This window comes from Micromonospora sp. NPDC000442 (assembly GCF_042898635.1).
Taxonomy (GTDB): domain Bacteria; phylum Actinomycetota; class Actinomycetes; order Mycobacteriales; family Micromonosporaceae; genus Micromonospora.
Genome location: NZ_JBIAYZ010000008.1, coordinates 169,513 through 226,897, shown reverse-complemented (window position 1 = coordinate 226,897; position 57,385 = coordinate 169,513). Strand labels below are relative to the sequence as shown.

Annotated in this window: 48 protein-coding genes and 1 pseudogene (2 of these 49 running past the window's edge); 27 read left to right on the top strand and 22 right to left on the bottom strand. The window is 71.8% G+C overall.

Annotated features, from left to right (window positions below):
- Positions 1-582 carry the 3' portion of an SAM-dependent methyltransferase gene (locus ACFY2A_RS15685; RefSeq protein WP_387172147.1) on the top strand. The gene continues 258 nt to the left of window position 1, outside the view, so the window shows 582 of its 840 coding nt (coding positions 259-840); its start codon lies beyond the left edge, outside the window; its stop codon occupies positions 580-582.
- Between the two features lie 130 nt (positions 583-712).
- A complete protein-coding gene (locus ACFY2A_RS15680; RefSeq protein ID WP_387172145.1) occupies positions 713-1,108 on the top strand; it encodes a hypothetical protein in 396 nt (131 codons plus the stop codon).
- A 154-nt stretch (positions 1,109-1,262) separates the two neighbouring features.
- On the opposite strand, the gene ACFY2A_RS15675 is transcribed toward ACFY2A_RS15680, so the two are convergent.
- Positions 1,263-2,201 (bottom strand): alpha/beta fold hydrolase, encoded by a 939-nt coding sequence (locus ACFY2A_RS15675; RefSeq protein ID WP_387172295.1) that lies wholly within the window; start codon positions 2,199-2,201, stop codon positions 1,263-1,265.
- Positions 2,202-2,282: 81 nt separating this feature from the next.
- Between ACFY2A_RS15675 and ACFY2A_RS15670 the strand changes: the two are divergent.
- The 4 genes and pseudogenes from ACFY2A_RS15670 to ACFY2A_RS15655 form a co-directional block, all read left to right on the top strand.
- A pseudogene (locus tag ACFY2A_RS15670) lies at positions 2,283-2,378 on the top strand (HTH domain-containing protein); the annotation flags it as partial.
- Positions 2,379-2,543: 165 nt separating this feature from the next.
- A complete protein-coding gene (locus tag ACFY2A_RS15665; protein WP_387172293.1) occupies positions 2,544-3,269 on the top strand; it encodes a helix-turn-helix transcriptional regulator in 726 nt (241 codons plus the stop codon).
- A 35-nt stretch (positions 3,270-3,304) separates the two neighbouring features.
- A complete protein-coding gene (locus ACFY2A_RS15660; protein WP_387172143.1) occupies positions 3,305-3,715 on the top strand; it encodes a 4a-hydroxytetrahydrobiopterin dehydratase in 411 nt (136 codons plus the stop codon).
- On the top strand, positions 3,697-4,011 hold the full coding sequence (locus ACFY2A_RS15655; protein ID WP_387172141.1) for a VOC family protein: 315 nt from the start codon (positions 3,697-3,699) through the stop codon (positions 4,009-4,011). The genes ACFY2A_RS15660 and ACFY2A_RS15655 overlap by 19 nt, the downstream gene beginning before the upstream one ends.
- 84 nt (positions 4,012-4,095) lie before the next feature.
- On the opposite strand, the gene ACFY2A_RS15650 is transcribed toward ACFY2A_RS15655, so the two are convergent.
- Genes ACFY2A_RS15650 through ACFY2A_RS15635 form a run of 4 tightly spaced genes read right to left on the bottom strand, consistent with a single transcriptional unit; the run spans position 4,096 to position 7,803 of the window.
- Positions 4,096-5,319: a hypothetical protein gene (locus tag ACFY2A_RS15650; RefSeq protein ID WP_387172139.1), complete on the bottom strand. Its 1,224-nt coding sequence runs from the start codon at positions 5,317-5,319 to the stop codon at positions 4,096-4,098.
- Between the two features lie 48 nt (positions 5,320-5,367).
- On the bottom strand, positions 5,368-6,024 hold the full coding sequence (locus ACFY2A_RS15645; protein WP_387172137.1) for a hypothetical protein: 657 nt from the start codon (positions 6,022-6,024) through the stop codon (positions 5,368-5,370).
- Positions 6,021-6,719: a hypothetical protein gene (locus ACFY2A_RS15640; RefSeq protein WP_387172135.1), complete on the bottom strand. Its 699-nt coding sequence runs from the start codon at positions 6,717-6,719 to the stop codon at positions 6,021-6,023. The genes ACFY2A_RS15645 and ACFY2A_RS15640 overlap by 4 nt, the downstream gene beginning before the upstream one ends.
- Entirely contained in the window at positions 6,691-7,803 is a 1,113-nt protein-coding gene (locus tag ACFY2A_RS15635) for a hypothetical protein (protein WP_387172133.1), read from the bottom strand. Before ACFY2A_RS15635 ends, ACFY2A_RS15640 begins: the two co-directional genes overlap by 29 nt.
- Before the next feature lie 181 nt (positions 7,804-7,984).
- Here ACFY2A_RS15635 and ACFY2A_RS15630 point away from each other — a divergent pair, with 181 nt between their 5' ends.
- Positions 7,985-8,863 (top strand): hypothetical protein, encoded by an 879-nt coding sequence (locus ACFY2A_RS15630; protein ID WP_387172131.1) that lies wholly within the window; start codon positions 7,985-7,987, stop codon positions 8,861-8,863.
- Between the two features lie 155 nt (positions 8,864-9,018).
- Here ACFY2A_RS15630 and ACFY2A_RS15625 read toward each other — a convergent pair whose 3' ends face one another.
- Positions 9,019-10,056 carry an SMP-30/gluconolactonase/LRE family protein gene (locus ACFY2A_RS15625; RefSeq protein WP_387172129.1) on the bottom strand — a complete coding sequence of 346 codons (1,038 nt, stop codon included), beginning with the start codon at positions 10,054-10,056 and terminating at the stop codon, positions 9,019-9,021.
- A gap of 102 nt (positions 10,057-10,158) precedes the next feature.
- Here ACFY2A_RS15625 and ACFY2A_RS15620 point away from each other — a divergent pair, with 102 nt between their 5' ends.
- From ACFY2A_RS15620 to ACFY2A_RS15590, 7 genes are all read left to right on the top strand, one after another.
- Positions 10,159-10,965 (top strand): LysR family transcriptional regulator, encoded by an 807-nt coding sequence (locus tag ACFY2A_RS15620; RefSeq protein ID WP_387172127.1) that lies wholly within the window; start codon positions 10,159-10,161, stop codon positions 10,963-10,965.
- 1,074 nt (positions 10,966-12,039) lie between these two features.
- Positions 12,040-12,786 (top strand): GNAT family N-acetyltransferase, encoded by a 747-nt coding sequence (locus tag ACFY2A_RS15615; protein WP_387172291.1) that lies wholly within the window; start codon positions 12,040-12,042, stop codon positions 12,784-12,786.
- A 131-nt stretch (positions 12,787-12,917) separates the two neighbouring features.
- The gene (locus ACFY2A_RS15610) at positions 12,918-13,274 is read left to right on the top strand and encodes a YkvA family protein (RefSeq protein WP_387172289.1); all 357 of its coding nucleotides are present in this window, start codon (positions 12,918-12,920) and stop codon (positions 13,272-13,274) included.
- Positions 13,259-13,714 (top strand): RNA polymerase sigma factor, encoded by a 456-nt coding sequence (locus tag ACFY2A_RS15605; protein WP_387172287.1) that lies wholly within the window; start codon positions 13,259-13,261, stop codon positions 13,712-13,714. Before ACFY2A_RS15610 ends, ACFY2A_RS15605 begins: the two co-directional genes overlap by 16 nt.
- A complete protein-coding gene (locus tag ACFY2A_RS15600) occupies positions 13,711-14,460 on the top strand; it encodes an anti-sigma factor family protein (RefSeq protein ID WP_387172125.1) in 750 nt (249 codons plus the stop codon). The genes ACFY2A_RS15605 and ACFY2A_RS15600 overlap by 4 nt, the downstream gene beginning before the upstream one ends.
- A gap of 60 nt (positions 14,461-14,520) precedes the next feature.
- Positions 14,521-15,054 (top strand): redoxin domain-containing protein, encoded by a 534-nt coding sequence (locus tag ACFY2A_RS15595; protein WP_387172123.1) that lies wholly within the window; start codon positions 14,521-14,523, stop codon positions 15,052-15,054.
- A 1-nt stretch (position 15,055) separates the two neighbouring features.
- Positions 15,056-15,952, top strand: a complete 897-nt coding sequence (locus tag ACFY2A_RS15590) for a cytochrome c biogenesis CcdA family protein (RefSeq protein ID WP_387172121.1) — start codon at positions 15,056-15,058, stop codon at positions 15,950-15,952.
- 165 nt (positions 15,953-16,117) lie between these two features.
- On the opposite strand, the gene ACFY2A_RS15585 is transcribed toward ACFY2A_RS15590, so the two are convergent.
- Complete coding sequence (locus ACFY2A_RS15585) at positions 16,118-16,942, bottom strand: GNAT family N-acetyltransferase (protein WP_387172119.1); 825 nt, start codon at positions 16,940-16,942, stop codon at positions 16,118-16,120.
- Positions 16,943-17,039: 97 nt separating this feature from the next.
- Here ACFY2A_RS15585 and ACFY2A_RS15580 point away from each other — a divergent pair, with 97 nt between their 5' ends.
- The 3 genes from ACFY2A_RS15580 (at position 17,040) to ACFY2A_RS15570 (ending at position 20,854) form a co-directional block, all read left to right on the top strand.
- Entirely contained in the window at positions 17,040-17,486 is a 447-nt protein-coding gene (locus tag ACFY2A_RS15580) for an NUDIX domain-containing protein (RefSeq protein WP_363924375.1), read from the top strand.
- Between the two features lie 86 nt (positions 17,487-17,572).
- The gene (locus ACFY2A_RS15575; RefSeq protein WP_387172116.1) at positions 17,573-20,056 is read left to right on the top strand and encodes an ATP-binding protein; all 2,484 of its coding nucleotides are present in this window, start codon (positions 17,573-17,575) and stop codon (positions 20,054-20,056) included.
- A 129-nt stretch (positions 20,057-20,185) separates the two neighbouring features.
- A complete protein-coding gene (locus tag ACFY2A_RS15570; protein ID WP_387172114.1) occupies positions 20,186-20,854 on the top strand; it encodes a helix-turn-helix domain-containing protein in 669 nt (222 codons plus the stop codon).
- Here ACFY2A_RS15570 and ACFY2A_RS15565 read toward each other — a convergent pair.
- The 8 genes from ACFY2A_RS15565 to ACFY2A_RS15530 all read right to left on the bottom strand — a co-directional run bounded on the left by ACFY2A_RS15565 (position 20,843) and on the right by ACFY2A_RS15530 (position 27,395).
- Positions 20,843-21,238: a VOC family protein gene (locus ACFY2A_RS15565; protein ID WP_387172112.1), complete on the bottom strand. Its 396-nt coding sequence runs from the start codon at positions 21,236-21,238 to the stop codon at positions 20,843-20,845. The two genes, ACFY2A_RS15570 and ACFY2A_RS15565, sit on opposite strands and share 12 nt — an antisense overlap.
- A 241-nt stretch (positions 21,239-21,479) precedes the next feature.
- Positions 21,480-22,349, bottom strand: a complete 870-nt coding sequence (locus tag ACFY2A_RS15560) for a hypothetical protein (RefSeq protein ID WP_387172110.1) — start codon at positions 22,347-22,349, stop codon at positions 21,480-21,482.
- A gap of 67 nt (positions 22,350-22,416) precedes the next feature.
- Entirely contained in the window at positions 22,417-22,806 is a 390-nt protein-coding gene (locus ACFY2A_RS15555) for a sigma factor-like helix-turn-helix DNA-binding protein (RefSeq protein WP_387172108.1), read from the bottom strand.
- 124 nt (positions 22,807-22,930) lie between these two features.
- Complete coding sequence (locus tag ACFY2A_RS15550; protein WP_387172105.1) at positions 22,931-23,983, bottom strand: HAD-IIIC family phosphatase; 1,053 nt, start codon at positions 23,981-23,983, stop codon at positions 22,931-22,933.
- On the bottom strand, positions 23,980-25,089 hold the full coding sequence (locus ACFY2A_RS15545; protein WP_363924368.1) for an acyl-CoA dehydrogenase family protein: 1,110 nt from the start codon (positions 25,087-25,089) through the stop codon (positions 23,980-23,982). The genes ACFY2A_RS15550 and ACFY2A_RS15545 overlap by 4 nt, the downstream gene beginning before the upstream one ends.
- A gap of 50 nt (positions 25,090-25,139) precedes the next feature.
- On the bottom strand, positions 25,140-25,388 hold the full coding sequence (locus ACFY2A_RS15540) for an acyl carrier protein (RefSeq protein WP_387172102.1): 249 nt from the start codon (positions 25,386-25,388) through the stop codon (positions 25,140-25,142).
- Positions 25,389-25,419: 31 nt separating this feature from the next.
- Positions 25,420-26,271: a 3-hydroxyacyl-CoA dehydrogenase family protein gene (locus ACFY2A_RS15535; protein WP_387172100.1), complete on the bottom strand. Its 852-nt coding sequence runs from the start codon at positions 26,269-26,271 to the stop codon at positions 25,420-25,422.
- 26 nt (positions 26,272-26,297) lie between these two features.
- The gene (locus ACFY2A_RS15530; RefSeq protein WP_387172098.1) at positions 26,298-27,395 is read right to left on the bottom strand and encodes a 3-oxoacyl-[acyl-carrier-protein] synthase III C-terminal domain-containing protein; all 1,098 of its coding nucleotides are present in this window, start codon (positions 27,393-27,395) and stop codon (positions 26,298-26,300) included.
- A gap of 177 nt (positions 27,396-27,572) precedes the next feature.
- Here ACFY2A_RS15530 and ACFY2A_RS15525 point away from each other — a divergent pair, with 177 nt between their 5' ends.
- The 9 genes from ACFY2A_RS15525 (at position 27,573) to ACFY2A_RS15485 (ending at position 44,306) form a co-directional block, all read left to right on the top strand.
- On the top strand, positions 27,573-29,312 hold the full coding sequence (locus ACFY2A_RS15525; RefSeq protein WP_387172096.1) for a condensation domain-containing protein: 1,740 nt from the start codon (positions 27,573-27,575) through the stop codon (positions 29,310-29,312).
- Positions 29,309-36,574: an amino acid adenylation domain-containing protein gene (locus ACFY2A_RS15520; protein WP_387172095.1), complete on the top strand. Its 7,266-nt coding sequence runs from the start codon at positions 29,309-29,311 to the stop codon at positions 36,572-36,574. The genes ACFY2A_RS15525 and ACFY2A_RS15520 overlap by 4 nt, the downstream gene beginning before the upstream one ends.
- Positions 36,571-38,208 carry an amino acid adenylation domain-containing protein gene (locus ACFY2A_RS15515; protein WP_387172093.1) on the top strand — a complete coding sequence of 546 codons (1,638 nt, stop codon included), beginning with the start codon at positions 36,571-36,573 and terminating at the stop codon, positions 38,206-38,208. The genes ACFY2A_RS15520 and ACFY2A_RS15515 overlap by 4 nt, the downstream gene beginning before the upstream one ends.
- A complete protein-coding gene (locus tag ACFY2A_RS15510; RefSeq protein ID WP_387172091.1) occupies positions 38,195-38,362 on the top strand; it encodes a hypothetical protein in 168 nt (55 codons plus the stop codon). The genes ACFY2A_RS15515 and ACFY2A_RS15510 overlap by 14 nt, the downstream gene beginning before the upstream one ends.
- Positions 38,363-38,441: 79 nt before the next feature.
- Entirely contained in the window at positions 38,442-38,879 is a 438-nt protein-coding gene (locus ACFY2A_RS15505) for a hypothetical protein (RefSeq protein WP_387172089.1), read from the top strand.
- A gap of 198 nt (positions 38,880-39,077) precedes the next feature.
- Positions 39,078-39,503: a nucleoside deaminase gene (locus tag ACFY2A_RS15500; RefSeq protein WP_387172087.1), complete on the top strand. Its 426-nt coding sequence runs from the start codon at positions 39,078-39,080 to the stop codon at positions 39,501-39,503.
- A gap of 829 nt (positions 39,504-40,332) precedes the next feature.
- A complete protein-coding gene (locus tag ACFY2A_RS15495; RefSeq protein ID WP_387172085.1) occupies positions 40,333-41,733 on the top strand; it encodes a hypothetical protein in 1,401 nt (466 codons plus the stop codon).
- Between the two features lie 66 nt (positions 41,734-41,799).
- Positions 41,800-43,059 carry an AAA family ATPase gene (locus ACFY2A_RS15490; protein ID WP_387172083.1) on the top strand — a complete coding sequence of 420 codons (1,260 nt, stop codon included), beginning with the start codon at positions 41,800-41,802 and terminating at the stop codon, positions 43,057-43,059.
- Positions 43,056-44,306, top strand: coding sequence for a VWA-like domain-containing protein (locus tag ACFY2A_RS15485; protein ID WP_387172081.1), 1,251 nt, complete (start codon positions 43,056-43,058; stop codon positions 44,304-44,306). The genes ACFY2A_RS15490 and ACFY2A_RS15485 overlap by 4 nt, the downstream gene beginning before the upstream one ends.
- Positions 44,307-44,646: 340 nt before the next feature.
- On the opposite strand, the gene ACFY2A_RS15480 is transcribed toward ACFY2A_RS15485, so the two are convergent.
- Positions 44,647-47,709, bottom strand: coding sequence for a BTAD domain-containing putative transcriptional regulator (locus ACFY2A_RS15480; protein ID WP_387172079.1), 3,063 nt, complete (start codon positions 47,707-47,709; stop codon positions 44,647-44,649).
- 190 nt (positions 47,710-47,899) lie between these two features.
- Here ACFY2A_RS15480 and ACFY2A_RS15475 point away from each other — a divergent pair, with 190 nt between their 5' ends.
- Positions 47,900-48,703, top strand: coding sequence for a hypothetical protein (locus ACFY2A_RS15475; protein WP_387172077.1), 804 nt, complete (start codon positions 47,900-47,902; stop codon positions 48,701-48,703).
- A 61-nt stretch (positions 48,704-48,764) separates the two neighbouring features.
- Here ACFY2A_RS15475 and ACFY2A_RS15470 read toward each other — a convergent pair whose 3' ends face one another.
- From ACFY2A_RS15470 to ACFY2A_RS15445, 6 genes are all read right to left on the bottom strand, one after another.
- A complete protein-coding gene (locus ACFY2A_RS15470; protein WP_387172285.1) occupies positions 48,765-48,935 on the bottom strand; it encodes an antitoxin in 171 nt (56 codons plus the stop codon).
- A gap of 133 nt (positions 48,936-49,068) precedes the next feature.
- On the bottom strand, positions 49,069-51,828 hold the full coding sequence (locus ACFY2A_RS15465; protein WP_387172075.1) for an FtsX-like permease family protein: 2,760 nt from the start codon (positions 51,826-51,828) through the stop codon (positions 49,069-49,071).
- A complete protein-coding gene (locus ACFY2A_RS15460; protein ID WP_387172073.1) occupies positions 51,825-54,998 on the bottom strand; it encodes a permease in 3,174 nt (1,057 codons plus the stop codon). The genes ACFY2A_RS15465 and ACFY2A_RS15460 overlap by 4 nt, the downstream gene beginning before the upstream one ends.
- 7 nt (positions 54,999-55,005) lie before the next feature.
- Positions 55,006-55,737, bottom strand: coding sequence for an ABC transporter ATP-binding protein (locus ACFY2A_RS15455; protein WP_387172071.1), 732 nt, complete (start codon positions 55,735-55,737; stop codon positions 55,006-55,008).
- Complete coding sequence (locus tag ACFY2A_RS15450) at positions 55,734-56,663, bottom strand: ABC transporter ATP-binding protein (RefSeq protein ID WP_363924353.1); 930 nt, start codon at positions 56,661-56,663, stop codon at positions 55,734-55,736. The genes ACFY2A_RS15455 and ACFY2A_RS15450 overlap by 4 nt, the downstream gene beginning before the upstream one ends.
- Before the next feature lie 305 nt (positions 56,664-56,968).
- Positions 56,969-57,385, bottom strand: the 3' end of a protein-coding gene (locus ACFY2A_RS15445) for a sigma-70 family RNA polymerase sigma factor (RefSeq protein ID WP_387172068.1). It continues 432 nt past the right edge of the window; 417 of the gene's 849 nt are visible here — the last part of the coding sequence; its start codon lies off the right edge, out of view; the stop codon is at positions 56,969-56,971.

Genomic DNA, 57,385 nt, shown 5'->3' with positions numbered 1-57,385 from the left:
CTGCCTACCCAGGGCAATGTGCACGAGGTCGCCTCCGAGCACAACCCGAGCGCCCGGGTGGTGTATGTGGACAACGACCCGATCGTCCTGACGCACGGCCGGGCTCTGCTCTCCGCGGAGGGCACGGCGACGGTGATTCAGGCTGACGTCCGGCGTCCGCAGGAGATCCTCGATGATCCGGACGTCCGCCGGTTTCTCGACTTGGGCCGGCCGGTCGGGTTGTTGCTCTTCGCGATCCTGCACCACCTCGGTGACGACGAGGAGCCGCGAGCGGTGTCGGCAGAGTTGATCGACGCGCTGCCGTCGGGCAGTTACGTGGCGATCTCGCACTTCCGTGATCCGGGGGAGCGGGATCCGGAAGGCTCTCGTAAGGCCCGTGAGGTCGAGCGGGTCTTCAACGAGTCGCTGGGCACCGGCCGCTGGCGTACCGACGAGGAGATCCTCTCCTTCGCCGATGGGCTTACGGTGCTGGAGCCGGGGCTGGTGCCGCTGGCCGAGTGGCGCCCGGATCCGGGCACGTCCGCGCCGAAACAGACCGACACCTACCACACCTTCGTCGGACTACTTGCCCGCAAACCGTAGACCGTCGCGACGACGCTGACTGGTGTCCATCTCGAACAGTTGATGCGGCAAGGGAAAGTGCGGGTTCGATCGATGTCAGTACCCTGCGGGCATCGATTGGTTCGTCGGTAGTCGCGTCAGGAGGCATGCGGTGCGGGGTTTACCTCCCGCCGCCTACGGCGGCTTTGTACTGGTCTTCGGGGTGGTCCTCATGGTGATGGGGGCTGAGCGAGGCTACGCGTTCGTCGCTGGGGTGCCAGGGCACGTCGCGGTCAGTGACTGCCACTTCGAGTCTGGCGGCAAGCGGAACGGCTGGGCCTGTTCGGGCCCCTTCACCGCAGACGACGGCAGCGTCCACATCGACCGGGTACACATCCGCCCCTTGCTCTACGACCGGCCCGTCGGCGCGATCGGGGCCAAGGTGGCGGGGCCAAGCGCCACCTCCGCCTGGGAGCCGGACCCCTGGTTGCTGCTGCCAGCCGGCGGAGGTCTGGTCCTCTTCATGCTCAGCGCATTCGGTCTGTGGTCGACGCTGCGCTCCGATTGAGACGGCTCGGAGGCAGCGGCTGACGCCGAGCTTGCGGAGCTGCGCTTCTTGCGGGTTGGTGGCGTCTGCCACCAACCCGCAGGGCAGGGGCATGACCAGCGACTACAGTCCGCAAACCCTCAGCGGACCGTGAAGCGGATCTCCTGCTGCAGTGCTAGGCGGCATCCCGCTGGTCCAGCCACTTGAGGATCGCCTGGTTCGTGTCGTCCGGCTTCTCCTGTTGGATCCAATGACCGCAGTCCAGACTGACCACTTCCACATTCGGCACGAATTCTGTCAGCCTTTCGGACCTCGCGACCGTATCGCGGTCGCCGTAGATCATGAGGGTGGGCTGTCGGATGATCGGGTTCACGTCCGCCAGCAGGCGCCAGTTGCGGTCCAGGTTTCTGTACCAATTCAAACTGCCCGTGAAGCCTGTTGATTCGAAGGCGGAGACGAAGACGGCCAGTTCGTTGTCGCTCATGATGGGCTCACCGGGTGGGGTTTCCATTCTGGCGAGGTTGATCAAGGCGCAGCCCGGCTGCGGCTCCGCGAGGGGCACGTCCTTGCGGTACATGTTCCGAAGGAACTGGAACGTGTTCTCCTCGAACACGGCGTCCGCGACGCCCGGCTGCCGGTTGAAGTGGACGAAGTAGAAGTCGCTACCGAGCACCTCCTCCATGAACTCAATCCAGGGCTTGTCCCCGCGCTCGAGGTACGGCAGGCTCAGGTTGATCACCTTGCGGACACGGTTCGGGTGCAACAGGGTCAGGCCCCAGACGACGGCTGCGCCCCAGTCATGGCCAACGAAGGTGGCATCGTCGTATCCGTAGTGATCGAGCAGGGCGACGAGGTCACCCGACAGGTGGGCGATGTCGTAGTCGGTGACTTCGGTAGGGCAGGACGAGTTGCCGTAGCCCCGCTGGTTCGGGACGATGACGTGGTAGCCCGCTGCCGCGAGGGCGGGCATCTGATGGCGCCAGGAGAAGGCGTGCTCCGGCCAGCCGTGACAGAGCACGATGGGGTTCCCCGCGTTCTGCCGGCCGGCTTCGAAGACTTCGAGTTCCACACCGTTGACCGAAATGCGGGTGGGCTCGGGAAAATCGGTTGTCATGCCGGCATCTTGCCGACCCATACCGGTCACCTCCTGACCGGTTTTTGTGGAAGTGTTGTCGAAGTGCGAGCCGACCGGTTGATGGCCATCCTCCTTCTGCTGCAACATCGCGAGCAGGTGACAGCAGCGGAGGTCGCCCGGGAGTTGGAGATCTCCGAGCGAACCGCTCGCCGTGACCTCGACGCACTGGGTATGGCCGGGGTCCCGGTGTACTCCGTGCAGGGCCGAGGCGGCGGCTGGCGTCTCGTGGGCGGTGCCCGCACCGACCTGTCCGGGTTGACCGCGGGTGAGGCTCGCGCCCTTTTCCTGGTCGCCGGCCCGGTCTCGGCTGCGACGCCGGCCGTGAAAGCGGCGCTGCGCAAGCTCGTCCACGCCCTACCGGAACCCTTCCGGGTGCAGGCCGAGGCGGCAGCGTCGTCGCTCGTGATGGACCCGCAGCGATGGGGGGCGAGCCGGGTCGAGCCCCGACCGCCGCGCTTCCTCGACGCGCTCCAGGACGCGGTGATCCGCGGTGTCCAGGTCCGGCTCGGCTACGTCGACCGTGAGGGCACCGAAACCGAACGAATCGTGCACCCACTGGGCATCGTCGCCAAAGGCCCGTCGTGGTACCTCGTCGCCAATACCGAGGCCGGTCGGCGGACCTTCCGGATCGACCGCGTGTCGTCCGCCGACCCGACCTGCGACCCGGTGCACCGGCCCGAGGACTTCGACCTTGCCGAGGGCTGGCGCGCGATCGCCGACGAGGTCGAGCGCAAACGAATGCCGCTCGAAGTCCGGGCGGTGTGCGCGCCCCAGGGGATAGGCGTGCTCCGGATGGGGTTCGGCGATCGGCTCGAAGTGGGAGGCGCCACGACCGACGGCCGTATCGAGGTCGTGATCCGCGGCAACGACGAATACAAACTCGCTGGCGAGCTTGCCGGGCTGATCGACTGGATCGAGGTGACCGGCCCTGCGGGTGTGCGAGACCACCTAGCCTCGATCGGCGACGCGCTCGTCGAGCGGTACGGCCGAGACCGGCAGCACCGTCGAGCGGACGTCTCTGGTGCGTGCCTCAATTCGTTGCGCTAGCGCTGCGGACTGAATCAGCCATAGGGTCCCGGTTCATGGACATGCTGAGGGGTGAACAGATCGCCGAGGCCAACCTGACTGATTGGCGCAAGCTGGCCCAGGGACTGCATGCCCGCTACCTGGTTGACGACTTCGGCACCGGCGCACGGTTCGTCGCCGCGGTGGGCGAGGCGGGTGACGCGCTCGGCCACCACCCGCGCGTGTCGATCGGCAATGGGTACGTCGACCTCAAGTTGGTAAGCGACGACGCCATCTTCCGCGACGACGAGGGCACCGAGCATGTCGTCGAATGGGTGACTCAGCAGGACGTCGACCTCGCGCGCCGGATCACCGAGATCGCCGCCGACCACAAGGTCAACGCCGACCGGCCTCGGTCAGCGACATCGAGCTCGGCCTCGACACGGCGCGCTCCGCGACCATCGCACCAGTGTGGGCCGCCCTCCTGACCGGGAGCGCCGAGTCCCAGGGACGCGGGTCTCCCAGCGACGAGATCAGGGATGCAACCGGTCGGGTACCGAACCTCTGGTTCGGGGACGCCGACGAGCACGAGACCCCACGTCAGCGGTTCCACATCGAGGTCTATGTGGCGCCCGAGGTGGCCGAGCAGCGGATCGCCGCCGCCCTCGCCGCGGGCGGGACCGCCGTCGATGACAGCAACGCGCCCTCGCTCACCGTGATCGCCGACCAGGACGGCAACAAGGGAACCGTCTGCGTCGACGTGTCCGCTGCGAAGAAGGATTGAGGCGCGCGTGTCGCCCTCGCGATTCTGACCCTGATGAGTTTGCAGCTCTTCATGCACGTGCGCTGTGGCAGGACCCGAGCCTGGTCAGCCGGTCAGCACCAGGGCGTGTGGTGTGACGGTCACGGTGGCGGCCACGGCGCTTTGGACTCGTACCCGCGCTTGTGGCGTCTCGACCAGAGTCAGCGCCGAGCGTGCGGCACCCTTCGAGGCGGTCAGGGTCGGTTTGCCGCCAACCTTGACACTGCCCTCGGCGTCACCGGTGGCGGTGACGGTCAGCAGCGCCGCCGCGATGCGGTCCACCGGCACGTTCGCGAGCGTTTCCGTGGTGCCCAGGGTGATCTCGGCATCGGACTGTTCGGTGGTGCGTACCGGCTCGGGGGTGTGTGGCGGAACGGGGACCACCAGTCCTTCGCTGGATTCGGGCGCGCCGGTGCCGGTGAGGTAGCCGACCAGGTCCGCTCGCATCTCCGTGCCCGCTTCGTACCGTAGGTGAACCGACCCGTTACTTATCGGAATGACCATGAGCCCGCTGCGGGTGCGGTCGCTGCCGCTGGTGGCCGACCAGTAGACGGTCTGGTTCAGATCACCGGCGCGCGTCCCGGCGGAGACAAGCCCGCCATTGGACCCGACGTCGGCGGTGACCCGCAGGATCACCGCCGAGATCGGGCCTGCGTCGGCGAGTTGCCGGACCTCGGCGAGCGCGACGCTGGCCTTCTTCCCGTCGGTCCTGGGCACGAGAGTCACCACCCGGGCGGGCGGCACCGCCACGATGCGGCCGGCGTCGGACCGGTCCGCCGGCTCGAAGACGCCGACCAGTCGGATCAGCAGATCGCCGCCGCCGGTGGTGCTGGCCCGCAGGTCGCCGTCGGGGGCCAGGTGAGCCACCACGGTGGCGGACGTCTGCGCGCCGGCCTTCGGCACCCGCAACACGGTCGTCCGGTCGGTGCCCTGACCGACGGTGACCTCGCCGGGGCCCTTCGCGGCCAGGATCGAGACCTCGACCAGCACAGCACTGGTGCCGGCGGCCGTCTCGGGCACCGGCACCGTCACGTCCACGCCGGCGGGCAGCGCGCCGACCTTACGCGAGTCGAGCAGCACCTGTGGCTTAACCGGGGTCAGGCGGGTGGAGCCGGCAACGGCCCGGTCGGCGGGAGGTGCCGAGGCGTCGCCGAACGAGCGGGCGTCCAGTGCGGTCGCTGGGACGGCGCCAGGGTCGCCGACCCAGGCGTTCACCGCGTACCGCGAGCCGACCAGCACGGTCGCGGAGGCGAGGACCCAGGCCAGCCCGATGATGAGCCAGCGGGTCACCGGTGACATGGGTCGCCGCTCGCCGCTCGCCGGTGGCGACGGTGACCTTCACGCCTTTCGTCGGGATACGCATGGCGTCTCCTCCGTTTGCTGCTCGCGCTCACCGGACGCGCGCACGCGCTGTACGGCCCATCCGGTCTCCGCTGTGCGGCTTTCCCATTGTCGGACATCACTGCCAGAATCGTCAGCACCCGCAAATCGATCCCCACCGCCGGCGATGCTGTGACGCGGGAACGCGCTGAGTGCCGCAGCCGCCGCCCATCCGGGTGCCTCGTCCGCCATCGCCTCGGTGAGCCGTGGATCGACGGCCACACCGACACCCAGATCGACGTTGTTTCGCAGGTGGGTGAGCTGCGCCGGCACCAGTACCGCAGTCGGCAGGAATCCCGCGCGGGCGAGCAGGGCGGCGAACTCCGGCCGCGACGTCGTCGGCCCGTCCGAACCGTGCTGCCCGCGCCGACCGCCGTGGTCACCGGGCTCGCCCGGCCCGCCGAAGCAATCCACAATGGATACCGAGCACCAGCGGGGTAGGCCGAGTTGCCGCCGTGCGCGTGCCAGCCGCCGCGACAGGGGCTTCGCTCCCGCCAGGTTGCCGGTGACTTCGGCGACCGCGGCCAGCCGTATCGGGTTGTCGCGGACCACCACGACCACGACACCGTGTGTGCTCAGGCAGACCCCTACGCCGTACGCCGACGGACTGTTCATCGTGCCTCCCCTGCGAACACCCCGACCGGCATGGCCAGCCGTGCGCCCGGTGGTGGCTGGGCCAGGAACGCGACCTGGATCTGGGCCAACCCGCCGGCCTCCACCAGATAGCCGCGTCCCGGCAGCGGCCGGGGCGGGGCCTCGCGGGGCAGCCGGACCCGGAGCACCTCGCCGTCGTCCGGTGCCGGGCGCAGCAGCAGCCCGGTGCGCGACATGGTCACCGCCCGCTGCCACGGTTGCATGCCGCGGAAGGCGTCGGTCCGGCCGGCGACGACAACGTGGACGCCGGCCGGCAGGCCCGGCAGGAGCCGGTCCAGGGCCGGCCCGGCGTCGGGCAGCGACTCGATTCCGTCGACCAGCAAAAGTGCCCGTCCCGTGGTCGGCTGACTGGTCAACCCACTGAAGGAGCCGGCCACCTCGGTGCCCTGGGTACCGGTCCAGGCGTCCGGGTCGGCGGCCACCACGAGCACGCGGGCGTCGGGTGCGCTGGCGCGGGCGGCGGCGGCGAGCAGGCGCAGCGCACCCGTGCGGCCGCTGCCGGCGGGGCCTGCCACCACCGCGTGCATGCCCGGACCGAGCGCGAGCGTGGCGACGCTGAGGTCGCGGTAGTGCCGACCGATTCCGAGCTTCCAGACCGGTCCGGCCGCTGCGGACGAGGACAGCACCTCACCAGCGGGCACCAGTTCGGGCAGCACCGTGACGGTGGGCGCGGGAACCGCATCCGGGTAGTCGGCGGCGACCCGGGCCACCGCGTCGGCGAGCGCTCCCGGCCGCGCGTCGCAGTGCCGCCCGATCTGGATCTCGCGCCGGGTCTGGAGGTCGATGGCCCGCAGCGGCTGCGGCACCGGGGTCGGTCCAGCCGACCCGAGCGGCGAAGGCCAGGGTCTGCCGGAGCTGAGTGTCATCGGGCGCGGTGGCGTCCCGGCCCACGAGGTGTGCGGGCAGCCAGTCGGCGATCGCCGCGAACTCGATCTCGGCAGCGGCGATCTCCGCGGCCAGCTCGGCCGGTGCGCTCTCGGCGGTGGCGAAGTCGTGCGTGGCCAGTATGTCGCCCAGTCGCGGGAGGTCTGCCGCGCGGGCGAGGCGGTGGTCCAGTTCGACGGTGCCGGCGACCCAGTCCAGCAGTCGCTCCGGGTCGACCAGCACGTCGTCGACGGTCCGGCCGTCGGACCAGAAGTCCTGCCAGAACACCTCGGTGGTGCGTTGCTCGGCCCGGCGCCGGAACAGGCCGAGGAAGCCACGGCCGGTCTGCTCCCCGTCCACCGGCGGCACCGGCGGTCCGACGTGTTCAATGCCCAACGCGATGGCCAGCACTCGCAGGTCGGGGAGCAGTTCTGCGGGGAGGTCGGGCCGCTGCCCGGCCAGCAGCGCCGGCACCAGCACCGGGGACAGGCGAGCAAGTGCCGCGTCCAGCGCCGCGTTCGTACCGGCCGGGGCGAGGCCGACGAGGACGGCCCGCAGATCCCGTGGGCCGGCGAAGCCGAGCAGCGCGCTGAGCACACTGCCGAGTTCGGCTGTGGTCGCGCCGAGGCCGGTGGCCACCCCCCGGGGGTCGATCGCGAACTGCTCGGCGAGTTCGGCCTTGTCGATGACACCGGCGCCCAGGGTGGCGAACCCGTCCTGGACGAGGGCGAGTTGCAGGGGCGCCTGGCTGGTCAACTCGGCGAGGTTGAGCGCGCCGACAACCTGGCGTCGCACTGCCTCCGCGCGGGTCCCGGTGTCGCGCAGCACCCCGCCCAGCGTCCGCGCGCCCTGACTGTCGATACCGACGTACGCCATCGTCCGGCTCCTTCCCCCAACGCGTCCCTTGGCGAGGGTCGCGACAGCCGGGGTTCGCCGTGGCGGCGTGGACCGGTTCCCTACCCGCGCCGGGGAACCGCGCAGCGGGTGGCCGGCGAATGCGGGATGTCCGGGCCGCCCGGTCCGGCACATTCCGCGTCACCGGCTTCCGGAGGTCACCATGTCCACACAGGTCAGTGCAGCGCCCGCGGTTGCAGCGACACCGCTGTTCGATGCCGAGCAGGCCCGTGGTGACGCCGCCCGCCGATGGGCCGGTACCCCGCTGGCCACCGAGCACTGGCTGGAGCAGGCGAGCGGCTTCCCGCGGGGCGTCGTGTCGGTCGACCCCTCGGAGGCGGCCACGGTCGTCGCGGCTTGTCGCGGATACCGGCTGACCCGTGGCCACCTGGCGGAGACGGTCGCGTTCGCCGAGTTCCTCGCCGGCGAGGCGTTCACCGCCGAGGAGCGCGCCGAGCTGGAGCAGGACGTGGTGGAGGCGTTCGAGGACTCGCCCAAGCGGGCGCTGCAGTCCCTGCGTCCACTGTCCGGCGGTGTGCGGCGGGTGGCCGCACTCAACCCGGTGCAGCGTGCGCAACGCCGGCTTCAGGCGCTCACCGCCAGCTACCTGCTCGAACTGCGCCGTCAGGCCGACGGGCGCGAGCTGAGCCCACTCATGGGGGTGGTGAGCCGGCACAATCCGGTGGTACGGCACTGGGCGTCAGCGGGGGTGGTGCTGGTCGCCGACGCGCTGGCCGCGCGGATGGAGCAGCATCGGTTGGTGCTGTGCCTCATCGGCCGTGAACTCGAGGCACCGGCCCTGCTCGCCGAGCGCCTGCTGGCCCGGGCCGAGCAGGCAGGTCGCCTGGAGGTCGCCGAGCTGGCCGCCTCGGAACTTCGCCTGCTGCTGCTGCGCGCCTGGCTGACCGACCTCGGCACCACGGCGCTCGCGACGGTCCGGGAGGACGTCGCCCGGGCGGTGCAGTCCGCACTCGACGTGGACATCGTCGTGCAGCACGTGGGCTACCGGGCGGCACTGGAGGTGGCGGATCAGGCGGACTGAGCTGAGCCCACCAGCAGGGTGAGCGGCACCGGCGGCCCAAGTCGGGCCATCGGATCGACCTGGTGCCGTGACCGGGGCCGACGCCCGTAGCGCGGGTGTCGGCCCCGGTCGCCCCACCTATGAGGGGAGAAGCACAGGTCCAGCCGGGAGACCGGTCAGGACAGCCGGTAGTCGGGCGTCGCCTGGCCCTCGGACACGGCAGGCCAAGGAAGTCCCGCACCGAGCCGCACCACCGTGTACGGCAGCACCGGATTCTCTGCCCCGTACTGGAAGTTGACCACGAGGAGATCACGGCCGTCGAACGCCGCCGTCGACGGGCCGTGCAGCGCGGGGTCGGTCAGTCGCCCGAGCAGCGTTGCCCGGTCAGCGCGGTGGTTGAGCCGCAGCACGTTGACGGTGTTGCCGTTCCCGTCGATGTTGCTGACCGCGTAGAGCGTGCGGCCACGGACGAGCAGGCCGTCGCCGTGCACCGTGGCGCCGCCCAGGTCGATCGCTCGGACCGTGCGCCGCCGCAGGTCGATGCGGTGCAGCGCGCCGTCGTTGTAGTCGGCGACGATGAGGTGGCGCTGGTCGTGGGTGACCACCAGGCCGTTGAGGTTGAACCCGGCGTTCCAGTCGATGCTGGTGCCGCGCAGGTCGAGGAAGGAGGGTAGCGTCCTGGTGGTGCCGGTGCCACCGCGCAGGTCCGCTGCGGGGATCCGGTAGAGGGTCGGCTGGAACGAGTCGGTGACGTAGACGTCGCCGTTGGCGGTCAGGGCGACGTCGTTCAGCATGGGATTCGGCGCAGCGGTGGCGAAGCGGTGCAGGAGTGCACCGGTCCGGGTGTCGTACACCCACACGTACCCGGTTCCTCCGCCAGCGACGATGAGCCGGCCGCGATGGTCGACCTTCATCCCGCCGGCGGTGGTCCGGCCGTCCGCGGCGTTGCCGGGCAGCCACACCGTGGTTCGCGGTGAGCGGACGTCACCGCGGTAGATGCGCCCGTCGGTCAGGCTGCTGACGTAGAAGTACGGGCTCCGGGGGTCGCGGGCGATGCCCTCGGGGTAGGCGTCGTCGCCGGGCAGGACGTAACTGACCGGCCGCGGGCCGGCGGCAGCGGACGCCGAGGTCGGCACAGTCGCCGATGCCGGCGCAGGTACGGTGCCGAGCGCGCCGAGCACCGGGACGATCAGAATCGCGAGTAGTCGTCGCATGTTTCGTACAGTTCCCTTCCAATTCGGCTTGTCGCATCGAGCGTGGCCCCGGTGCGAAATCACCGACAAGATCCATGAGGTATGAGCGGGTACCTTCGCGGTATGTCGGTGGACCTACGCCTCATGCGGTACGTCGTCACGGTCGCCGAGGAGGGCAGTTTCGAGCGGGCCGCGCAGCGTCTGCACATGGCGCAGCCGCCGCTGAGCCGGCAGATCCGCGACCTGGAGCGGCAACTCGGCGTACCGCTGTTCACCCGCCGCCCGACCCGCCTCACCGAGGCCGGGACGGCTTTCGTGGCGTCCGCGCGCAAGGTGCTGAGCGACACGGACGCGATGGTCCGGGCGACGCGGGCGGCCGGGCGGGGCCACGCCGGTACGGTGCGCATCGGTATCGTCGTCAGCGCCGCGGACGAGGTGGTGCCGCAACTGCTGGACGCGCTGCGGGCGACGCATCCGGACATCACCGTTGGCACGGGCGAGGCGTGGCCGACCGAACTCGAGGCCGGGTTGCGCGCGGGCCGCTTCGACCTGGTGCTGTCGCGGGGCGCCTCTGCTCAGTCGGACCTCGCCCGGCAGACGGTGCGACGGGAACCGCTGGTCGCCGTCGTCGGTGCCCGGCATCCGCTTGCCGGGCGTTCGACCGCGGCACTGAGCGACCTGCGGATCGGCCCGCTCAACCTGCCGCCCGAACACCTGACGCCCGGCTACCGCGCTGCCGTAGTCGCCGCCTGCGCCCGCGCTGGCGTGCCGTTCGACATTCGGGACTGCCAGCAACTCGGCTGGCGTCGCTTGGGCATCGCCGAGGACACCGGGTTTTCGCTGGTACCCCGGTCGCTTGCCGCGCTGCCCACGGTCGACGGCTCGTCCTCACCCTCACCGACGACCTCCCGGCGTCGGACCTGGAGCTGATGTGGCGACGCGATGCGCTGCCGCCGGCCGCTGCGGTCGTCGTCGACGTGGCTGCCCAACTCGCGCGGCAGCGCGGCTGGGCGGGGTAGCCGTCGGCGTCCCGGCCCTTCGGTGCGGGACTGTCACGATCGCCGTGCCGCCGGACAGTTGTCGATGCAATTCACCAGGTGTGATCGCCAGTGAGGTGAGCGCCGCGTGCATCGGGCGCGCTACCCCGCCAGGAACCGACCGATTGACCGGCCGATTTGGCGCAGGCCGCAGCGTTGGACACTCGTTACGTGGACCCACTGGAGGCGCCGAACCGTCGCCTGGACAGCGCCTCGCGACGGCATGATCGGCAGGACGGGCCGACGCCGGATTCTTGGACCGACCGACGTCGAGGTGCGAGGGCCTTCGGGTCGACCGACGGGCCGACGGCACGACCGATGACCAGGAAAGGACCCCGTGACCGTGACGGTTGTCGAGAAGCCCGACTTCACTGGGCTGCGCGCGTTGTACATCAACTGCACCCCTCAGCCGTTCGCCTGGCCGTAGTCACACTCAGGGGTGGTCGACCGCAGTGTGGCGATCATGGAGGCGAGTTGCCGGCAGGTGGACTGCTGGACCAAGCGCGTCCCCACGACAGCACGGACGCGCCCGAGGCGTCAGTGACGCGGTGTCACGATCGCTGGGGAAATGGTGTCACTGTCCGTGTCCGGTGAGCGCCGGATACTGGGTGGTGACTACCCGAACGCCGCGTTACGCCGGGATGGTGGCCATGCTGCCCTTACGCCGGTCGGGCGCCCCACCGTCACCGGTCTCCCGGTGTCCCGACGTCCCTGACGGGTAGACGTGGCCGAGGGCTGGTCGAGGTGACGAGGAGGCCAGGATGAGCCAGCAGAACCTGACCCAGACGACTGGCGAAATGGCCGAGAACCCCCGCCGGCCCTCTCCGCCAGCACGCCACCCGTGGTGACGAGCAACGCCACCGGCCGTCCGCCGGGGCCGTCCGTCCGTGCGGGCATGGTCAGGTCTCCGGGCAGGAGTGCCTGGCCCTGATGAGTGGGGGTTGATGTCGTGCGCATTCCTCGCGTGATGATCGAGGATCTCCGCAGTAGCCTCGTGGCACCGCCGGCCCCGCGCCTGGCGGCTGCCGATCGGGTTGGCGGCCGGCTTGCTCTGCGTCCGGCACGGGATGAGGATCTCCCGGCGATGTCCCGCGCCCATGTCGAGCTGCTTCCGATGGGACTGTTTCCGTCGCTCGGAGCCCGCTTTGTCCGCTGCTGGCACCGCACTGTCTTGAGTTCATCACACGGGGTGGGTGTGGTGGCCATCGACACCGCTGCCCCGCAGGACGAACTTGTCGGGTTTGTGCTAGGTACGAGTGATCACGCCGGTTACACCATCGAGCTGGCCCAGGACCGACGCGCGATGGCGTCCCTCACCCTCGCCGGGCTTGTCGCGTTGGTGCTTCGGCCCCGTGTCGCTCTCCGTGTCCTGCGAACGCGGGTCCGGCCGTGGGCCTGTCGGCTGGCCCGCCGCCGGGCGGCCGTGGTGACACCGCAGCGAGCCGGGCCTGCTGCGGCTGCACACGTGGCGGTCATGACCGCGCTGGCGGTGCGGCCGGACTGCCGCAAGACCGGCATCGGCGTGCTCCTGGTCGATCGTTTCGTCGAACTGGTCCGCAACGCCGGCGCCCGCTGGGCCGAGGCACAGACGTCGACGGGGCCCATGGGGGCGACCGGATTCTACGAGCGGCTGGGATGGGAAGCTGGAACGCAGCGGCCCGCCCCAGACGGTGACCACGTACGGACGTACCGCCGCGGCCTCGGCGCGGAATGAACGGCGGCCGGGTCGGAACTTGCCCTCACCAACGGCCACCCGGGCAGGTCACCAAGGCCAGCGGCACCTGGCGCCCGCTACCTGAGCAGATCGCCCACCTGTGACGCCAGTGGCATGCTGAGGCCGTGAACGTGCGTGACTGGCTCGTCGGCCTGGCTATCGCGGTCGTGCTGCTGCTTGCCTCCTGGGCGCTGCTGATCCTGCTCGCCCGCCGCCTGCCACCCGGCATCATGCGCGACCTGGCCGCCTTCGTCCCCGACTGCGTCACCACCGTCCGTCGACTGCGCACCGACCGGCGAGTGCCCCGCCGCGCGAAGATCGCTGTGCTGATCGCCGGGATCTGGGTAGCCAGCCCCGTCGACCTGATCCCCGAGTTCCTGCCCGTCATCGGCCCTCTCGACGACATCGTCGTGGTCGCGCTCGCCCTGCGCTACGCCGCACGCCAAGTACCTCGACACGTAATCGTCGCGGCCTGGCCCGGCGGCTGACCCGGTCGCGGTCGCAGGCCGAGGACCTGGTGCAGGAGACGTACCTGCGTGCGTTGCGGGGGTGGCGACGCCGGCCACCGGATGACGTGCGGGCTTGGCTGGCGACGGTCTGCCTGAACGCTGCCCGCGCCGGATGGCGGTACGGGTCCGTCCGGCCGGTGGAGGTCCTGGACCCCGACGCCGGGACGACGGTGACGTCGGGTAGCGACACCGCGGGTGAGGCGATGAGTGGGCTCGTCCGTGAGCAGGTGCACCGCGCGTTGTGGCGGCTGCCGGCCGCGCAGCGGGAGGCGATCGCGTTGATGGACCTGTGCGGGTTCACCGCCGCCGAGGTCGCGGCGATGACCGGTGCGCCGCGCGGCACGATACTGGCCCGGGTGCACCGCGGGCACAAGAAGCTCGCGGAGCTGCTGCACCGGCAGGGGGTGACGGCGGAGTGAGGCACCAGTACGACGATGCCACCGTCGGCGGCTACCTGGCCGGTGAGCTGCCAGACGGGAGGCGCGAGGCGTTCGAGACGCATCTGCTGACCTGCGACGGCTGCTGGGCCGAGGTCGACGCCGGACGTCGTGGCCGGGCGCTGGCCCACCAGGCCCGAGAGTCGGTACCGGTGCACCTGGCCGCCCGACTGGCCGGAGTCGTCGCCGAGCGGCAGGTCCCATCGGGCGAGCGCTCCGCGTTCGGCGGGTGGTTGTCCTCGCTCAGCTGGCGCCGGCACGCCCGGCGGTCGTGGGCGGCGCTGGCCGCCGTCGCGCTGGTCCTGGTCGCGGTCCTCGGCGCGGTGATCGTCGGGCGGGACGGCGGGTCCGCGCCGGCCCCGCAGCTCTCCGTCGCCGTGGCCGGCTACCATGACGGCCGCCTGCCAGGCACGATCATTCCGGCCCGGTCGGGCCCGGACCTGTCGGCGTTGCGCCTGTCCGGCGCCGGTGCCAGTGCCGGCGATCTGGCCGGACAGCCGGTCACCGGGTACGCCTACCGGGACGACACCGGTCGTCGGCTGCTCGTCTACGTCAGTGACAGACCGTTCCCGGTTTCCCCACGGGCGGAGAACCCGATCGGGACCGACGGTGCCGCGATGATGCACCTCGACGGTGTCGTCGTCCTGTGCTCCCGTCGCCCGCACACCGCGCTGGTGCTCGGCAGGACGAGGAGCTCGTACGTCAGGCCGCCAAGAATCTCGATCTGATCTGAACCGTGGATCGGTGGGCCGCATGCCGACCGGTCGGCAGACACGAATGGAGCATCGATGAAGATACGACAGGCATTCCTTGCCCTGCTGGTGGTCGGCGCGCTGCTGCTGGCCGGCTGCGCGGACGACGCCGGTGACCAGGCGGGCGCGCCGGACAGCTCGACCAGCGGGGCCGCCGACGCGGGGACCGGCAGCTACGACTTCACCGTCGCCACCCTCGACGGCGGCAGCTTCGATGGTCACAGCCTGGCGGGCAAGCCGGCGCTGCTGTGGTTCTGGGCCCCGTGGTGCCCGACCTGCCTGGCCCAGGCGCGACCGGTCAGCGACCTCGCGGCCAGGTACGAGGGCAAGGTCACCGTGGTCGGGGTGGCCGGCTTGGACACGGTGCCGGCGATGCACGACTTCGTGCGGATGGCCAAGCTGTCCGGGTTTCCGCAGCTGGCCGACGAGCAGGGTGTGGTGTGGAAGCGGTTCACGATGACCGAGCAGAGCACCTTCGTGGTGCTCGACAGCGAGGGAACGGTCGTAGAACGCGGCCGCGCCGACGTCGACAAGCTGCCCGACGTGCTCGACCCGCTGCTGGCCGGCTGAGATGGGCGATGCACCGTTGGGTCTGGCGGTGGCCGCCGGGATGCTCGCCGCGGTCAACCCGTGCGGGTTCGCGCTGCTGCCGGCGTATCTGTCGCTGCTGGTGGCCGGCGAGGCGGAGACCAACCGTGGTACGACAGTCGTCCGCGCCCTGGCCGCCACCGCCGCGATGACCGCCGGTTTCGTCGCCGTCTTCGGTCTGTTCGGTCTGGTGCTCACCCCTGTGGCGGGCACGGTGCAGAGACACCTGCCCTGGGTCACCGTCACCTTGGGTGTGGTGCTGGTCGGACTCGGCGGTTGGCTGCTGGCCGGACGGCAGCTCCCGGGCCTGCGGCTGGCGGTCTCGTCCGCCCCGACCGTGCGCCGGTCACTGCCGTCCATGGTGGTCTTCGGCGCCGCCTACGCGGCGGCGTCGCTGTCGTGCACGATCGGCCCGTTCCTGGCCATTGTGGTGAGCAGCTTCCGGGCCGGCTCGACCTTGGCCGGGGTAGGACTGTTTCTCGCGTACGCGATCGGCATGGGACTGACCGTTACGGTCGCCGCGCTCGCCGTCGCCCTGGCCCGCGACGGGCTGCTCCGCCGGATCCGCCGCGCGGCACCGCTGCTGTCCCGCCTAGGTGGCGCGCTGCTCGTGGCCGCCGGCGCCTACGTGGCCTGGTACGGCTGGTTCGAGATCCGGATCCTGCGCGACGCCACGACCAACGACCCGATCATCGCGGCCGCCGCCTCCGCCCAGCGCTGGCTGGCCACCCTGCTCGACCACATCGGCGCCGGGACCCTGACGGTGATCCTGGGTGCTCTCCTGGCCGGCGCCGCCCTCAGCTGGTGGCGCCAACGACGACGCCGGTCCCATCCCACGCGACAACCCACCCCGACCGGCATCGGGAAACCACCTGACTGACCCGTGCCCATTCCCACAGCCCCCGAGGCGACCACTGGCTTGCACTCCGCGGGCGACGACAGTTGCGCTGATCGGGCCCATGCCCGTCGGTGTCATCGTGACAGCAGCCATTCCAATGCCCGTTCCCAAGGGGATCAGAGTTCCGCAGCGCTGGGTCCGGCGAGTTCAGGAGGCCGACGGTGGCCAGCGGTGTGTGCGCCATTCGTGCCACGTCGCGAATCCGGCCGGCGGGTCATCGATGGGTTCGCTGCCGTCGAGTTCGCCGGGCGTGGGGATGTCGATGTTGGCGGCCCACTGAGCACCGAGTTGGCGGAATCCCAGCGCCCGCGCCACTCGGCGCGACGGCTCCGGTCGAGCCCGCCACTGCGGCAGCAGATGGTTCGCCAAGCCGTCCGCGGTTGCGGCGGAGGCAGCGGCACGTGCCAGGCCACGCCCGCGGTAAGCCGGCGCCGTGAGTACGCACAGGTGGGCCACCCGCCCCGGCCAGCGTCGGTAGCCAGCCGCCGCGACAACGTGATGCCCGCGGCGCACCACGAACGCTGAAGAGGTGATATCGGCCAACCCGCATTCCTCGGCGTCGTCAGCCGTGACCGAGGCCATCAACCTGACGAGATCGGCATGGTCCGCAGCAACCACATCCACCGTATCGATTCCGGCCGGCTGGAAGTCGCCTTCGTCGAGGTAAGCCAGGCGTGCCCGCCCCAGCACCTCGGCGACGGGCAGGACGGCGCCCAGCCGGTCCGGGTCGGTCAGAACCTCGACCGGGAGACCCTGCAGGACCGCGCGAACGGTCCCGGCCCGGCTGCCTGCCGGCACGGTGACGATGGCGGCGTCGCCCAACGCGACGATCCCGATCCAGCCCGTCGGACAGAGCCGCGACCCGGCCGAGACAGCCACGCCGACGCCGCCGTCAACGGGAAAGGCCATCGGGACGTCAGCCATCTCGAGCCAGACCTGACGAGCCCGAGCGAGCAACGGATCATCGGCCATGGACGCATCCTCACGCCTGGCCCGGAGTTCACGCCACCGAGTTCGCAGCTGTCAGGGACGGCACCCTCTTCTGGCCGCCTGGACGTAGGGTCCGGGTGTGCCGACTGAGCCTTTCCGCGTCGCCGCTGCCGTGTACGGCATTCTCCGTGACCGGGGTCGGGTGCTGCTGATCCGCCGTGCGTCGACCGGCTACCGGGACGGTCAGCTCAGCCTGCCGGCTGGACATCTCGACGGAGGCGAGGATGCGGTCACCGGCCTCGTGCGGGAGCTGCGAGAGGAACTCGGGATCGAGGCCGATCCGCACAGCTGCCGTCTTGCGCTGCTCCTGCACTCCGCACCGGAGCGCTCCGACGATCGTGAGTACTTCCATCTGTTCTTCGAGGTGGATAGCTGGATCGGGGAGCCGTTCATTGCGGAGCCCGGCAAATGCAGTGAGCTGTACTGGGCGACGGCGTCAGCGCTGCCGCCGGACCTCGCCGACTACGTGGCAGCGGCGCTGGCAGCGATCGGCCGAGGCGAAAGCTTGCTGGTGCGTGGGTGGTGACGCGTAGGTCTGTTCTTTCTCGCGGTAGCGACACGTCACGATCCTCGCAAGTCACGGTGGCCGACACCGATCGATACCATTGAGCGATGAGGTGGCGACTGTCGGTAACCGTCGCAGTTCTACTCCTGGTCCTCGGGGTCGAGGGCTTCCTGGCGTGGCTGTTTCTGCGCATCGGCCTCGGGCAGAGTGATCAGGTCGCGTCCGTACTGAGCCTGCTGTTGGCGGTCATCACCGCTGCGGCGACCGTGACCGGAGCGCTACGGCACCAGGACCGAGGCGCGAACGCGAACGCCACCCCGATGCCCGCGCAGCTCGAGGCGACCACTCGGTACTTCACCGGCCGAGCCGCCGAGGTCGCGCAGCTCGGCCGGCAACGGCGCCGATCCGCCACCACACCTGCCGTGGTGCTGATCTGCGGGACCGCAGGAGTGGGCAAGACCGCGCTGGCCATGCACTGGGCCCATCGAAGCCGCGCGCACTTCCCCGATGGGCAACTGCACGTCAACTTGCAGGGCTATCACCCCGATCAAGCCGTACCACCTCGGGAGGCCCTGGCCGTGTTCCTCGCCGGTCTCGGTGTCGCCGGCCCGTCGATTCCGGAGGGTCTCGACGAGCGCACCGCGCAGTACCGCACTCTGGTCGCCGGCCGTCGGATGCTCGTCGTGCTCGACAACGCGGCCTCGGCGGACCAGGTCCGTCCGCTGCTCCCCGGCACCGGGCCGACCATGGTTCTGATCACCAGCCGGGACACCCTCGCCGGACTGTCGACCACCACCGACGTCACCCGGATCAACCTGTCCCGGATGCCGGACGCGGACTCACTGGCCCTGCTCGCCAAACTGGTTGGCCCGCGGGCCGGGGCCGAGCCGGACGCTCTTCGCGCGGTGGCCGACAACTGCGCCGGATTGCCGCTCGCCCTACGCATCGCCGCGCGGCGGCTGGCGGAGTATCCCGGCGAACCCTTGGCCCAGCTCACCCAGGAACTCGTCGAGACCACGGCGATGACCGTACTGAGCCCTTCCGGGGACCCGTACAGTGCCATCCGAACGGTCTTCTCCTGGTCGTACCGCCGGCTCCCGGGCGAAGCCGAACGACGCGCGCTGCGCATGATCGGGGTGCATCCCGGGCCCGACGTCGACGCGTACGCCCTCGCGGCGATGACGTCCGCCACGCCGGACACGTCGCGGCACCTGTTGAACGAACTCGCCCGAGCGAGTCTGGTCGAGCCACGGGGCGGTGGACGTTTCGCCCTGCACGACCTGCTCCGCCAATACGCACTGGACCTCGCCGACCAGGAGGACGCGGTGGACGAGGCACGCCGCCTGCTGTTCGATTACTACCGCGCGAGCGCCTCGGTCGCCGTCGGAGTGTCGTACCCGTCGCTACGCGCCACGCTGCCCGCAGTTCCCTCGTCCGGCGTCAGGGTCCCGGACGTGATCGAGCCCGAAACCGCCCGGGCCTGGCTGGATCGCGAGATTCCGGTGCTGGCGCGCGTGGTCGCCACCGCGGAACGCAACCTGCCCCGGCACACGGTCGACCTGGCCGCGATCCTCAGCCGGCACCTGGACACGATCGGCATGCTGTCGACGGCAGCCGTCATCCATGAGGCGGCAGTGCGGGCCGCGACGGCCGTCGACGATCAGGCGGCACTGGGCGCCGCGCTACACGATCTGGCGGGCGTTGAGCTCCGGCGCAGTCGGTACGCCCCGGCGCGCGCATACGGGGAACGGGCGCTGGCCGCCGCGCGCAGGGCGCACGACCGCCGCTGCCAGGCGAGGGCGCTGCTGCTGCTCGGCATGGTCGCCTTCTGGCAGGGCGAGCGGGCGCGGGCCATGCCGTTCTACCGTGAGGCACTTGACCAGTCGGTGATGGCAGGTGACGAGCCGCTACAGGGAAGGGTCTGGTACGGCATCGGCACTGTCCTGCATGAACAGCGGCAGTACGCCGAGGCGGCCGATGCCTGCCGCAAGGCCCTCGACCTGGCCCTGCGCCACGGTGACGACCAGGCCGAGGCGGCCGCACACTCAGGGCTGGGCCGGATCGCCGCAGCAGAGCGACGGGTCGACGAAGCGACGGAGCACCACCAGCGCACCATCGACAGGCTGACCCGACTGGGGGACCGGACACTGCTGGTCGGCGCACTCTGGGAGCACGCCGACTCCCTGCGGGACCTGGACCGGCTCGCGCCCGCCCGGGACCAGTATGAGCAGGCGCTCGATCTCGCCCGGGAGCTGGGTGATCCCGGCAGTAGCGCGTTGATCCTTAACGCGCTGGCGGAGACGCTCCTGCGCCAGGGCCGGCGACTCGCCGCGCGGCGGGCATTCCAGCAGGCGGCTGCGGCGGCGGCCAGCTGCCCCGACGACATCGCGCTCGCCGCGGCTTACCACGGCCTGGCACGGGTCAGCGTGACTCTCCACCGGCGGGCGGCCGCCCGCCGCTACGCCGCCGAGGCCCGACGACTCTACGTTCTGCACCGCCACCCTGCGGCATCGACGCTCGACGACTTCATCCGGCAGCGCCTGCAACGGATCGCCACCACGGAGCGAGCAGCCAAAGCCGAAGCGTCCTGACCGGCCCGAACCACTCATCATCGACTGCTCGACAAGCGGCGTTCACGACGCTATGCCGGGAGAGTTGGTCGAACCTGTGGCGGGGCGGGGCGGCCGTGGTTGTCGTGGTCGCGTGGGAGGGTCGAGGGCGTGTACGAGGAACGACCGTCGACAACGCTGCCGTACGTCGTGGTGTGGCGCAGTGTCACGCCGCCGGGTGGTGGGCCGAAGCGCATTGTGCCGGACGGGTGTCTCGACATCATCTGGCGCGACGGCACGGTGTTCGTGGCCGGTCCGGATACGACCGCCCAGGTCGAGCCGGCCCTGCCCGGCCGTCGGTATGAAGCGCTGCGGTTCGGCGCGGGCACCGGGCCCGGTGTGTTGGGCGTGCCCGCCGACGAGTTGGTGGATCGGCGTGTGCCGTTGGACGCGGTGTGGCCGGCGGCCGCGGTGCGGGCCATCGCCGAGGCTGACGATCCTGCCACCGCGCTGTCCGAAGCGGTGAGCCGGCGCTGGCAAGGAGCCGACCGGGCGATGGTGACCTTGGCCGGTGCCGCGTCGGCCGGGTTGTCGGTGGGATCGGTCGCCGTACGGTGCGGTCTGAGCGCCCGCCAGTTGCAGCGGCGCTGCACCGCCGCGTTCGGTTACGGGCCGAAGACCTTGCAGCGGATTCTGCGGTTGCAGCGGGCCCTCACGTTGGCCCGGTCCGGTCGGTCGTTCGCGACGGTGGCAGTCGATGCGGGTTACGCCGACCAGGCTCACCTCGCACGGGAGGTACGGGCGATGGCCGGAGTGTCACTGAGCGCCCTACTGCGGTGACGGGGTCCAGGCGAAAAGGTCAACGACGTTGCCGTCCGGATCGCGCACCTGTGCATAACGCTGCCCCCACGGTGCGTCCCAGGGCGCGTTGACCGACGGGTATCCGGCGGCGACCAGGTCGGCGTGGCATCGGTCCACCTCGTCGGCGTCCGTGCAGAGAAAGGCCCAGCCACCGGAGGGCTGTCCCGGCTGGTAATCCGGATCGAAGGACCGCAACGAGGCGTGCGTGTCCCACATGAGACGGATACCGCCCTCGACCGTCGTCTCGACGTGCGCCTCCTGCTCGGCGCCGGCCGGAAACTCCAGGCCCAGCCGGCGATAGAAGGAAAGAGACGCTGCCATGTCGGCCACTGCAAGGCCGATCGCGTTGAAGGTGGGTGCCATGACTCCGACCGTACGAGCATGCGGCCGAAGAAGTCTTGAACGATTCGGACACCGAGTGACCACATGACAGCCCGGTGGCCTGGCCGCAACGTGCTCGGGTTCGCGCTCATGCACGTGCGCGACGTCCTCCTTGAGGAAGCGGAGCGGTTGCGGTTCGTGCCGGTCAGCGTCGCCCGTGTCAGGACCGCTACGACCGGCGCTTCGGAGGCGCCGGTCGTAGGTCCGCTAGCCGCCGGCTGGGTCAGCAGCCGAGGCCGTCCTTGTACTGCTTTGGGACATCACCGTCGGCGACCTTGTCGGCGATCTCCCAGACGACCTCGGGGTAGTCGCCCTCGTCGTTCATGTCGTGCAGCACCTTCCACTGGTGGCTGCTGCGCAACGCGGCTGCTGCCTGCTTGACCGCGTGTTCGTCGCCGGCAGCGTCGGCCCGGATCCACTCGGCGATCCAGTCGCAGGTGACCCTGCCGGTCACTGCGGCGCCGAACTGGTACGGGTCGTTGGCGCCGGCGTTGTCCAGTATCGACACGTCGAAGCCCGGCGGGGACGGCATGTCGGCGAGTATCTTGGCGGCTTCCTCACGGACGTCGCCCGGCGTGACGATCTCCGACGGCAACGCCTTGAGGAACGACTTGGCATCCACCTTGATCACGTGGGTGAGGGTCCCGTCGAAGGTGGCCCGCGTCCAGTTGCCCCCGGTGCGCAACTCGACGAACGTGCCGTCCTGCGGCTTGAGCATGGCCGACATGTCGTTCTCGCTGTAGGTGAAGATGCTGGCCGGCCGGGTCGCCACGGTGGTCACCTCTGGTTCGCTGACCTGTAGCCGGTCGTCGTAGTAGCCCTGGTACTGCTCGTCCGGGTACCAGTTCATCTGCAGGCTACGGTCGCCGTTGCGGAATTCGATGCTGCCGTTCTCCTCGGCGAATCCGTAGACGCTTGTCGCTTTCCAGCCCGGCTCATCGATGAGCAGGCGCGGGTGCTCCTGCGCAGCCTTCAGGTCGAGTTCCCACCCGCTGATCGCCGCCGTGCCGACGCTGGGCAGGCCGGTCGGTCCGGCGTACCCGTCGTCGGGCTGGGCGGACCAGAGCGACGAGGCGGCGACGATGCCGGCCACGGCCGCTGGATGATCTCAGGTCGATAGGGGTCGGCGTCTCGAACCAGGCGGTCGAGGTGCTCGTCGGTCATCTGCCCTCCTTCGGGACGGGTACGGCCAGGACATCGAGTACATGTCCGGGTGCGTCAGAGTCGTCACCGATGAGTTCGCGCAGCCGGGCCCGCGCTCGTGACAGGCGGGTCCGGGCCGCGGTCGGGCTCACCCCGACCACCGCCGCCGCCTCCCGGGGCTGCAGGCCCTCCCATACGGTGAGCAGCAACATCTCCCGGTCCGTGTCGTTGAGCCGGCGCAGCGCGGCCTGCACGGCAAGCCGCTGCGGCACTTCACTGCCCGGGTCGGGTGTGGACACCGCGGTCAGGCGTTGCCGGAGTCGCTCACCCAACCGCTCACGGCGGCTACCGCTGCGGTGGTGGTTCGCCAGCACGTAGACGCGCCGAAACCGGTCCTCAGAGCCCACGTCTACTGCATGTCCGGCACCGGGCTCATCGTGACACCACGGTACCGTCGGCCGGTGGGGTTGCGGGCCCGTGACGTCGGCCGGACCTGGCCGACCTGCGGTGCCGACTTCGGTAGCGCGGTGGTCAATCCGTGATCAGCCGGACGAAGGGCGGCGCGGGCGGAATGACGTCCAGGTCAGCGCGCAGCGTCACCTGCTGATCGGCCCGACCGATCTCGCGGAAGCCGGCGAAGGCATAGGTGATCTGCATCATCCTGTTCCGGCCGGTCTCGACCAGGTCCGCTTGCAGTTCGACGCAGGCGTCCCGGGCCTGCCGCATCAGGTGGCTGAGCACGATCCCCCCGACGCCGCGGGAGATCACGCGGCACGACATCAGCAACAACCGTAGACGCCAGACCTTTACCGACGTCTCGATCAGCACGAGTCCGATCTTGCCGTAGGAGCCGAAGCGGTCGTCGAGGGCGACGACATAGAGACGGTGGTCGTCTGAGGTACGTGACTTGTCGAGGTCGTCGTAGGAGTACGTCCGACCGGTCGAATTCAGCTGGTTGGTGCGGACCGTCAGTTCCTGGGCCCGTTGCAGGTCGGCCCGGGTGGCGGACTCGATCCGTACGACCAGTCCCAACTGGGAGAGGAACTCGTCGGGGGTGCCGACGAATCGTTCCTCCTCGTCGTCGCGTCTGATCTGGTTGCGGTACATCTGGCGGCGTTCCCGCGACTCGTCGGTGATGAAGCGTGGCTGGAACACCGGCGTGCGCATCGCCTCGGCGAGTTCCGCCGGGTCCATGCAGAGCACCTGCGGACACGCCGAGGCGACCTCCGCCCGCTCGAACTCCTGATCGTCGACGAAGGCGATCGTGTCGAGCCCGATGTTGAGCTTCTCGGCGATCTGCTGAACGGAGTGTGACTTGGCGTTCCACCCGATCTGCGGGCAGAGGAACATCTCGGCGAGACCACTTCGCTCTATCTGTGTCCAGGCCGCCTGGTGATCGTTCTTGCTGGCGATGGAGTGCAGAATCCCCAACCGGTCGAGCGTCTCGATCGCCTCGACGACCTCCGGCTTCACCGTCACCGTCGCGTCCTCCAGCAGGACGCCGGTCCAGATCGTCTGGTCGAGGTCCCAGACCACACACTTGATCCGGCCGCGACGCTCCTCCTCGGACGAGTCGTCAGTCACCGAACATCCTTCCGGTACGCGTCGGCCGCGATCGTGATCCGCTGGATCTCGTTGCTGCCTTCGATGATCTCCATGACCTTGGCGTCGCGGTACAAGCGCTCCACGAGATGGCCGGGGCGGCAGCCGACAGCACCGTGGATCTGCACTGCCTCGGCGGCATGCCGGGCCGCTGCGGTCGAGGCGAAGTACTTGGCCACCCAGGTGGCCATCAGGGTGTCCGCGTCGCCCTGGTCCTTCAGCCGCCCGGCGGCCTCGTAGAGCAAACGCGCGGCCCGGGTGTCGGTGACCATGTCGGAGAGCTTCGCCTGGATGAGTTGCCTGTCGCGCAACGCGACGCCGGCGACCTTGCGGTGCTCGGTGTAGTGGGCGCAGGCGTCCAGGCAGGCCTGGAGGATGCCGACTGATCCGGCGGCCACGCTGTAGCGGCCGAAGTCCAACACACCGGTCATCACCATGCCGGTGGCGAAGCCGTCCGGGCCGACGAGGGCGTCCGGTCCCACCCGCACACCGCTCATGGTGAGCCGGGCGAGCATGCTGCCGCGAGTGCCGAGCATGCCGGGGATCGGCGTCACCGCCAGCCCGTCGCTGTCGCGGGGCACCAGGAAAGCGCCGATGCCGTTGCCGGTTCGCGCGAACACCAGGAACAGGTGCGCCCGTTGGCCTCCGGTGATCCACGTCTTGGTCCCGTCGAGGACCCATCCACGTCCGTCCCGGACCGCTCGGCTGGTCAGATTCACGGCGTCGCTGCCGACGTCCGGCTCGGACAGGCAGAACGCCCCCAGCACCGATCCGTTCGCCAGGCGCGGAAGCCACTGCTGCCGCTGTCCGGGCGTGCCGAACCTCAGCACCGCCCAGGAGACCATTCCGTGCACGGTGAGCAGGCTGCGCACCGACGAGCAGGCGTGTCCGATCTCCTCGTGCACCTGGCCCACGGTCAGCATCGAGGCGCCCTGCCCGCCGTACTCGACCGGGATGAACGGCGCCCACAGCCCGGCCGCGCCGATACCGTCGAGCGTCTCCGACGGGATGCTGCCGGCCTGATCGAACCGGGTGGCCAGCGGTGCGAGGTAGGCCCGAGCGAAGCAGCGGGCCGCAGCCCGATCCATCGGTACGCGTTCGGTGCTCGCAGCCGTTGGTGACATCGCCGGTACCGCCGTCAGACCGTCGCGGTCTGACGGTCGACCAACGCCCCAATCGCGTCGATGCTGCGGAAGCTGTCGATCCGCATCTCGTCGCTGGGCAAGGTGAAGCCGAAAGTCTTCTCCACGAACATCACCAGCTCCAGTGCGAACAACGAGTTGACGAGGCCGAGCGCGAAGATGTCCTCATCGTGGGCGATCTCCACCTGCGGGTAACGCTGCTGGAGGAACGCGGCGACGACGGCGCCGGGGTCGTTGTGGGACATGTGTTCCCCTCCTGTGCGGGTAGCCGGGTACTCAGGCGGTCCGGCCGTACTCGTAGAAGCCACGTCCGGACTTGCGCCCGTGCCGGCCGGAGTTGGCCATGGTGCGCAGCAGCGGGCAGGGCCGGTACTTGCTGTCGCGGTAGTGCTGGTAGAGCACCTCGATGCTGTGGAGGATGGTGTCGACGCCGATGAGGTCGGCAGTCTCCAACGGGCCCATCGGGTGGCCGAAACAGCTCCGAAAGACCTCGTCGACCGCTTCGGCGGTGGCGACGCCCTGATCAACCAGGAAGGCCGCTTCGTTGACGGTCAGCATCAGGACGCGGTTGGAGATGAAGCCGCAGACGTCCTTGACGTCGATGGCCTTCTTGCCCATCGCATTCAGCAGTTCACGGGTACGCCGAACCGTCTCGGCCGAGGTGTGCTCAGCCGCGATGAGCTCCACGGCGGTCTTCATGGGCACCGGGTTCATGAAATGCACGCCGACCAACTGCTCCGGTCGGCCGGTCACCGCTGCGAACTCGGTGATCGGAATCGCGGACGTGTTGACGACGAACACCGTCGCCGGTTTGCAGATCCGGTCCATCTCCAGGTACAAGGCTCGTTTGAGGTCCCACTTCTCGGGGATGTTCTCGATGACGAAATCCACCTCGGCGAGCGCCTTCGGATTCACACCGGTGCTGATCAACGCCATCGCCGCAGCCGAGTCCACGGCGGGACCGCCGAGCATCCGGCTCATCCGCATCTGTGCCTCGATCTTCTGGAGAGCCGCGTCGAGAACCTGCTGTTCGGTGTCCACGAGCACCACCCGATGCCCGGTCTGGGCCAGGTTCTGCGCTACGCCGATCCCCATCACGCCGGCTCCGGCAACGCCGACAACGCTCATGGTCGGGTTCCTCTCCTCAGATTGGCTCACACGTCCGCCACGGGGGCTGGTGCGGTGTCCAGGAACGCCGTCGGGCGTCGGCTGGGCCCGGCTGGGCCCGGCTCCGGTCCGAGCCGGTCACCGACCGTGACGGCACCGGGATCGCCGTCGACCTCGACCAGCACCATGCTCCAGGCGGCCACGGGGCTGGCGCTGATCAGCACGGCCCGCTCACCGTCGCGCAGCCGCCCGGCCCCGATCTCGGTCGCCAGGTTGAGCAGGACGTCGTTCGCGCCGAGATGGCCCAGGTCGCGCAGGTTGTCGTGGCAGGCCGCCGCGATCGTCACGCCGAGCGTCTCCTCGAGGAACCGGAACCCGCCCAGGGACAGGTTGTGGCACACATGCCGGGCGACGTCCGCCGGCGCGAGCCCGTTGCGGTCCAGCAGGCGTCGGTACATCGCGCCCAGTCGGTCACGGCTCTCCAGCGTCAGCGTGAAGGAGTACTCCTGGAGATCGCGGCACTGCTCGGACCAGCGGGCCGACGGGCGGTCCCGGTAGTCCACCCGGAACAGGTCCCAGTAGTGGCCGTTGGTCTCCTGCAGCACGTCGAGAACGCGTAGCGGCCCGTCCCTCGAGACGACCGCGGCCATGCCCCCGTCGCCGCTGACCGTGACCGGGTGCCGGTAGCGCCGCGGCGTGGCCGGCGTACTGCCGTGTACGACGAGGACGTCGCTCAGCTCCGGATCGGCGGCCAGCAGGCCGCGCGCCACCAGCAGCGCCGGCGTCATTGACACGCAGCCCAGCCCGCCGACGGAGAAGGTCAGCGCCCGGTCGGCGCCGAGGTGTGCCTGCATCCGGGTCTCGGCGGAGCTCATCAGCGTGGCCGGCGCACGGGACTCGACCGCGACCAGGGCCCCGATCTGGTCTGCGCCGAGGCCGGCGGCGACAAGTGCCCTGCCGGCGGCGCCGGCGGCGAGGTGGAACGCGTCCAGCTCCGGATCGGTGCGGATCCGCTCGATCCCGAGGTCGGCGCAGAGCTGCCGCTCGGCCGGCCCCAGATACGCCAGTTCCGGTAGCTCGGCCACCGCGACCGACCGTTCCGGCAGGAACGACGCCACCGTGCGTAGGGCGAACGTCCCGGACATGTCGCCGCCTCTCCCGGTTTCCGCTGACCCTGCCGACTCTGCCGTCCCCGCCCGGCCCGCTGGCAGAGAAGGACGGGCAGAGGCGGGACTGCTGGTGCGGCTCTGGTCCCGGCCCGCCCGTGGGCACCACTCTCGGAACCAATGCCGATGCCGATCGCCGGTGAAGGGGGGCCACTGATGTCGGCCCGAGTCGGTACCGCGATGAACGTCCCGCCGTCGATCCAGCCGGTGCCGCGCACCGGCGTGCTGCGGCTGTCGCCCGGGCAGGAACGGCTGTGGTTCCTCGACCGGCTGCACAGCGGCGGTACCGGGTATCTCATCCGGTCACACATGTGCCTGCGCGGAGCATGGGATCCCGCAGTGTTCGGGCGCGCCGTGACCGAGGTCGTCCGCCGGCACGAGGTGCTGCGCACCCGGTACGAGGACGACGCCGGCGATCCGGTGCAGGTCGTCGATCCACCCGGGCCGGCCGATGTCACGGTCGTGGACCTGACCGGCGGCCCGGTGGGGGATCCGCATGCCGCGACCCGGGCGGCGGCGCTGCTCGACGCGGCGGCGGCCCGGCCGTTCGACCTGCGCCGGGAACACCCGCTGCGGGTCGTCGTGGTACGGCTCGCGCCCACCGAGCATCTGGTCGGGCTCACCCTGCACCACATCGCGGCCGACGGTTGGTCGTGCGACATCCTGATGCGCGAGCTGGATCAGGCGTACCGCGCGCTCGCGGCCGGCCGGCCCCGGCCGGCGCCACCACCGGTGCAGTACGCCGACGTCGCGGCCTGGCAGCGGCGTCGTCGGGAGGCTGCCGGCACGTCCGGCATCGAGTACTGGCGGGACCAGCTCGCCGGACTCGACCCGGTCGTGCTGCCCACCGACCGGCCGCGCGATGCCGGCCGTGACCGCCGCGGCGACGTGTTCACCGTCGACGTGCCGCGGCACGTCGCCCGGCTGGTCGACGCCACCGGCGAGCGGCACGGCACGACCGCGTTCATGACGCTGCTGGCCGCGTTCCAGGTGCTGCTGGCGCACCGGACCGGCCGCACCGACATCGCGGTCGGGCTAGCCGACGCCGGGCGGGACGAGCCGGAGACCGAGGACCTGATCGGCTTCTTCATCAACACCCTGGTGCTGCGGACCGACCTGTCCGGCGGGCCGTCGTTCGTCGAGGTGCTGCACCGGGTACGCGAGACGGTGCTGAGCGCGCTGATGCACAACGACGTCGCGTTCGAGGACGTCGTGGCCGCGGTCCGGCCCGGCCGGGACCCCGCGCGCAACCCGCTGTTCGACATCATGTTCCAGGTCCTGCACACCTCCGGTACGCCCGGCACGCTCGGCGGCGCCGCGGTGGAGCCGCTGCCGACGACTGCCACCGCCGCCAAGTTCGACCTGGTGTTCACGGTCTTCCGCTCCGCGGCCGGCGACCTGCAGTGCATGCTGGAGTACGCCGTCGGGCTGTTCGACCGGACGACGATGCAGCGGCTCGCCGAGGACTACGTGACGCTGCTCGAGCGGCTGGCCGGCGCACCGCAGGTCCGCGCGATCCAGCCGGCCCCGGCGCCCGGCGCGCCGACCACGCCGACTACCCCGACGACACAGCCGGCAGCCGCCCCGGTGTCGCCGTCCGGCCCGGTCGAGCAGGCCGTCGCCGGAATCTGGTCGGCTCTGCTCGACGTCGACGACATCGCCGCCGACGACGACTTCTTCGACCTCGGCGGCAACTCGCTGCTGGTGATCCGGGTGCGCGCCGCGCTGCGGCGCACATTCGCCGTCGATCTCCCCGTGCAGGTTCTGTTCGAGGCCGCCACGGTGGCCGAACTCGCGGCCGCGGTCACCGCCGCGGTCCGCGCCGACGTCGGCCGAATGTCCAGCAGCCAGGTGCAGGGCGTACTGCTCCGGGCCGCCCCGAAAGGAACCCGATGACCGAGATGTTGGAGTCGCCCAGCCTGCACGAACAGCTGCTGGAGCGCCGGCTGCATGGCCTGGAGACGCTCACCGAGCCGGGTATCCCTCAGGTGTCACGGGCCGTCGCGCCGCCGCTGTCACCCGCGCAGCGCCGGCTGTGGATTCTCGACCAGCTGCGTCCCGGTGGTGTCGAGTACGTGGTCCAGATCGCGCTGCAACTGGTCGACCATTCCGGCAGCCGGCTCGACGTCGCCGCGTTGCAGGCCGCGCTGAACGGGCTGGTGGCGCGGCACGAGGTGCTGCGCACCCGCTACCCGGCCGGTCCTGACGGCGAGCCGGTGCAGCTGATCGAGCCGCCCGCCCCGGTGTCGTTGCCGGTCCGGGACCTCACCCACCTCGACAGCGAGACCCAGTGCACGTTGCTCAACCAGCTCATGTCGGTGGACCGCGAGCCGGTTGACCTGGCTGCCGGGCCGGTCTTCCGCGTGCTGCTCGTCCGGCGCGAACCGGACCAGAACCTGCTGCTGCTCACCACCCACCACATCGCGATGGACCTCTGGTCGGAAAGCCTGCTGGTGGACGAACTGTGCCGCCGCTACACCGCCGCCCTCGACAATCGACCGGCCGACCTCGCCCCGCTGCCGGTGCAGTACGCCGACGTCGCGGCCTGGCAGGGGCAGCGGATCGCCGAGCTGCGCGGCACCCAGCTCTCGTACTGGCGTCGGCAGCTCGCCGATGCCACACCGGTGGACCTGCCGACCGACCGGCCGCGGCCGGCGGTACGCGACGCCGCCGGCGACATCGTGCCGTTCACCGTGCCCACCAGCGTGGCGGCGGCGCTGGGCCGGCTCGCCCGGTCCCACCGCGCCACACCGTTCATGGTCCTGCTGGCGGCGTACGCGGTCGTCCTCGGGCGGTGGAGCGGCCGGACCGACGTCACGATCGGAACGCCGGTCGCCGGCCGTGGGCACGACGACACGCATGACCTGATCGGACTCTTCCTCGACACCGTTGTGGTGCGGGCCGACCTGGCCGGCGACCCGACGTTCGGCGACCTGATCGACCGGGTCCGTGGTGCCGCGTTGGGCGCGATGGCCCACCAGGAGCTGCCGTTCGATCAACTCGTCGATGACCTGGCACGGGTCCGCGACCCCGCGCGTACCCCGCTGTTCTCGACGATGCTCGTCTGGCAGGAGGCCGGGCCGGGCGGCTTCCAGGCACGCGGCCTGGACGTCGAGCAGGTACCGATCCCGTTCGCCGATGCCAAGGTCGACCTGACCATGTGGGCGGCCCCCGGCCCGGACGGCGTGTTCGCCGGCGCCCTGGTCTACGCGACCAGTCTGTTCGACCGCGGCACGATCGAGCGGTTCGCCGCGCAGATCGGGCAGCTGCTGGCGGGTGTCGCCGCGGCACCCGACACCCCGCTGTCCGCCATCACCATCCTGCCGCCGGCCGAGCGCGAGCTGCTGCTCGACAGCTGGAACGACACCGCGTCCGACGTGCCGGCCGGCACGGTGCCGGAGCTGTTCCGGGCCCAGGTGACCGCCACCCCGAAGGCGGTGGCGGTACGGGCCGGGGACCACAGCCTGTCCTACGCCGAGCTGGACACCCGTGTCACCGCGCTGGCGCACCGGCTGCGCGCGCTCGGCGTCGGTCCCGAGTCGGTGGTCGGGGTGTGTCTGGAACGCGGCCCGGAGTTGGTGACCGCGCTGCTGGCCGTGCTCACGGCCGGCGGGGCCTACCTGCCGCTGGACACCGAGAGCCCGGCCCTGCGGCTGGAAGACCAGCTCACCGAGGCCGCGGTCCGGATCGTGGTGACCGACCGGACGACCGTCGGTCAAGCCGCGCGGACGCTGGTCCGGCCGGACGCCGTCGACGGCGCCCCGGACGGCCCGGACGGTCCGCTCGGCGCCGACCTCCACCCGGACCATCCGGCGTACGTGTTGCACACCTCCGGCTCGACCGGCCGACCCAAGGGCGTGGTGATCACCCAGCGGGCGCTGGTGAACCGGCTGACCTGGATGCAGCGCGAGTACCCCCTCGACGGCACGGACCGGGTGCTGCACAAGACGCCGTACGGCTTCGACGTCTCGGTCTGGGAGCTGCTCTGGCCGCTGGTGACCGGCGCGACGCTTGTGGTCGCCCGCCCGGGCGGGCACCGCGACCCGGCGTACCTGGCCGCGGTGATCGCGGAGCACGGCGTGACCACGCTGCACTTCGTGCCGTCGATGCTGCGGGCCTTCCTCGACGAGCTGCCCGGCCGGCTGCCGTCGGTGCGGCGGCTCTTGGCCAGCGGCGAGCCGCTGCCCGCCGAGGTGGCGGCGGCCGTGCAGACGCAGATCGGCTGCCCGTTGTACAACCTCTACGGTCCCACCGAAGCCACGATCGACGTGACCGCGGCCCGGTGCCGGCCCGGGGAGCCGGTCACGATCGGCCGGCCGGTGGCCAACACCCGCGCCTACGTCGTCGATGCGGACCTGCGCCTGCAGCCGGTCGGCGTGCCCGGCGAGCTGGTGCTGGCCGGCGTCCAGCTCGCCCGTGGCTACCTGCGCCCCGCGGACACGGCCGACCGGTTCGTTCCCGACCCGTTCGGCACCGGGGGGCGGCTCTACCGCACCGGCGACCTCGTCCGGCACCGCGCCGACGGCACGATCGAATACCTGGGCCGGCTGGACCGGCAGGTGAAGCTGCACGGCAACCGCATCGAACCGGGCGAGGTCGAGGCGGTACTCACCGCGTACCCGGACGTCGCCGCCGCCGTGGTCACCGTGCACGACGACCGGCTCGTCGCCTACCTCGAAGGCTCGGTCGATCCGAACGCGGTCGCGGCGCACGCCCGGGCCCGGCTGCCGCTGAACCTGGTACCCACGCGCTGGATCGTCCTCGACGCACTGCCGTTGACCGCCGCCGGCAAGGTCGACGTGCGGGCGCTGCCGGCACCGCCTGCGCACGTCGGGCCCGCCGAAGCGGAGCCGCTCACCCAGCTCGAGCGGCTGCTCGCGGACGCGTTCACCGACGCGCTGGGCGTCGACACGATCGGCCGGCACGACTCGTTCTTCACGCTCGGCGGTGACTCGATGCGGGCGATCCGGGCCGTCGGTGCGCTGCGGGCCGCCGGCCTGCCGGTGTCGGTGCACGACCTGTTCAGCCACGCAACGGTGGCCGAGCTGGCCGAACTGGTCGGTACGCGGGAACCGGCCGAGCCATCCGCCGGCCCGCCGGCCGTGGCGTCGTTCGCGCTGCTGTCCGACGCCGACCGCGCGCTGCTGCCGTCGGGCCTGGTGGACGCGTACCCGATGGGCGAGATCCAGGCCGGGATGGTGTACGAGATGCTGGCCGCTCAGCGGCCGGTCTACGTCAACGTCAGCTGCTACCGCATCGACGACGAGCTGCCGTTCGACCTGGCCGACCTGCGCGCGGCCGCGGCGTTGCTGGTGCAGCGGCACGAGATCCTGCGCACCTCGTTCGCCCTCACCGGCTACACCCGGGCGCTGCAGCTGGTGCACGGCACCGCCGAGATTCCCGTGGAGCTGGACGACCTGCGCGACCTGCCCCCGGCCGCGCAGCGCCAGGTTCTGGACGAGTTCCTGATCGCCCAGCGCGACGTGCCGTTCGACCTGGCGATGCCGCCGCTGCTGCGCTACACGGCGCACCGCACCGGCGAGCGCGAGTGGTGGCTCACCCACGTCGAGTGCCACGCCATCCTGGACGGGTGGAGCCAGACGTCGGTGGTCGGTGAGCTGATCCAGACCTACCGGACGCTGCGCCGGGGCGGCACCCCGCAGCCGGCGCCGCCGCCCGCCGTCCGGTTCGCCGATTTCATCGCCGCCGAGCAGGAGTCGCTGGCATCGGCCGCCGATCGGGACTTCTGGACCGCCACCATCACGGCCGTCGACAAGCTGGAGATCCCGGCCGGGTGGGGCGATCCGGAGGCCGGCGGGAACCGGACCGACGACGCGCCGGACTCGATCGACGTCGGGTACGCCGACCTGGAACCGGCGCTGCGCCGGCTGGCGGCCGACACGGGTGTGTCGCTGAAGAGCGTGCTGCACGCCGCCCACCTCACGGCCTGGGGCGTGGTCACCGGGCGGCAGCGCTTCTCCGCCGGGCTGGTCGTCAACGGCCGGCCGGAGGCGCCGCGCGGTGACGAGGTGATCGGCATGTACCTGAACACGGTGCCGTTCCCCGCCGATCTGACCGTCGCGAGTTGGCCGGACCTGGTACGGGCGGTCTTCGCGCAGGAGGCCCGGCTGTGGCCACACCGGCGCTACCCGATGGCGGCGATGCGACGCGACGGTCGGCACCTCTCGGCACTCGTCGACGTCAGCTTCACGTACCTGGACTTCCACATGATCGACTGGAGCTCCGGCATCGGTTTCGAGTCCGACTTCAGCCCGAGTGAGCTGCCGTTCTCCGCGGTGTCGTTCCCCGGCCGCCTGTGCCTGGTGGGCCGACCGAGCCGGATCGGACGTCCGTACCTGGAACTGGTCGCCCGTACCTACCGCCAGGTGCTCGCCGCGATGGCCGCCGGCCCGGATCGCGACCCGGCTGCCCACCCGGACGCGGCACCGGCCACGGGGCCGCGCACCGTGACGCTGGCACCGGTCGACCGCGACCGGGTCCTCGTCGCGCCGAACCGCTCCGACCGAACCTGGCCCTCCGACGAACCGGTGCACCGGCTGATCGCGCGGCAGGCCCGGTCCACACCCACCGCGGTCGCGCTGCGGCAGGGCGCCGTCACGGTCTACTACGCCGAGCTGGACCTGCGCGCCAACCGGCTGGCGCACCGACTGCGCGCGCTCGGCGTCGGCCCGAACACCGTCGTCGGCGTCTGCCTGCCGCGCACACCCGACCTCGCCGTCAGCATTCTGGCCGTCCTCAAGGCGGGCGGCGCGTTCCTACCGCTGGACCCGCAGTACCCGGTCGAGCGGCTGCGGTTCATGCTCGACAACGCGGCGGCCGCAGTGGTTCTCACCGCCGGCCCGCCACCGGCCGGCCTCACCGGGGCCGATTCCGCGCAGGTGCCGACCGTCGACGTGACTCACGAGTCCGCCCTGCTGGACCTGCCGGTCACCGCGCCGCAGGAGACCGTGTCACCGGACGATCTGGCGTACGTCACCTACACGTCCGGCTCGACCGGGCGCCCCAAGGGCGTCGCCGTGCCGCACCGGGCCGCCCGCAACCTCCGGTACGCCCAGCAGGAGATCTTCGACGTCCGGCCGGGCGACCGGATGCTGCAGTTCTTCTCGGCGAGCTTCGACGCATCGGTGTCCGAGTTGCTCGCCGCGCTCACCGCCGGCGCCGAGCTGGTCCTGCCCGGGGTCGGCCGCGACCCGGGCGACCTGCGCGGCGAGGCAGCCACCCTCACCCACATCCTCCTGCCGCCGTCGATGCTGAGTCGGTTGGACCCGGCGGACTTCCCGAAGCTGCGGACCACCCTCGTCGGGGGCGAGGCGTGCCCCGCGGCGCAGGCCGACCGGTGGGCGCGGCACGCCGCGTTCGTCAACGTCTACGGTCCCACCGAAACATGCGTATATGCCACGTATGCGCCGGTCCTCGCCGGCACGCCGGACCGGGTACCGCCGATCGGCACCCCGCTGGCGAACGTGCGTTGCTACGTCCTGGACGCCGAGCTGCGACCACTGCCCGCCGGGGTGCGCGGCGAGTTGTACGTCGCCGGCGCGGGGCTGGCCCGCGGTTACCTCGGCCGACCCGGCCTGACCGCGGACCGGTTCGTCCCAGACCCGAACGGAGCGCCCGGCAGCCGGATGTACCGCACCGGCGACGTGGTGTCCCGCGCGGACGACGGGTCCCTGTACTTCCACGGCCGCGGCGACCAGCAGGTCAGCGTCCGCGGTTTCCGGATCGAACTCGGCGAGGTGGAGCACGCGTTGCAGGTGCATCCGGCCGTCGCCGCCGCGGCGGTCGCGGTCGCCGCGGCGGGCACCGAGGACGCGACGCTGGTGGCGTTCGTCCGGCTCACCGGCGGCACCGGCGGCGCTTCTCCCTCGGCTGCCGAACTGCGCGATCACGTCCGCCGCCGGCTGCCGGCACACCTGGTGCCGACCCGCTGCCACATCGTCGCCCAGTTCCCGGTCAACGCCTCCGGCAAGGTCGATCGCGCTGCGCTGGTAGCGGCCGAGCCGGAGCCGGTCGGCGCGCAACTGGAGCGGGTGGCGCCGCGGACGCCGCTGGAGCGGGCGATCGCCGGTGCCTGGGAGCAGGCGCTGCGGCTGGACCGGGTCGGCGTCGACGACGACTTCTTCGACCTCGGTGGCCACTCGATGGCGATGATGCGAATCATCTCGCTGCTGCGGGAATCGCACGGCGTGGAGCTGACGTTCCGCGCCTTCTTGGAGCACCAGACCGTCGCGCGGCTGGCTGCCGCGATCGTTGACGGGGTGGTCGGCGTCCCGGAGCAGCCGGCCGAGGCCGGTAGCCGCAACTGCGCGATGCTGTGGCTGCGTCGCGGCACCGGCGCGCCGCTGTTCTGCATCCACCCGGGCGGCGGCAGCGCCCACTGGTTCCAGCGCTTCCTGCCCTATCTGGACCCCGAACTGCCGCTGGCCGCGTTCGAGTGGCCGAAACCGCACGGTGACAACGCGAGGATCCCCACCGCCGACGAGATGGCCCGCCGGCACTTCGACGAGCTGCGGGCCGTCCAGCCGCACGGGCCGTACCGGCTCTTCAGCTGGTGCGGCGGCAGCACCATTGCGGCGGCGCTCGCCACCATGCTGCTCGACGCCGGCGAGGAGGTGATCTTCATGCTTCTCGACCCGGTGCTGGACGCAAAGACCAGGCCGAAGTTCTACGAGCAGATGGGCTTCGTGCGCCGGCTGGAGCAGCTGGTCCTGGAGATCGACCGGGGTGGGCCGCAGATGGACACACCCGAACGCCGCGCCGAGATCATGGATCTGTACGGACGGGTCGCCAACGACATCGACGACAGCGAGGGTATGGCGCTGCCCGAGCGCGGCGTCGGCACCGCCTGGCCGCGGATGGTCCGCGTCTGGCGGGAATCGCTTCAGGCCCTGATCGAGTACCCGAACCCGGTCTACGCCGGCAAGCTGCACCTCATCGTCAGCGATGCGCTCGCCAACAGCCGACACGTGGTGACCTCCGGCCAGGCCTTCAGCGACTACTACGCCCGGTGGGAGGAGCTGATCGACGGTGGCATCGAACTGCACCGGGTACCCGGAGACCACATCGGGATCATGAAACCGCCCCTGCTCAAGCACCTGACCGACGTGATCGGCGCGGTGCTGGGTGGCTCCCGATGATCACGAAGACGAACGGCACGGCCGCACTCGGGCCTACCGCGCAGCAGCGGGCGTGGAACGCCACCAGCCGCGGGTTCACCGCGGACGGCCCCGTGCACCGGCGGTTCGAGGCACAGGCCCGGCTCCGACCGGACGCGGTGGCGGTGCGCTGGGCCGGCGGCACGTTGACCTTCGCCGAGCTGGATCGGCGTGCCAACCGGCTGGCGTGGGCACTGCGCGACCGCGGGGTCGGACCGCAGACACCGGTCGGGATCCGGGTGCCGCGCGGCCCGCAGCTGGCGGTCGCCGTGTACGGCGTGCTGAAGGCGGGCGGTTACTACCTGCCGGTGGAGCCGGCCCTCCCGGCCGAGCGGGCACACACCCTCCTGGCCGAGGCCGGCGCGCGGGTACTGGTCGTCGCGGCCGGCGGGGACAGCTGGTCGGTACCGGCCGGGCTGACTGCCGTGGCCGCCGACCACCCTGTCCCGGACCGCCGTGAACTGTGCGGCCCCGAACCCGGCACCGACGCCGACTCCACCGCCTATGTGGTCTTCACCTCCGGCACCACCGGCCGACCCAACGGCGTCGAGGTGGCGCACCGGTCGCTGCACAACCTCTTCGCCTGGTGCCAGCGCACCCACGGTTTCGGCCCGCACGACCTCGGCCTGTCGGTCGCCTCGTTCAGCTTCGACCTGTCCGTCTTCGACCTGCTCGGCCTGCCTGGGTACGGGGCCGGCGTGTACATCGCCGACGATGCGCAGCGACGCGACCCGGAACTGCTGCTCGACGTCCTGCTACGCGAGCCGGTGACGTTCTGGAACTCCGCGCCGACGACGCTGGCCCACCTCGCGCCGTTGCTCGACGGACACCGCGACGACGCCGGGACGGGCGACCTTCGCCTGGTCTACCTCGCCGGCGATTTCCCACCGCTGACCCTGCCGGACGACGTGCGGTCGGTCTTCACCCGGGCGACGATCGTCAACCTTGGCGGCACGACCGAGACAACCGTGTGGGCGAACTGGTACGAGGTCGGGGCGGTCGACCCGGCCTGGCGGAGCGTCCCGTACGGTCGGCCCATCGACAACGCCCAGTATTGGGTGGTCGACGAGAACCTGCGGCCGTGCCCGGTCGGCGTCCCGGGCGACCTACTCATCGGCGGCGATGTCCTCGCGATCGGCTACCACGGCCAGCCGGAACTGACCCGGCAGCGGTTCATCCCGGACACACTCGGACCCAACCCAGAGGGTCGGCTGTACCACACCGGCGACCGGGCGAGCTTCGGCCCCGACGGTGTGCTGACCATCCTTGGCCGGGTCGACGGGCAGGTGAAGATCCGCGGCGCGCGGGTCGAGCTCGGGGAGGTCGAGCACCGCCTCCGCGGGCATGCTGAGGTGCGGGACGTGGTGGCGCTGGCCCGACCGAACCGGGACGGCGACCGGGTGCTGGTGGCCTACATCCAGCCGGCAGCCGGCTGCCGGCCGACCGTACGGGAGCTGCGTCGGCACGCGGCGGCGGCGCTGCCGGACTACATGGTTCCGGCGGCGGTCGTGTTCGTGGACGGCTTTCCCGCCACCGCCAACGGCAAGCTCGACCGCGCCGCACTGCCCTGGCCGGCGCGGACCGGCAGCACCCACACGCTCGGTGCCCCGGGGTGAGCCCCGCAGCGGACACCGCGCCACCCCCGTACCGTCGCGGGTTGCGCGCGGTGGTCGCCGCCGGCGCGTGTCCGGCTTCGGCTACCAGGTCAACACGCTCGCGCTGCCCTGGCTGATCCTGGAGACGACCGGCTCGGCCACCTGGTGCTGCTGACGCAGGTCCTGCCGATGGCGCTGTTCGGCCTCCTCGGTGGCGAGTGCTGCAACGGCTCGGCGCCCGGCGCACGATGCTGGTGTCCGACGCGGCACGGGGCGTGCTGGTCGCCATGGTGCCGCTGCTCTACGGCACCGGCGCGCTCAGCTTCCCCGCGCTGCTCGGGCTGGTGACGGCGGCCGGGCTGGCCGGGGTGCCGTACGCGGTGTCGCAACGGGTGCTCGCCGGCGACCTGGCCGGCGACGACCAGCGCGCCCTCACCCGCGCCCACGGGCTGTTCGACACCGTCTACAACGCCGCCGGGCTCGGCGGGCCGATACTGGCCGGCATCCGGCACATGCGCGCCGACCCGTTCCTTGGCCGGACGATATCCGCCACCATCGCTGGCGGCTTCGTGCTGCGCTTCCTGGCGATCTGCCTGCCGCTACTGGCATTCCAGCGGTACGGCGGTCACGCGGCGTCTCCAGCTTCTCGACCATCGGCTGATTATGCTCAAGCACTCTGGCCCTCCAGGTGACGGTCTCCTCAGACCGGGGAGGAACGCCGGGATGTCGCCTACCACCAGCCGAGCCGGCTCGGTGACCTGCTGGGCTTCGCAGTCGGCGCAGGCGATCGCGAAAATCCCGTCGGGCGACGCGACTCCGTAGCATTCGCGGAGACGTCGCGTGCGCAGTGGCCCCGCGGCCTGCGCGGAACTGCAACCCACGGAGGACAGATGAATTCCGACGACGAGGCGTTTCTCCGGCAGGCGATCGACATCGCCGACCGAGCCGGCGCGGCCGGCGAACGTCCGTTCGGCTCGCTACTTGTCGGACCCGACGGTGAGGTGCTGATCTTTGACCACAACACGGTGGTCTCCGAGGCCGACATCACCGCCCACCCCGAGCTGAAGCTGGCCCGCTGGGCAGCCCGGGAACTCGACCCGGACGTGGCGGCCGGCACCACGATGTACACCAGCTGCCAACCCTGTCCGATGTGCGCCACCGCCATCGAACGCTCCGGCCTGGGCAGGGTGGTGTTCGCGCTCTCCGCCGAGCAGTTCGAGAGCGTCAAACCGTCCACTCCGGCTCCGGCCCGGGTCCGGTACGACGGACCGGCGCTGTTCGCCGAGGCCCGTCGACCGATCGAGGAGCACTACTGATCGGACGGTGAGTATGCAGACACCTGGCGGCGGGCCGGCTGCCGGGTCAAGCAGAGCAGGAGGACGCGGTCGCGGCCTCACCCGCTCGCCCGGCGCTGCCGGGGTCGCCCGGTCTGACGGGGTGGACGTTGGCCCAACATGTCCGCGTGTTGGAGCCGAAGTTACCTCCTGTATGGAACGGAGATGCGCCAGCCGCCGACCTCAACGCGTGGTCGTCCCCGGCCGGTCTGCGCGTCGTCACCACCGTTATGTGGCGGTCAAGCCCGGGGCGGTCGGCGTTGCGGGTCGTGGTTGCTACCAGGGGACGACGGTGTAGTTCTTGAGCAGGACGCCGTGTAGTGGTGTGCCGGTTTCGCCGGTGATGATGGTGGCAGATGCGGGCTGCGGCGTCGGTGACGTCCAGTGGGGGTCGCCAGCCGGTGGCGGCCCGCCGGGCTTTCGTGGTGCCGGGGACGACAAGGGCGCCGGTGGCGTCGATGATGGCGGTCAGCTCGTGGCGGTAGTTTCCGGAAGTGCGGCGAGGCGCAGGCTCCAGTCCGGCGGTGTGGCGCCGGGTCGGAATCCGGCTTCTGAATCAACGGCAACTCCGGTGCGTGGACCTCGGCGACGGCGTCACGCCAGTGCATCGACTGGCGTTCCGTGCCGAAGTGAAGATCTTCCACAGACGAGGCACGGCGGCGGCTTCATAACCGCGAGTGTCCAAGCTTCGGCGAGAATTTCTGAACCAGGTTTCCGAGGGGTCGGCGTGCTGCTGGTCACCAGTGCTATGCTCCGCCGCGATGAATCTTTCTCTCAGATTGGGGGTCCGGTTCGCCCAAGGTGAGTGCTGATGCGCTCCCTGGCTGCGAATGCGGATTACCGCCTTTCTCTCTGGCGGCGGGTGCGCGAGTACGCCGTGCCGCCCTCCATGATCGAAGCTGCGACCGTTCGCCGTCGCGTCGGTGACTGGGCCGGCGCCTGCGCCGCCGCCCGAGTCGACGTCGACCTTGACCTTCGCGCCGTGGTCCGCCGCCACGGCCGGCACCTGGCCGCCCGGCTCCGGGCTGACGTCCGATACCTCGCGCCAGACCTGTTGCGCTGGCACATGCCAAGGATCGCCCCCGACGGACTGCTGCGCCCGGGCCTGACCGTGTCACTGGCCCAGTACGGCCCGACGGAGCACGACGACGCCGAACCGGTGCACCTCGTCGCCCGGACGCCACCGGCCTGGGCAGATGCGGGTCAGCGGATCAGTCTGGCGTTGTGGGCCGGAACGCAGAGCGAGGGCAACCGTCCTCATCCGCACGCGCGTCCCGACCGTCGATTCCGTCTCGACCTGCACCGTCATCTGTGGGACGTACGCAGAGCCGACGAGCTGCGGAGCCGGTCGGGTGCCTGGCAGGCGAGCCCCGACACCTCCTTCGCGATGCGCCCTGATCCGACGTGGGACGCGCTGCGGGAGTGCGGTTACGCCGCACACCGGTGGGCGGCCGAAGCGGCGCTGCTGCTCCAGGCCGAGGGCCGGACCAGTGGTGCTGTGACGGTGCGCCTCGGCCCTCGGCGTCGTCTGCTCCTGGACGTCGCTGCGGCAGGCACGGATGGGCGGCTGCCTGCGGCACGGATCGCCGGGGCGTCGCGGGCCGGTCGGGTCGCCGGGCTGCCGGTGCTGCCCGACGCGGCGACCTGGATGGCACCGGACCTGGAGCTGCTGCGCCGCGGGCTGATCGAGGTCGACCGGCTTCACCCGCTGGTGGCCGCCGCGCTCGCGCCGGGTCACCCGGTGGGCGTTACCCCGGCGTCCCCGGACCCGGTGGCAGCACCGCGTCTCGTGGCCTGCCGGGGAGCCTGGCACCGCATCGGTCTGGTGAACGGGGTACTCACACCCCTGGACCACGACCCGGCAGAGATCCGCCGGGAGGAATTGTTGACCGCCCTGACCGGCACCCCGCTGCCCTGCCTGCAGGCGATCGACGAAGCGCACCGCCGACCGGAGTGCCTTCCCGACGTCCGCGCCCGCCTGGACCACGGCGACGTCGACGGCGCACTGGCCGCCGTCGAGGACCTGCTTGGACCCGAAGCGCTGCTCCGCGACGGGAACCTGCGGGAGGAACTGGAGAACGCCGCGCTGCGGCGAATCTCCTACGGGCTGTTCCGAGCCGGACTGACCGGCCACGGACCTGCCCCCTGCTTCCGGGACCGGCAGCCCAAGCGTGACCGCCGCTGCCGTCCACGTCACGCGATCGCCCGCTGACCAGCGAACCTCTTCCTCGCCCGGCTCCAGGCCGGCCCACCACCACGACTTCACAAGGTGATCCACATGTCTCGCACCCCCACCCGCACCCGCACCTCGAACGACCTCACCCCGACGCCACAGCTCGACGTCGCCGCCGACCTGCTCGCGCTACTTTCCAGCACGACCACCACCGCAACCCGTCCCGACCCGCAGTCGGAGGCACTCACCCTGGCCGTCGCCGCTGACCTGCCGGTGCTGCTGTGGGGAGAGCCGGGAATCGGCAAGACCGCCGCCCTGACGCACCTCGCCGCATCCCTGGACCTGCCGCTCACCACGGTGATCGCCAGCGTCCACGAGCCGTCCGACTTCTCGGGACTGCCCGTCGTCGGCGACGACCCGGCGGCCCAGGGCGTTCCGATGGCGCCGCCGGACTGGGCCGTACGTCTGGTACGCGCCGGCCGCGGACTGTTGTTCCTGGACGAACTGTCCACCGCCCCGCCGGCCGTGCAGGCCGCCCTGCTCCGCCTCGTGCTCGAACGACGCATCGGCAGCCTGCGCCTGCCGGCGGCCATCCGGATCGTCGCTGCCGCCAACCCACGATCCTCGGCGGCCGACGGCTGGGAGCTGAGCCCGCCGCTGGCCAACCGCTTCGTCCACCTGCAATGGACCCACGACCACGACGTCGTCGTACGCGGTCTGGGCGGAACCTGGCCCCGCGCAACGCTGCCCCGGCTCAACCCGCAGCGGCTGCCGGAGGCTGTCACTCTCGCCCGCCGCGCGGTTTGTGGGCTGCTGTCGGCCCGCCCGGGGCTCGTGCACCGGATGCCCACCAGCGAGGCCGGCCGCGGTGGTCCGTGGCCGTCGCCGCGCAGCTGGGAGATGACCCTGCGTCTGATCGCCTTCGCCACCGCGGCCGACGCCTCCCGAGAGATCCTGTCGATGCTGGTCAGAGGTGCCGTGGGCGACGGACCGGGACTGGAGCTGCTGGCCAGCCTGGACCGGATGGATCTCCCCGACCCCGAGGTGCTGTTGGCCGACCCGGCAGCCGCAGCCCTGCCCGAGCGCGGTGACCTACGCCAGGCCGTCCTGGACGCCGTGGTGGAGGCGGTACGCCGACGTCCGGAGCGATCCCGCTGGGACGCCGCCTGGGCGCTGTTGGTCCGGGCGCTGGAGACAGGTGCCCCGGACCTGGTGGTCGTGCCCGCGTCCACCCTCGCCCGGCTGCGACAGGAGGACTGGGACGTGCCCGCCGCCATCGAGCGGCTCACCGGGGTGGTGTCCCTGTCCCGCCGGGCCGACCAGACGGCGTCCCGGGTCGCGGCGATCGCGGGGGCCGGCAGGTGAGCACCAGCCACCCCGGCACGCTGGACCGGGACAAACTCTTCGCCGCCCGGCTGCACGCCGCTCGGGTCCGGCCCTACCTGGCGACGGCGCTGTTCGCCCTGCACGTGGTCGAATCGCGGCAGGTGCCGACAATGGCAGTGGACCCGCACTGGCGGTGCTACGTCTCACCAGCGTTCGTGCACCGAACACCCGTGGAGGAACTCGCCGGAGTGTGGGTGCACGAGGTCTCGCACCTGCTCCGCGACCACCACGGGCGCGGCGACCGGGTCGCCCGGGAACGCGGACTGACTGGGCCGGCGCAGCGGCTGCGGATGAACATCGCCGCGGACTGCGAAATCAACGACGACGTCTTCGGTGACGGGCTCGCCCGCCCCGAAGGCGCCGTTGACCCCGGCTCCCTGCTGCTGCCCGAGGGACAACTGATGGAGGACTACCTGCGGCAGTTCCGGCTCGGACCGCGGACCCAGCACCTGGCCTGGCTGGACTGCGGCAGCGGCGCCGACGGGCGGCAGCGGCAATGGGACCTCGGAACCGACGGAGCGCACGCCCTCAGCCCGCACGAACGCGACGCGGTGCGGTTCCGGGTGGCCGAGGGCATTACCGGCCGACCGGGAAACGTTCCACAGGGCTGGCGGCGCTGGGCGGAACAGGCATTGCACCCACCGCAGCCCTGGCGGGACCTACTCGGAGCGGCGATCCGCTCGGCGGTCTCGGCGCCCGGCGTAGGCGAGGACTACATTTACGGCCGACCGTCGCGTCGCGCCGCCGGCATACCCGGGGTCGTCCTGCCGGCACTGCGACGCCGGCCCCCGCGGGTCTGCGTCATCATCGACACCTCCGGGTCGGTCAGCGACGCCGAACTCGGCAGCGCCCTGCTCGAGGTCACCGCGATATCCCGGACCGTGGGCGGCCGCCGCGACCTGGTCACCGTGCTGCCGTGTGACGCAGCCGCCCAGCTCGTCGGTCCGCTGTGCCGGGCCGAGGACATCCCGCTCGTGGGCGGGGGAGGTACGGATCTACGGGCCGGTTTCGCCCGGGCACTGCGCGAGACACCCTGCCCGGACGTCATCGTCGTGTTGACCGACGGACAGACGCCCTGGCCGACCGCACGACCGCCGTCCCGCACCGTCGTCGGGCTGTTTCCTCGTGCCGTGCGGTGCAACGAGGACGATCCCGACTACCGACCGGACTCCCCGCCGGAGTGGGCGCGCGTGGTCACCATCGGATCCGCCCCCACCGCGCGGTGAACCGCAGCCCACGTCAGCCGATCGGCGGCGGGTTCCTCGACGGATGCGGGCTGCTGGGTGCGGCGGTCCCCACGCCCCCGCACGCCTCGGTCTGCCAGCCGGTCAGGACGGCCCGGCGAGGTTGCTCGGCACGGGGGCGTCGACTAGCACCAGCAGCGCCGGCACCCGTTGGTGGACGAGCCACGGCCGATGCTGCCGCTCGGTCACCGGGCGCGCAACTCCGCTGGTCTGGCTGGTTCTTGCGGCCGCCGCACTGCTCCGCGCCCTGGTCGGTCCCTGGCGGGCGTGGCGAACAGCGGGACGTGGACCAGCGATCATCCGGACAGCTGTGCCGTCGACGTCATGGTCGCGTCGGCACACCGCCCAACTGGTCCCGGGCGCGCGGGCGTACCCCGATGGCGGACATCGCATCGCCGTAGCGCCGGTACGCCTGATCGGCTTCACCGTGCCGACCTGCTGCCACCAACGTACCGATGAACTCGGCGTGCACCCGCTCGTCGTGGGGTTCCACCTCCAGGGCGCGGCTGAGCAGCCGCACGGTCTCGTCGAGCTGACCCAGCTGCCGCGCCAGCGACGCCAGCGTGCGCACCACCCGGAGGTAGACGCGACGCGCCTGGTCCCGGGTCGACGTCGCCCAGTCCTCGTACGCGGTGTCCTCCAGGAAGTCGCCCCGGTAGAGCTGCTCGGCGAGCAGCAGCACGGTGCGGGCGTCCTCGACGGCCCCCTGTTCGGCGAGTCGGAGGCCGTAGGCGGCATCGGCCACGAACTGCTCGATGTCGAGGTCCACATGACCGAGATCGAGGGCCAGGCTGGCGTGCGCCGCGACGACGAAGTGGTCCGTCGGTGCGCGACGGTCGGGATCGAGCACCGAGCGGAGGGTGGACAGGGCCACCGACAGTCGGTGGCTGACCCGGCCCGGATCCTGGTCGGGCCAGAGCAACTCGCCGAGTTGCTCGCGCGGCACCGGCCGGCCGCGTCGGGCGGCGAGGATCCGCAGCAGGTCCTGCGCCTTGCGGGACTGCCATGCCGTGGCCAGCACCGGCCCCCCGTTCACCCGCAGCTCGAACCTGCCGAGGGTGCGGATGCGGACCCGGACGGTGTGGTGCCGGCTGTCGATGCCCGGCGGAGGTACGCCGACCGCCGTCAGCCGCTCGGCGGCCAGGTGACCGCCGGCACGCTCCTGCGGACCTGTCCCGGGCAGCCGACCGAGCAGCACCGCCAGCCGGTCCGCCGCCACCTGTGCCTGGATGTCCCGCAGGATCATCGCCGCCTCCCGCCAGGCCCGGCGCGTGTCGTCGAGGTCGGTGGCGGCGGCACCGCGAAGTTCCAGTGCCTCGGCCAATGCGGCGTGATCACGGTGCCGACGGGCAGCCTCGGCGGCCGTCGACGCGACCTCGACCGCCCGATCCCGGTCACCCGTGGCCAGCGCCACCCAGCCGAGTGCCAGCCGGGCGGCGGCGGAGTCGGGTCCGCGTTCCAGGGTCACCGCACGTTGGGCCATGGTGATCGCCGTGGCAGCGTCCTCGGTGGCCAGGACCCGGGCGAGCCCGGCGAAGGCGGGCACCTGGGCCTGGAGATCGTTTACCGGTTCGCTGGCCCGCAGCGCCTCCTCGAAGGCCGCTCGCGCCAGGCTCCCACGGCCCCGCAGGGCGTGGATCTCACCGATTCCCACCAGGGCGTACGCGACCTTGTGCGACCCCATCCGTTGCAGGATCGGCACGGCCCGCTCGTAGCAGGCGGCGGCCTGTGCCAGTTGTCCCAGATGGAAGTACGCGGTGCCCTCGTTGCAGAGGGCCAGCGCGAGCATCGCCGCGTAACCGTTGGACTCGGCCAGTTCCACCGCCGGCCGCAGCTGGGCCAGCGCCTCCGCGTAGCGGCTCTCGCCCACCAGTGCCGACGCGCGATTGGCGCGGATCCGGGTCACCTGCACGGTGTCGCGGGCCGCCTCGGCGGCCCGCAGCGCCTTCTCGTGATGCTCGTCGGCGGCGCACCGGTCCCCGCTCAGTTTTGCCGCCAACGCCAACGCCGCGTGCGCGGCGGCGAGTGCGTCGTCGCCACCGACCGCGACCGCCGCAGCCAGGGCCCGGCGGGCATGGTTCCGGCAGGCCGTGGCGTCTCCGGTCGTCCAGTACGCCGCCGCGGTCCAGGCGAGCAGGCGCACGTTGTCGGTGGACGGAAGCGGATCGAGTCGGCCGCGCTGGAAGATGTCGAGGGCGCGTCCCGGCTCGCCGCGCAGATAGTGCACGAGCCCGTACCGCCAGGCGAGCGCCGCGACCAGCCGCGACTGTCGCGCGGCGAGGGTGTCGTACGTGGCGAGGGCCGCGTCGAAGTCGCCTCGGATCTGGAGGGCCTCTCCGTGCAGCAGTCGTAGCGGCGGCGTGAGCACCCGTCCGGGCAGTGACCGGCAGGCTTCGGCGATGGTCGCGGCTCCGCCCGAGGCGAGCATCGTGGCGCCGTGCTCGGCGAGCAGCCGGACGGTGGTCTCGACAGCACCACTGCGACCGGACGACCGCAGTGCCGGCACGAGGTGTCCGCGGTCGGCGTACCACGTCGCCGAACGCGCGTACAGCCGGGTCCGCCGCGCCCCGGTCAGCGGCAGGCAGCGCCGGACGACGTCGGTGACGACCGGGACCTGGCGGTACTGCTGCCCGTCGACGGCCGTCGGAGCGACGATGCCGGCGCGGGCCAGCCAGGTCAACAGATGGCAGGCCCGCCGGTGCCCGAGATGTTGACACAGATCGGGGTGGACGGGGTCGAGGTGAGCGGCGTCCCGCAGCAGCCGCTCCGCCTCGGCCGGCAGGCCGGCGAGCACCTCCCGCATCAGGTAGGACTCCAAAGCGGTACCGGGTCCGGCCAGGTCGTCGAGGTCGGCGCCGCTGATGCCGGCCGACTTCGCCGCCAGCGCGACCAGCATCGGCCAGCCGGCGGTGGCGGCGTGCACCCGTGCCGCGAGCGTCGGGTCGGCCGTGCCGTGGTCCGCGACGAGGAGGCTCGCCACCTGTTCGGCGGTGAGCGCCAGGTCAGCTGGGCCGAGTTCGACCAACAGACCCGTCGGACGCCGGGGCATCGCCGGCGGATGGCGGGTCAGCACCGTGACCCGCAGTCGGTGTGGCAGCGCGTCCACGGTGTCGACGAGAGCCCGTAGCTGGCGGTGGGACAGTGGGGGTACGTCGTCGAGGACGAGCCAGACCGGATCGTGACCGGCCTGGTCCTGCGCGCACCGGGCACCGAGGTCGGCGAGCCGCCGAGGGTGGTCGGTGACCAGCGGGCCGGCGTCCGCGCCGTCGAACCAGTGCACCGTCCGGTCGCGCAGCCGTGCGCGTACGAAGCTGGTCTTGCCGTAGCCGGCGGCGGCCACGACAAGGGTGCACCTGTGGTTCAGCAGCCGACCTTCTCTGCTCATCCGACGCCTTCCGGTGAGACTGGTCCACCTCCATTTGGCGCCTGGCGGAACGTGGTGGGTACGTCAGCGTCGCCGTTGCGACAGCACCGATTGACGTCACCTTGACGGCGCTGTGAACCCCGCCTCCGACCATGGGTGCCGCAGCGGGCCGTCCGGTCCGTGTACCGATCAACGGAGACGAGGAGTTGTCATGAGGAGCCTGCTGTCGGGCCGTGCGGTGCTCGCCGTGCTGGTCGTCCTGCCGACCCTGGTCGCGGTGAACGCTCCGACCGCCTCGGCCGCGCCGACTGCCGCCGATCCGAAACCGGGGGCGTACGCCGAGGAGCCGGAGGACCGGGAGGTCGAGCTGGCCCGGCTGGCCTATCGCAACGGGGTACGGGTCACGTTCTCCCGGGACGAGGAGTCCGGCGACTGGGGCCTGCGCGAGGACGGCCAGATCGACCGGAACGGTCCGCTGGTCAGCGACGACGCGACAAGCATGTTGGCGGCGTACCTGAGCATCACCCCGAAGGACGTGCCGGTGCCGCGCGAGTTGTTGTCGGAGCCACTGCCGGGTACACCGACTCCGCCGGGACTCAGTGACCGGCGCATCGTGCCCTCGCCGGTGGTCGCGGAGAACCTCGCCGTGCCGTCGTCGGGCGGCGCGGCCACGGCGGCGGTGTCGACCTGCTGGGACCTGTACTGGAACTCGTACCACTGGGCCGAGCTGCCCGGCTACCCCAACCCGGGCTCGGTGTGGCATCCGCAGCGGACCTACTACTCGTCAGACTTCGGCGGCATGGCCAGGTACTCCCACAGCTATCTGGCCAACTGCGGCGGTTACGCCCGTCACCGGATCTACTACAAGCAGGCGGGTTCGTACAAGAAGCACCACGACCACGCGGTGCCGTCCTGGCACTGGCAGAAGGTGAAGAAGGGCTCGGTGCACCGCTACCGCAAGGTGCTCTACGACGCCACCTCGGGTGACACCCGTAACGGCAAGTACACCGGGTAGCGGGCGGATTCGTCGCCGGTGCCGGGCCACCCCTCGGGGTGGCCCGGCACCGGTGTTGGCGTCAGCGCACCTGGTCGCCCTCACCGGTACGCGCCTGGGCCTGGTCCACGCCCTTGTCGATGTGCTTGTCGTACTTGCCGCCGGTGCGCTTGTCGGCCATGTCACCGGCCCGCTCCAGCCCTTGGTCGACCTGCTTGTCGTGCTTGTCCGCGAGGTCCTTGGCCTTGTTCATGAAGTCACCCACGAGGATCCTCCTTCTTCTAGGGGGTCACCGTTGTCAGTTCCCCTGGCCCGGCGTCACAAACGTCGACAGGTCGGACGAATCGCCCGGTACCGCCCATGACTGCCCATCTACCACTGGCCGCTCACTCGCCGGCGCGGAGCACCTCGCTCAGCCGGTCACGTCGCCGCAGCGCCGACTCGACAGGTACGACCGCGGCGGCCGCCGCCAGCAGCACCACGCCCATCAGGCCGAGCAGCCACCACGGCAGGACCGCCGCCGGGTCGACGGCCTGGCCGGTGAGCAGCCGTAGCTCGAGCGGGCCGAGCGTCAGGCGGGCGAGCAGCGCCCCGAGCAGCGGACCGCACACCGCGACGACCACGACTGGCGGCAGCAGTTCTCCGGCGGCTACCCAGCGGGCGTCGCGTGGCCGCAGGCCGAGGGTCCGCAGGCGGCTGAGGGTCTGCCACCGCTCCGACGCGCCCGCGGCGGCGGCGAGCGTGAGGCCGAGCAGCCCCAGCGCCAGCAACACCGCGGCGGTCGTCCACGCCAGCCGGAGGATCCCTGCGGTCAGCGGAGCCACCCGCTGCGCCCGCAGGACGTCCGCGCGCAGCACGACGTCGGCGGCGACGCCGCTGTTCGACACCGCCTGCGCCGCGCCGGGGCCGGTCACCCAGACGGTATTGGGTACGGCGGGCAGCCCTGCGCCGGCGAGGGCCGCGGCGTCCACGATGACGACGTCGTCGGCGCCGCCGACGGAGGGCGCGCTACCGACCACGGCGAGGCGGATCGCCGGGGCGTCGTCCCGGGTCAGCTGCAGCCGCGTGCCGGCCGGCAGGCCGCCGTCGCTCGATCGGACCAGCACGGGGACGTCCACGGTGCCGGGACCGGGTGTCGTGAGCCGGGCCAGCGCTGGCGCGTCGGGCAGTGGAGTGGTGGCCAGCAGGCGCTGGAACGCGGCGGCGTCCACGACGACCAGGCGTGGGGTGAGCAGTGTCGATTCGGTGAAGATGCGCGACGAGTCGGTCACCTGCGCGACGACGACCTGTTCCACCCCGGGTGCGGCAGCGATGCGCTCGGCGAGTGCGGGCATCGCGGCCTCGGCGTCGGCGCCGACGTCGAGGCGGGCGTCGGCACCGACGGTGTTCCAGGCGCCGTCGGCCAGACCCCGGGCGACGGTGGTGCCGACGACAAGCGCGAACGACGCGAGCGCCGTGGCGCTGACCAGAACCAGCAGCGGCAGCGCGCGTCCGGCCGTGGCGGCCGCCCGGGCGGCACCGAACACGGCCAGCGGGCGGCGCGAGCGCAGGGCCTGTCGGAGCGCGAACCGCACTCCGACGGGCAGCAGCCGCAGCAGGACGAGCGCGCCGGCGAGCACGCCCAGAGCCACGGCGCTGATCGGTAGGACCAGGTCGCCGGCCAGTTCGCCGGTGTCGCCGTCGGCGGCGACGGGCAGCAGCCCGCGCTGGTGCAGGGTGACGAAGGCGGCGACCGCGGCGATCAGCACAGCGGCCTCCAGGGCGGCGCGGCGCAGCTGGCTGGTGGCCAGGATCCAGCGCCGAGCGGCCGGGTTGGCGGGTTGGTGCCGGCCGTGGCCGGCGCTGGCCGCGGCGAGGGTGCCGAACGCTGGCCCGGCGACGGCACCGGCCAGGACCACGGGAACGGTCCAGGTCCAGGAGACGCCCGGTGCGGCCGTGCGGGCGAGCGCGAGCCCGACCGCGGCGGCCGACAGGGACACCACGGTGGACTCGATGATCAGTTCCGCACCGAGGTCGGGTAGCGCCGCTCCACGCTGCCGGGCGGCGCTCAGCGCCGGGGTACGACGGCGGGCCAGCAGGTCGGCGGTGAGCAGCAGGACGAGTACCGTGGCGGTCAGGATCCCGGCGAGCAGGACCGCGGCCTGCGTGGAAGCGGCGTTGATCTGGGTACGGGCGTCGCGCAGGACGGTGTCGAGCTGCGATTCGTGCCGCAGGGACTGATCGCGGACGCCTGATGCGCCGGAGGCTGCCTTGAGCTTGACCACCTGGTCGCCGAGCGTCGCGGTGGCGGCCCAGGTGAACGCGTCGGGTTCGGGGGCGAAGTGGACGGTGCGTCGCAGTTGGTCCTCGTCGAAGGCGAGCCGGGCGTCCGGCAGCGACTCACGCGACAGCAGGCCAGCGAACCGGGTGGTGCCCACGCCGTCGGCGCCGGGCACGGGGCGCAGGAGCGCCGGGGCGAGTCGCCAGGCTGGGTCGCCGCTGTCCGCCGGTCGGTAGATCCCGCTGATCCGGACGTCTTTGTCGCGACCCTGGCCGTCCTCGACCGGTATGCGGTCGCCGGGGCCGAGGTCGAGTTCGGCGGCGTCCGCCTCGGAGAGGCCGACCTGCACCGGCCAGGGCGGCCCGTCGTAGGGGATCTCGATGGACTCTTCGGGGATGGCGGGGCCGGGCGCGCTGCCGGCGATCCAGGTCACGTCCGGGCCGCCACCGTCACCGGCCAGGTAGGTGAGCTGGAAGGTACGCGGCACGCTGCCGTCGGTGATGTTGAGGATCGGGCCGCTGACCACGGTGGTGGGCGGGAGCAGCGCGGCGTCCAGGTCGGGCCCGAGCGTGTATGTCGCCCGGTCCCGGAAGTTGTCGACGTCCTCGGCGAGGCGCGGCATCCGGAACCGCCCGCCGGTCGGGCCGTCGTCGCGTTCCCAGTTGGCGCGTACGAGGACGTTCGAGTCGTGGCCGGCGCGGCGGACCGTGTCCTGGACGGCGTTGTCGGCGGCGGCACGCAGCAGCGCCGGCACGGCCCCGGCGAGCAGCGCGACGACCGCGATGACGGCGGCGGTGAGCAGCAGCGGTCCGGCGTCGGTACGGCCACGGCCACGGACGCTGGGCCAGTGCGGCGCCGGCCACCGGCGGGTCAGCCACCGGTTCACGGCGCCACCCGCAGGTGCGCGGCGTCGGCCCGGCGGACCTGGACGATGACCACGACGGCGACCGCCAGCAGGCATCCGGCCAGCAGTACGGCCAGCAGCGCGGCCTCGGCCGGCCACGGCCAGTGTGGCTGGACGGGCGGGACAGGCGCGGCGCCGGTGTCGGAGCGTACGAGCAGGGGAGCGACGATGCGGGTGGTGAGCGCGCCGACGGCCGCGCCCGCCGCGAGCAGGGGCAGCAGAACGCCGACGTGCTGGCCGGTCAGCACGGCCCGGATGCCGCGCCGGGACATTCCCAGGCCGCGTAGCCGCGCCACCTCGACGGCGCGGACCTGGAGATCGTAGGTGACGTGCAGGACGACGCCGGCGAGCAGCAGCAGGGCCGCCGCCGGGACGATGAGCCGCAGCGCGGCCGGCAGCGCGGCGTGCAGCGGGCCGCCGGTGAGGCGGGCGGTCTCCGCCTCGCGGGTCGTGACGGTGCCCAGGTGCAGGGCGGTGGCCCGCTCGGCGACACCGGGACCGGCTGGGTGGCCGACCCACCAGGCGTCGACCGGGAAGGTCAGGTCGCCGAGGAGGGCGCGTGCGCGGGACAGCGTGTCCAGGTCGGCCAGGACGGCGACGGCGACGGCGCCGGGGGCGGACGGTACGGTCGGCACGACCTCGGTGACGACGATCGAAACAGGCGTGGTGCCGACCGTGACGCTGAGCTGGCTGCCGCTGTCGGCACCGACCTCGCTGGCGAAGCGGGCGGAGACGGCGACCGGCACCGGGCCGGGGTCCGGGAAGGCGGTGGCGACGAGGTTGCGGGCAGCGTCCGGGGCGCCGCCGAGGTCGACGGTCGCCGCCATCCGCAGCGCGGTCCCCGTCGGCGTGGCGGCGAGCACCACGGTCGGGTCCCGCAACTTGCTCGGGACCGGCGGCGCGGATGTGGCGGTCCAATCCGATCCGTCAGCCGATCCGGCGGGCGGCACGGTGAGGGTGACGGCTATGGCGGCGCGGCCGCCGACCGCGGACCCGGCCGGGTCCGTCGTGACCGGCAGGGACACCGCGACGAGGCGCAGTCCGTCGGTGGTCGCGCATGCGGGCAGCCGGTGCTCCCGGCCGTCGAGCGGCACCGGGGGACCGGTACACGGTATGCGCAGACCGGTGGCGTCCTGCAGCAGCAGTTGGGGCGTCACGGCGAGCGCAGCGTCGCCGGTCGCGGTTCCGCTCAGTACGAGCGGGGCACCGGCAGCAATGGTGAGTCCGGTGGCGCGGGTCGGTGGGACGAGCATCGCTGCCACGTCCGTCCAGGTGCGGTCGTGGTCGAGCCGCCCGCGTAGCAGCGCGTCGGCGTGGGTGGTGTCGACGGCGACCAGGCGCGGCGCATCGCCGGCGGTGCCGAGCCACTGACCGACCGCGGTACCACGGTCGAGGGCCGGACTCACCGCCCCCGCGGTGGCCGCGCCGACGACCGCGCCCTCTCCGGCCACCGGCGCCGTGCTGAGGGTGAGTGCCAGGTCGGTGCCGACGGAAACCGCGGCCTGGTCGCGCTGCGACTGGTGCCATGTGGTGTGGAAGGCGAGGCCGAAGGTTGCTGTGGCGCAGGCCAGCCCGACGAGCAGCCCGGCGGCGACCGCCTGGGGCCGGCGGGCGGCCTCGGCGACCGCCAGCGGAAGCGCCAGTCCACGGGCGCGGTACGCCAGCCGGTCAGCTCCGCGCAGGGCGGGCAGTATCACCCGCAGCGCCAGGGCGGCACCTGCGGTGAGCAGCAGCGCCGGTGCGAACACCCGGACCGCGTCGGCGCGCGGGCTGGCGGCGGAGGGCTGCGCGTACAACTGCCACCATCCGGCGGCGGCGAACACCGCGAGCATCACGTCGACGCCGGATCGGGCCAGCAGTTCGCGGCGGGTGCGCCGGTCGCCGGCTGTCGGGCCGGGCCGGATCGCCAGGACGGTGAGGACAGCGGCGAGTACCAGCGCGCCGCCAGCGACCGCGAGGACCTGGGCACCGGTGATGGCCGGCCGGACGGTCAGACCGGCGCCGTCCAGCGGCGGCAGGTGGGTCAGGCCGGCGTGCAGGGCCGACGAGGCCGGTAGCGCGAGCGCGGCGGCGACAGTGGCGACGAGCCCGGCATCCAGTGTCGCGGTGGCGGCGAGTTGGCGGCGACTGGTGCCGAGGGCGGACCGCAGGGCGGTCTCGTCGGCGCGGATGCCCGCGGTCAGCCGGCCGGCGAGGACGAGTGCCGTCGCGGCAAGCACACCGCCGAGGACGGCGATGGCGAGCACGACGGCGGCGGTGACGTGCCGTTGGTCGTCGGCGGACCGCAGGGTCAGCGGCAGGTCGGAGGCGACCCGTGCGAGCCGGACGCGGTCGCCGAGGGTGCCGGCCAGCCGGCGGTCGGCCCTGCGGACGGCCCCGGCCACCGTCTCCAGGTCGCGACGGTTGGCGTGGGACAGGTCCGGATGGGCGGTGACCTCCATCCGGTCGACGGTGGCACCGGTGGTGACCAGGTCGGCGAAGTCGACGAGGAACGGGCCGTAGGCGTTTACCGGCTGCCGGAAGCGGCCGTCCTGGTGGCCAAGGGCGGAGCCGGCCGCGGCCAGCGGGTCGCGGTCCCAGCCGCGCCCAGGCAACGGGCGTACCACACCGACGACGGTGACGTCGATGGGCGGGACGGGCGCGTGGGCCAGTTCGGCGCCGAGGCGCACCCGCTCGCCGAGGGTGAGGCCGAGCAGGTGGGCCGTGGACTCCAGCACCACCGCGTCACCACGGTCGTGCGGCCAGCGCCCGGTGACCAGCTCGGCTCGGGCCGGCAGATCGTCCAGCCCCGACAGGTACGCCTGGGCTCCGACGGTGGTGCCCGGGGCGAGTGCGGGCGGCAGCGCCCGCAGCACCGTCGACGCCCGCGCGGTGGTGGTCACCGGGAACGGTGCGAGCGCGGCGGCCACCACGGTGCGGGTGTCGGCGGCGACGGACAGCGCGTCCCGGCCCTCGACGGTGCCGGTGTAGACGGTCACGTCGACGGCGGTGGGGGCGGCGCGGGCCATGGCGACCTCAAGCGCCCGCTCGGCGGTTCGGGTGCTCAGCAGGGTGCCGGTGCCCAGCAGGGTCGCACCGACCGTGACGACCCCGATGAGGGCCGCCAGCAACGGCCACTGCGCGCGGGCACGCCGGCAGACCAGCCTCAGCATCGGCACGTCACCTGGCGTCCGGCACGGGCTCGGCCGGTTGCCCGGCTGCCTCCTCGTCGAGCTCGTCCAGCTGCCCGTCGTGGATGTGGATCACCCGGTCGGCCAAGGCCATCATCACCGGATCGTGGGTGGACACGAGTGCGGTGACGCCTTCGGATTCGACCACCCCGCGCAGCAGGGCCATCACCGACAGGCCCGTCTCGGCGTCCAGTTGCCCGGTGGGCTCGTCGGCGATCAGCAGCCGGGGTGAGGCGGCCAGCGCGCGGGCGATCGCCACCCGCTGCTGCTGGCCGCCGGACAGCTCCGCCGGCCGCTGCCGGGCGTGGTCGGCCAGGCCGACCAGCTCCAGCAGCAACTCGACCCGCCGCTCGCGCTCGGCCGGGGCGACGCGGGCCAGCCGCAGCGGGGCGGCGACGTTCTCCGCGGCCGACAGCACCGGGATCAACCCGAAGCTCTGGAAGACGTACGACACCTTCTCGCGCCGCAGCCGGGACAGTCCGTCCTCGTCGAGCGCGGTCACCTCGGTGCCGTCGACGTGCACGGTGCCGGCGTCCGGGCGATCCAGGCCGCCGATGGTGTTGAGCAGGGTGGTCTTGCCCGAGCCGGACCGGCCGACGAGCGCCACCATGGAACCGGCGGCCACGTCGAACGACACGCCGCGCAGGGCGTGTACCACCGTCGGTCCGGTGCGGAAGCGCCGGTGCACGTCACGCACGCGCAGCAGCGGCTCGCTGCTCATTCGCCGCTTCCCGAGGGGCGGATCGTGATGTGGTCGGGTTCCAGGGCCAGCCGGACCCGTCGGGTCAGCGCCAGCGCCTGGCGGAAGTCGCGGGGCACCTGCACCCGCCCGGCCCGGTCCATCACGGCGTACTCCTCGGCGATCGTGTGCGTGTCGCCCACCTCGTTGGTGGTGGTGCGGCGCAGCACCTCACTGCTGGTGCGCCCGTCCCGGATCGCGACGGTCCGTTCGACCTGACCGCTGACCTGCGGGTCGTGGGTCACCACGACAACCGTGACGCCGTAGCGCCGGTTGACGTCCCGCAGCACGCCGAAGACCTCCGCGGACGTGGCGGCGTCCAGCTCGCCGGTCGGCTCGTCGGCGAGCAGGACCCGCGGCTGGTTGGCCAGCGCCACCGCGATCGCGACCCGCATCTGCTGCCCTCCGGACAGTTGCCCGGGGCGCCGATCGGCGCAGTCGGCGACACCGAGGCTGTCCAACAGTTCGGCCGCGCGCTCCCGGCGCTCCTCCTTCGCGGTGCGGGCCGCCGTCATCGGCAGGTCCACCATCTCCCGTGCGGTCAGGTAGGGGATCAGGTTGCTCGCCGTCTGCTGCCGTACGAACCCGACGGTGTGCCGCCGGTAGTCCACCCGGTCCGCGCGGGACATCGCCAGCAGGTTCCACCGGTCGACCCGGACCCGCCCGGCGGTGGGGGCGTCGATGCCGGCCAGGATGGACAGCAGCGTCGACTTGCCCGACCCGGAGGCACCGACGACGGCGACCAGCTCACCGCTCTCCACCGCCAGGTCCAGCCCCTGCAGTGCCTGCACCTCGATCGAACCGCTCTGGTAGATCCGCACCAGGTTCTCACAGACGATGAGCGCGTCCCGGCCGAACTCGGGTGCCCGCGCGGATGGCTGCGGCAGGGATAGCGGTGTGCTGGACATTGCGTCCTCCGTCCGGTCGTGCCGACGCCGAGCCAGCCTCGGGTAGCGGTCAGGCCCGATCGGACACGTCGTGTCGCCAGGCCGGCACGCATGGTCACCTGATGCGTCAAGAGCCTCGATTGCCCGTGCTGACGCAGATTGAAGCAGTTTCGCAACCGCTGGCCCCGTTGACCATGCCCCAGGGCGGCTTTCCTGTTCCCACCGTCGCAAACACACCACGGCACCGCCGACCCCGCCTGGCCGCCGCCCCGCCGTACGTCCTGGCTGCACCACGGCACGTGGTCGACGGGGCGGGCGGTGTCGGGTCAGGCCGCGACGTCGAGGAACGTCGTACCGGGCCGGTAAGGGGTGATCTCGACTCTGGTGACGAGCCCTGCGTCGATGCGGAAGCGGATGAGCGCGTACGCGTGTCCGCCGGGTGCGATGACCGCACCGGGATGACCGGCGACGAGGACCGGGACGGCGGCGGCGATCCGGTCGGCGAACGCCCTGGTTTCATCAGCGATCGCTGCGGCACCGTGGACGGTGGTCTGCCCACCCGGTGGCAGAAGCCGACGGTCGGCGGTCCGGACAGCGTCGGGCGCCAGCAGGGAGACGAGCCGGGTGAGGTCACCACCTCGCGCGGCCGCCAGAAAAGCCTCGATGATCTCGACGTGTTCGGCGCTCCGGCCGGGCTCGTCCGGCGGAGCCTGGCGGATCCGGCCGCGCGCACGGCTGGCCAG

What these genes read in the sequence shown, in the direction of transcription:
- ACFY2A_RS15675 (WP_387172295.1), bottom strand. Translation starts at nt 2,201, where the DNA reads ATGACAACCGATTTTCCCGAGCCCACCCGCATTTCGGTCAACGGTGTG.
- ACFY2A_RS15660 (WP_387172143.1), top strand. Translation starts at nt 3,305, where the DNA reads ATGGACATGCTGAGGGGTGAACAGATCGCCGAGGCCAACCTGACTGAT.
- ACFY2A_RS15645 (WP_387172137.1), bottom strand. Translation starts at nt 6,024, where the DNA reads ATGAACAGTCCGTCGGCGTACGGCGTAGGGGTCTGCCTGAGCACACAC.
- ACFY2A_RS15635 (WP_387172133.1), bottom strand. Translation starts at nt 7,803, where the DNA reads ATGGCGTACGTCGGTATCGACAGTCAGGGCGCGCGGACGCTGGGCGGG.
- ACFY2A_RS15630 (WP_387172131.1), top strand. Translation starts at nt 7,985, where the DNA reads ATGTCCACACAGGTCAGTGCAGCGCCCGCGGTTGCAGCGACACCGCTG.
- ACFY2A_RS15625 (WP_387172129.1), bottom strand. Translation starts at nt 10,056, where the DNA reads ATGCGACGACTACTCGCGATTCTGATCGTCCCGGTGCTCGGCGCGCTC.
- ACFY2A_RS15620 (WP_387172127.1), top strand. Translation starts at nt 10,159, where the DNA reads ATGTCGGTGGACCTACGCCTCATGCGGTACGTCGTCACGGTCGCCGAG.
- ACFY2A_RS15615 (WP_387172291.1), top strand. Translation starts at nt 12,040, where the DNA reads ATGATCGAGGATCTCCGCAGTAGCCTCGTGGCACCGCCGGCCCCGCGC.
- ACFY2A_RS15595 (WP_387172123.1), top strand. Translation starts at nt 14,521, where the DNA reads ATGAAGATACGACAGGCATTCCTTGCCCTGCTGGTGGTCGGCGCGCTG.
- ACFY2A_RS15590 (WP_387172121.1), top strand. Translation starts at nt 15,056, where the DNA reads ATGGGCGATGCACCGTTGGGTCTGGCGGTGGCCGCCGGGATGCTCGCC.
- ACFY2A_RS15585 (WP_387172119.1), bottom strand. Translation starts at nt 16,942, where the DNA reads ATGGCCGATGATCCGTTGCTCGCTCGGGCTCGTCAGGTCTGGCTCGAG.
- ACFY2A_RS15575 (WP_387172116.1), top strand. Translation starts at nt 17,573, where the DNA reads ATGAGGTGGCGACTGTCGGTAACCGTCGCAGTTCTACTCCTGGTCCTC.
- ACFY2A_RS15565 (WP_387172112.1), bottom strand. Translation starts at nt 21,238, where the DNA reads ATGGCACCCACCTTCAACGCGATCGGCCTTGCAGTGGCCGACATGGCA.
- ACFY2A_RS15545 (WP_363924368.1), bottom strand. Translation starts at nt 25,089, where the DNA reads ATGGATCGGGCTGCGGCCCGCTGCTTCGCTCGGGCCTACCTCGCACCG.
- ACFY2A_RS15540 (WP_387172102.1), bottom strand. Translation starts at nt 25,388, where the DNA reads ATGTCCCACAACGACCCCGGCGCCGTCGTCGCCGCGTTCCTCCAGCAG.
- ACFY2A_RS15535 (WP_387172100.1), bottom strand. Translation starts at nt 26,271, where the DNA reads ATGAGCGTTGTCGGCGTTGCCGGAGCCGGCGTGATGGGGATCGGCGTA.
- ACFY2A_RS15530 (WP_387172098.1), bottom strand. Translation starts at nt 27,395, where the DNA reads ATGTCCGGGACGTTCGCCCTACGCACGGTGGCGTCGTTCCTGCCGGAA.
- ACFY2A_RS15525 (WP_387172096.1), top strand. Translation starts at nt 27,573, where the DNA reads ATGTCGGCCCGAGTCGGTACCGCGATGAACGTCCCGCCGTCGATCCAG.
- ACFY2A_RS15520 (WP_387172095.1), top strand. Translation starts at nt 29,309, where the DNA reads ATGACCGAGATGTTGGAGTCGCCCAGCCTGCACGAACAGCTGCTGGAG.
- ACFY2A_RS15515 (WP_387172093.1), top strand. Translation starts at nt 36,571, where the DNA reads ATGATCACGAAGACGAACGGCACGGCCGCACTCGGGCCTACCGCGCAG.
- ACFY2A_RS15500 (WP_387172087.1), top strand. Translation starts at nt 39,078, where the DNA reads ATGAATTCCGACGACGAGGCGTTTCTCCGGCAGGCGATCGACATCGCC.
- ACFY2A_RS15495 (WP_387172085.1), top strand. Translation starts at nt 40,333, where the DNA reads ATGCGCTCCCTGGCTGCGAATGCGGATTACCGCCTTTCTCTCTGGCGG.
- ACFY2A_RS15490 (WP_387172083.1), top strand. Translation starts at nt 41,800, where the DNA reads ATGTCTCGCACCCCCACCCGCACCCGCACCTCGAACGACCTCACCCCG.
- ACFY2A_RS15480 (WP_387172079.1), bottom strand. Translation starts at nt 47,709, where the DNA reads ATGAGCAGAGAAGGTCGGCTGCTGAACCACAGGTGCACCCTTGTCGTG.
- ACFY2A_RS15475 (WP_387172077.1), top strand. Translation starts at nt 47,900, where the DNA reads ATGAGGAGCCTGCTGTCGGGCCGTGCGGTGCTCGCCGTGCTGGTCGTC.
- ACFY2A_RS15470 (WP_387172285.1), bottom strand. Translation starts at nt 48,935, where the DNA reads ATGAACAAGGCCAAGGACCTCGCGGACAAGCACGACAAGCAGGTCGAC.
- ACFY2A_RS15460 (WP_387172073.1), bottom strand. Translation starts at nt 54,998, where the DNA reads ATGCTGAGGCTGGTCTGCCGGCGTGCCCGCGCGCAGTGGCCGTTGCTG.
- ACFY2A_RS15455 (WP_387172071.1), bottom strand. Translation starts at nt 55,737, where the DNA reads ATGAGCAGCGAGCCGCTGCTGCGCGTGCGTGACGTGCACCGGCGCTTC.
- ACFY2A_RS15450 (WP_363924353.1), bottom strand. Translation starts at nt 56,663, where the DNA reads ATGTCCAGCACACCGCTATCCCTGCCGCAGCCATCCGCGCGGGCACCC.